The following is a 57,671-nucleotide window of genomic DNA, read 5'->3' as shown; positions in this document are numbered from 1 at the left end:
GTAATTTAATTGAGTTTAGGATAGATGATGAAAATTCTTTTTCAAGTGGTAAGGAAGCGATAGAGGAGAAGAAGGCAAGGGAGATTGCAAATGCGTTCTTGAAAAAATATACAAAAGAAGGATATGAATTCTATACATATGTAACGGTTAAGGACGACAGGCGTGGTTGGAAAGAAGTAAATTATATGCAAGAAGTGAATAGCTATCCATTACCGAATACAGGGTGCGTTGTGCGAGTGAACCCTTCAGGTAATGTTGTGCAATTTCATTACAATGGACAAAAAGCTATAGAGAAAAAACCGTTATGGCCAAGTGAAATTGTTGAGGAGAATATCGTTTTAGAAAATTTGAAAGCTAGACAAGATATGAGACTTGTATTTATAGATTTAACATACTCTTCATGTGAGTATGAAAGCGGGGAAGAAGTAAAAGGGTACCATCTTGTATATGAACCAGAGCCTAGTCATGCGTTTATTGATGCAAGTACAGGTAAAGATTTATATGAGCCAGATCATTATAAATTGCCTTCGGCTGTAGCTGTTGGAAAATCGAGAAAAGGTAACGAACGAGGTGACATATTCGAATTATTTGACTGGAATAAAGAAGGTTTTACAAAAGTAGATGAGACGGAAAATGATGATGAAATAAGGATGAAATTTGTTCCGAAAGAGGAATTACAAAAACAGAAAGAAGAAAAGAATCCATATTTAATGAATGAATTCTTTAAAAAGCATTTACCGATGTTGAAATATAATAATTTAGTTAGCGTTACAATTGATAAATTAACCAATGAATTAACTGGTTTTATAAAACTGACAGATGATAAAGAAGTAAAGCAAATACTGTCTAGAGAGGAATGTTTACAAAAAGCACTTCAATTTTTAGAACGAGTTATTCCAGATATCAAACAATATCTGCGTCTTTGGGAGGAACGTGAAGAAGCAGAAGATGGGATTGAAAGATTTATCTTTTCTGTATATATAAATGATATTCCGGCAGAGTATAACCAATTTATGATCAACATCAATGCAGAAAATGGTGCTGTTATGCACTACTCGGGGGAGTCTAGCAACTTTATAAAAAATTACTTACATATGAAACAACACCAAAATTAATAAAAGAAAAAGCGTTAGAAATATACAGAGCGGCTATCCGAGTTAAATTAGAATGGTTTTTAGATCATGATGCAGAGGAAACGAAATACAAACTGCTGTACAAACAAACGACAGATGAAAAACATAAAGAACCTTTTGATTGTAGTCGGGAAATTCGTTATATTGATGCCCAAGCGGGGAGAAAGATTTGGAGTAAGTAAAATAAAAAGAGTTATTTTTCAAAGAAAATAACTCTTTTTATTTTTATAATTTGCCTGTTCGCTTTTCAAAAGTAAATGTGATAGGAAGATTGGAATGAGAACTATCACTTTTAAATATTACTTTCCATTCTTTAGTATGGGCTTTAATTTCAAAATTAAGAAGATTCATCGCTCTACGTTTATCTATTTCTAAAAACATATTATGAATTTCTGGTTCTTGCTGTAAATTAAGAGCCTTTAGTGTGACTGTAAATGTGAAAAATTCTGCCCTTCATATACTATTTTTGATATTTTTGTTTTTTGTGTATTTAACAGCACATAAAAACGGTCTGATGGAGTTAATTGTACAGAGTCATCAGTAATTTCATTCTCGCTATTATGAAGTTCAACTAAGAAAGATGTACTATGTGAAGAATCTTTTTTGCTTGTAATCTGTAATTCAGTAGGAATCATCGGTATTTCATAAAAGTCATTCCTTATTATATTATTGTAATCCTCTGAAAATTTACGGACTTCTTTTGGAAAAGAGTCTTCTTGTGTACTTAAAAAATTTTTATGTTGCTTTGGAATTTTTTTACTAAAATTTAATGTTTCTTTAAAGTAATAATTGGATCCAGTTAAAAATAAAAAACTACAAATTAATAAAAAAATTCGATACAGATTTTGAAAATGAAAGAACAATAGTATACATGTAATAATTCCAATTACATAGAAAATAAAGATAAGTAGTTCTAGTTTTGAGTGAAACGAGAAACCATAGTTATGAAAAAATTTTATTCCAGTTATAATTTGAGCTCCAAAAAATAAAGAAATTCCAAATTGAAAAAATAATAAATCAGGCCCTCTTTTAATAACAAAAGTAATGAACGAAATGAAAAGTAAAAATACCCCTAAATAAATTGTTACATTTAATAATCGTTCTAATGTAATCATGAATAATGTCCCCTTTAATAGCATATTCATATATAAATAACAATTTTATATAATTATAATATAACAATAAAATATTTTAAATGTTGGAAGTGTTGAGTTTTATAAATAAACTGTACAGACACAAACAACCTCACGCCCACATACACATAATAAAGACCACTATTTTGGCGGAGGTGAAAGGTTTGAGTCTATTCGCCGCAATTGGATATATGGTTCGAGAAGTGTTTGTCTTTGTTTCTTATGTGAAGAATAATGCGTTCCCGCAGCCGTTATCATCAGATGATGAGAGAAAGTACTTAGAGTTAATGGAGCAAGGTGATGCTCAAGCGAGAAATCTTTTAATTGAACATAATTTACGGCTTGTAGCTCATATCGTTAAAAAATTTGAGAACACAGGAGAAGATGCAGAAGATTTAATTTCAATTGGTACGATTGGGCTCATTAAAGCGATCGAGAGCTATTCTGCAGGAAAGGGAACGAAGCTTGCGACGTATGCAGCACGCTGTATTGAAAATGAAATTTTGATGCATTTACGTGTACTAAAGAAAACGAAAAAAGATGTTTCACTTCATGATCCGATCGGGCAAGATAAAGAGGGCAATGAAATATCGCTTATTGATATATTAAAATCAGAGTCTGAAGATGTAATTGATATGATTCAGCTTAGTATGGAGTTAGAAAAAATTAAAGAGTATATCGATATTTTAGACGAAAGAGAAAAAGAAGTGATTGTGAAACGTTTTGGACTTGGGCTAGATAAGGAGAAAACACAGCGGGAAATCGCTAAGGCGCTTGGTATTTCTAGAAGCTACGTATCACGGATTGAAAAGCGTGCTTTAATGAAAATGTTCCACGAGTTTGTCAGGGCAGAGAAAGAGAAAAAAGCGAAAGAGTAAAGTGTATTAGAAGCAGCCATATTTAAAATGGGCTGCTTTTCTTATTGTAAATAAGAAAAGAAAACGCGTTATGCTAAGAAGAAATACATGTTCACTGTTGAAAATGACGGATTCTATCTGTAATATTAGAAGGTGCTAAATAATTTAAGAATAATACCATACTTAGTTTTCTGTATATATAATAAGGCTGCTTTATATGATATGTGGGAATAAGAACCAATTTTACATATGATATAGAAAGAAAAGAAGGGAAAACTAAAGTTATAGACTGATTAGGGGGTTTCGCAATTTGCGACGTACATTATATCGACTTATGATAGAACTTACAAATGGTCGCTTTACTTCTTATATATTACGTAAATTTGCACAATCTCGTTTGAGCTCTATCATTATTCCATCGTATGCGAAAGTTTTTCAAATTAATCAAGATGAGATGGAAAAGGGTTTGAAGGAATATAGAACATTGCATGAATTATTTACGCGTAAGCTAAAAGAAGGAAAGCGTAGTATTGATACAGATGCATCGAGTATCGTTAGTCCTGTTGATGGTGTTTTTGCAGATCATGGTCCTATTGAGGATACAAAAACATTTGATATTAAAGGAAAGCGCTATTCAATTGTGGATATGCTAGGTAATGAAGAACGTGCAACGCGATATGCAGGCGGTACATATATGGTAATTTATTTGAGTCCAAGTCATTATCATCGCATTCATAGTCCGCTTTCTGGTTCTGTGACTGAAAGATTTGTACTCGGTAGAAAATCATATCCGGTAAATGCAGCTGGTATGGAATACGGGAAAGAACCACTGTCAAAAAATTATCGTTCTGTTACAGAAGTAAGCAGTGATGGCGAGCATATGGCTCTTGTAAAAGTAGGGGCCATGTTTGTTAATAGTATTGAGCTTTTGCATGAGAGAGACACTGTTCAAAAAGGTGAAGAAATGGCATACTTTACATTTGGTTCAACAGTTGTGTTATTGTTTGAAAAAGATATGATAGAAGTAGTGCAGGAATTAAAGAGTGGACAAGAGCTTCGTCTTGGTGAAAAAATAGCTACTCGCTTAGCTCATAAATAAAGAAAAGCTTTTATAACCGTAAGTAAGAGTTATGGGCAAAGATACTTAATGATGAAATCCCCTAGATGGGAGTACTTGTTTATTCGAGAGCCATCGTAGGATGGCTCTTTTTACAGGGCATCCAATAAATTATCCTTTAACTGTTTAATTGGTAAGGGCTGATTAAACTTTCACTTTATATGTAATCAAGATGATTTGACAAGCTTGTCCTCTAATGAGCGTCTAATGATTTCTTGTTTTATAAGTAAAATGAAGTCGGGATTTAATTTTAGTTCTTTTGCTTTATAATAAGACTCAGTGAGTAACTCAGTGGATAACTGTTCCATATGTTTTGTTTTCAAGGTGAGTCACCTCCTAATAATATAAGGATTGATTCGTTGATGCATTTAATGTACCAAAAAAATATGACAGTCACAAACGAGTGGTTATCCACATACCTAGGTGGATAAAGTGTGTATAGTTTGTTAGTAAATTCCAAATTAACTGAAAAATTAATGTGGAAAATGTGTACAATTTTATCCACAGGTTATATATCGAAAAATGTTGTCGAAAAATTTTATGAAAAATCCTCAAAGAGGTGAAAGAAATTGAAACTATTTTTACCAAATGAATATGTGAAAAATGTATATCATGTTCAACCAGAAGATTTAAAAAAACGTGGGATTAAAGGTGTTATTACTGACTTAGATAACACTTTAATTGAATGGGATCGTCCCAATGCAACACCGCAACTTGAAAAATGGTTTTTGGAAATGAAAGAGCAAGGCATTCAAGTAACGGTCGTTTCAAATAATAATGAGCAACGTGTAAAAGATTTTGCTGATCCATTAGGTATTCCATTTATTCATAGTGCACGTAAACCATTTGTTCGCGCATTTAAGCGTGCGATACAAGAGATGCGTTTGCAGCCAGATGAAGTTGTAGTAATTGGAGATCAGTTACTGACTGACGTGCTTGGTGGAAACCGAGTAGGCCTTCATACAATTTTAGTTGTACCGGTAGCACAAACGGACGGATTAGTAACGCGCTTTAATCGAAAAATTGAACGAAGAATTATGAAAAATATGAAGAAAAAAGGTTTAATTAACTGGGAGGAATAAAGCTTGACTGAAACAATTAAATGTATTGGTTGCGGTGTAGAAATTCAAACAGAAAATAAAAACGAAGTGGGGTATGCTCCTGCCTCATCTTTAGAGAAAGAACAAGTTATTTGTCAACGTTGTTTTCGCTTGAAGCATTACAATGAAATTCAAGATGTATCGTTAACAGATGATGACTTCCTACGCATTTTAAATGGAATTGGAAAATCAGATGCATTAGTAGTCAAAATTGTAGATATTTTTGATTTTAATGGTAGCTGGTTACCTGGCTTACATCGTTTCGTAGGGAATAATAAAGTATTACTTGTTGGAAATAAAGCTGATTTAATTCCAAAGTCAGTAAAACATGATAAAGTAAAACATTGGATGCGCTATAGTGCAAAGCAGCTAGGATTAAAACCAGAAGATGTCTTTTTAATTAGTGCAGCGAAGGGACAAGGAATCGCTGAATTAGCAGATGCTATTGAGTATTATCGCGGCGGCAAAGATGTTTATGTTGTTGGATGTACGAATGTAGGGAAATCGACATTTATTAATCGTATGATTAAAGAATTTAGTGATGAGACTGAAAATGTAATTACAACATCTCATTTCCCAGGAACAACACTTGATTTAATTGATATTCCATTGGACGAAGAGTCTTCTTTATATGATACGCCAGGTATTATTAACCACCACCAAATGGCTCATTATGTTGGAAAGCAAAGCTTAAAGCTTATTACACCAACAAAAGAAATTAAGCCGATGGTATTCCAATTAAATGAAGAACAAACGTTATTCTTTAGTGGATTGGCACGTTTTGATTATGTAAGTGGTGGTCGTCGTGCATTTACTTGTCACTTCTCGAATCGCTTAACAATCCATCGTACAAAGCTTGAGAAAGCAGATGAATTATATAAAAATCATGCCGGGGATTTACTAAGCCCACCAACGCCAGAAGAATTAGCAAATATGCCTGAGCTAGTGAAATACGAATTTAATATTCGTGAACCTAAAACGGATGTTGTATTCTCTGGATTAGGATGGGTTACTGTGAACGAACCAGGAGCAAAAATTGTTGCACACGTACCAAAAGGAGTAAGTGTTTCACTACGTAAATCTTTAATTTAATATGGAGAGGGATTTATGAAACAATTATATGGTGTAATCGGAAATCCAATTGGACATTCATTATCACCCGTTATGCATAACGATGCATTTGAACACTTGAATATGGATGCCCATTATCATGCGTTCCTTGTTGAAGAGGAATTGCTAGGGGAAGCAGTAAGAGGTTTAAAAGCATTAGGTATTTCAGGATTTAATGTAACAACTCCGCACAAGGTTGCTATTATGGAGTATTTGGATGAGATTGACCCATTGGCAAGGAAAATCGGTGCAGTAAATACAGTGGTTCATAAGGATGGAAGATTAATTGGCTATAATACAGACGGGATTGGTTTTGTTCGAGCGTTGCAGTCAATTAGTAATGAACCACTTCAAGGGAAACGTATTTTGTTACTTGGTTCAGGTGGTGCTAGCCGAGCTATTTATTTTTCTCTTGCTGATGTAGGTGTAAAAGAGATTGATGTAGCCAATCGTACAGTAGATAAGGCAAAGGAACTTATTGCTGCACGTACGGCCGATGTTAATTCTGTTGCTTTGTCGTTAGAAAAAGCGACAGAAGAACAAGGAAATTATGATATTATCATTCAGACGACAACGATAGGTATGCATCCACACGTAGAACATACGCCATTACAAATTTGTTCGTTAAAAAAAGGAACGATTGTATCAGATATAATTTATAATCCATTTGAAACGAAAATTTTATGTGAGGCAAAAGAGCAAGGTGCAATCATTCAAAATGGTATTGATATGTTTGTTTATCAAGGAGCACTTGCATTTGAAATGTGGACAGGACGCACGCCAAATATCGAGAGAATGAAACAATTAGTTATAGAAAAGCTTGGAGGCTAACATATATGTTAACAGGAAAACAAAAAAGATTTTTACGTGCACAAGCACATCATTTAACACCAATTTTTCAAGTAGGAAAAGGCGGAGTAAATGAAAATATGATTAAACAAATCGCAGATACTTTAGAAGCTCGTGAGTTATTTAAAGTAAGTGTATTACAAAACTGTGAATTTGATCGCCGTGAGGTTGCGGAAGAACTTGCAAAAGGTGCACGTGCTGAAATCGTTCAAGTAATTGGAAGCACAATCGTTTTATACAAAGAATCAAGAGAAAATAAACAAATTAAGCTTCCTCGATAAAAAGACTAGCATGCGCTATTTTTATCGTTTATGCGTAATGATGTAGAGAGCGAAACCAATTGAACTTTTATTAATAGCAACTCTCTTCATTCCTAACCGAGGAGAGTTGCTGTATGTAAAAGGAAGGGGCGTTTCTTTTGAGAAAAATTGGCATCATTGGCGGTACATTTGATCCGCCTCACTATGGACATTTGCTAATTGCAAATGAAGTATATCACGCTTTGAACTTGGAAGAAGTATGGTTCTTGCCAAACCAGATTCCGCCACATAAACAAGGGCGGAATATTACAAGTGTAGAAAGTCGTTTACATATGTTAGAGCTCGCGACTGAGGCAGAAGAGCACTTTTCTATTTGTTTAGAAGAGCTAAGTAGGAAGGGCCCATCTTATACGTATGACACTATGTTACAATTGACGAAGAAGTATCCGGATGTGCAGTTTCACTTTATTATTGGTGGGGATATGGTTGAGTATTTACCGAAGTGGTATAACATTGAAGCTTTACTTAATCTTGTAACGTTTGTTGGAGTTGCAAGACCTGGGTATACATTGCATACACCATATAAGATTACTACAGTGGAAATTCCGGAATTTGCAGTTTCTTCATCCTTATTACGTGAGAGATATAAGGAGAAGAAAACGTGTAAATATTTACTTCCCGAAAAAGTACAGGTATATATCGAGAGGAATGGGTTGTATGAATCGTGAGAATGCACTGCATATTGTCAAACAACAAATGCATGAAAAACGTTATATACACACAATTGGTGTAATGGAGACAGCGATTGAGCTTGCTAAGTTATACGGTGTGGACGAAAAAAAAGCAGAGATGGCAGCTATATTCCATGATTATGCGAAATGTAGAGCGATTTCAGAGATGGAAGAGATTATTAAACGTGAAGATTTGCCGAAAGATTTACTTTGCTATAACAAAGAGTTATGGCATGCACCTGTTGGGGCATACTTAGTAGAAAAAGAAGTAGGCATTACGGATTCTGAAATTTTGCAAGCTATTACATATCATACAAGTGGTCATGAGAATATGACGATGTTAGATAAAGTGATTTATGTAGCTGATTACATTGAACCTGGGCGAAAGTTTCCAGGAGTGGAAGAGGCTCGTAAACTCGCATATACGGATATAAATCAAGCTTTATTATTTGCGTTAAAGAGAACAATTCAATTTTTAATGGAAAAAGATCAGACGATTTATCCATTAACATTCCAAACATACAATGCAGTTATCAAGGAGGAAATGAGTAAATGAACGATAAAGATTTATTAGTATTAGCGGCAAAAGCAGCTGATGATAAGAGAGCAGAAGATATGGTTGTCCTAAATATGCAAGGTATTTCACCAATTGCAGATTATTTCATTATTTGTCACGGGAATTCAGACAAACAAGTGCAAGCAATTGCACGTGAAATTAAATCAAAAGCACATGAGTTCCAAATCGACGTACAACGTATGGAAGGGTTTGACGAAGCACGTTGGGTATTAGTTGATCTTGGAGATGTAGTTGCTCATGTATTCCATAAAGATGAGCGTAATCACTATAATTTAGAGCGTCTATGGGGCGATGTGCCACGTGAAGATATTACAGAAGAGTTAGGCCAATGAAATACGAACAATTTGCATTGTTGTACGACGAACTAATGAATGATGTCCCTTATGATAAATGGGTGGAATTTACAGAGGAAAGTTTACAGCAGGCAGATATGAAAGAGGCAAAAATTCTTGATGTAGCATGCGGTACGGGTAATGTAACCCTGCCGCTTGTGCAAAAGGGTTACGATTTAATAGGTGTCGATCTTTCAGAAGAAATGTTAACAGTCGCTCAGCAAAAACTAGGAGGAGAGGGATACTTTATTCCTTTTTATCAACAAGACATGCGAGAGCTTGATGTTCCAGGTGAGTTTGATTGTGTAACCATCTTTTGTGATTCATTAAATTATGTATTGCAAGAAGATGGAGTACAAGAAACATTTAGAAGAGTATTTCACCATTTACGTCAAGATGGTTTGTTTTTATTTGATGTACATTCTTTATATAAAATACATCATGTATTTCAAAATGAAACGTATACAGTGAATGGAGAAGAAATATCTCTTATTTGGAATTGCTTCCCTGGTGAAGAATCAAATAGTGTAGAGCATGATTTAACATTCTTTGTTCAAGATCCGGAAGAAGATGTGTACCATCGGTTTGACGAATGTCACGTGCAACGTGCATATCAAGTGGAAGAGTTAACGAAATGGCTTGAAGAAGCAGGTTTTACAGTGCTTCGTGTAACAGGTGATTTTGAGCGACTTGAAGTTACAGAACAAACAGAGCGTATTTTCTTCATGGCGAAGAAAAACGGATAAAACAAAAGCAACCGAGAAGGTTGCTTTTGTTTTATAAAGAAGATGTATTTTTAGTTCTAGCATAATCTGAAGATCGTATGAGTAAAGTGCGGGAATAGTAGTTGAAGTGAAAATGTATTGTAAAAAAGTAAGTATTTATAAAAAGGATTTGGAATGAAAATGACGTATTTATTATGTGTGTTTATTGAATTGCTGATCAACGCATTCTAAATCTTCATCAAATTTTTCATGTGTTCGCTCGATTAACTTATGGAACATATCTCCAACGTGCTCTTCTAAAACCCGAATGCCTTCCCCAGTAACGCCGCCTTTTACGCAAACCTTTTCTTGTAAGGTAGGTAATGTGAAGATTTCTTTTTCAAGTAATTTCCCCATCCCCACGACCATTTCACTTACTAAAGTAGTAGCCTCTTCGTGTGTAATATTTGTTTTATCTACAGCAGCGTTAATGAAGCATTGTAGTAAATAACTAAAGAAAGCAGGACCGCAACTTGCTATATCAGATGAAACGCGCGTTATATCTTCTTCTATTACAAGAGGTGTAGAAATGTTTTTGAATAGACGAAGTAGTTTTTGTTGCCATTCTTCAGAGCAATTATCTCCAAATGTAAATAGTGAGGCGCCAGAGAGCGCGCGATTTGTGATACTTGGAATGATACGCGCGACGTGGCAAGGTACGAGAGTCTCTAATTGTGATGGAGATATTGGACTTGTAATAGAAACTAAGCACGTTTCATCAGAAAAATGTTCAGCGTATTTTTTTAGGATAGGGTATATATCTATCGGCTTGACACAAATAAAAATAAGTTGTGATTGTTCGATTACTTCCGGGATTGTTTTTGCTATATGAACAGAAGGGTATTTTTCTTTTATATGATATGCTTTTGCAGGCGTCCGATTAATGATTGTAAGGCACGAAGGTTTGGCAGCACGGGTTTCTAAAAATGCATCGATTAGTATATTCCCCATGTTTCCTGTCCCTATAATTCCTATGTTCAAAGTTTCATCCCTCCTTCGTAACAGCTTTCTCCTAAACAATATGAATGATGTTATAAATTTATGATTAGAGGTGTAAAATGATGTGGGATTTTCCGAAAAAGTGGTTAGGTTTAGTAGCTATTATTGGAACTTTACTTTTTCTTGTTTTTTGGAAAACGAATCAGAGTGTAGAACGAACGCCTATTACAATGAATGTACAAGAGAAGGAAATCGAAAAAAAGGGTAAACCAAAAATATCGGATACAAAGGAACAGAAAAGAACAATTATAATTGATGTGAAAGGAGCGGTTAGTAAAGAAGGGGTATATGAAATGAAGGAAGGAGATCGCGTAAAGGATGCGGTTCAAAAGGCTGGTGGTTTTTTATCAGAAGTAGATATGAAAAAAGTGAATTTAGCACAAATTGTACAAGATCAAATGCTCCTTTATATACCGAGTAAAAATGAATCAGAACAAGGGGTGCTTACTTCTTCTAAGGAAGATGGCAAGATTCGAATAAATACAGCGGCGAAAGAACAACTAGAAAAAATTACAGGGATTGGCTCTCGAAAGGCAGAAAGTATTTTGAAATATCGAGAAGAACATGGTCCGTTTCAGAAAATAGAAGATTTATTAGAGATTGATGGGATTGGTGCGAAGTCTCTTGAAAAGATAAAAGATCAAATTATTATTCCGTAAAAGATTGACGAAGTTTTTCTTCTTTCGCTACACTACAAGTAGACAAAAAAGTAGGTGAAAAATATGGAACGAATTTCATGGGATCAATATTTTATGACGCAAAGCCATCTACTATCTTTGCGTAGTACATGTACAAGGCTTGCGGTAGGAGCGACAATCGTTCGCGATAAACGAATTATTGCTGGTGGATATAATGGTTCAATTAAAGGTGGCGTACATTGTATAGATGATGGTTGTTACGTAATCGATAATCATTGTGTTCGGACAATTCATGCTGAAATGAATGCTTTATTACAATGTGCCAAGTTTGGTGCGAAAACAGAGGAGGCAGAAATTTACGTTACGCATTTCCCTTGTTTACAATGTTGTAAGGCAATTATTCAAAGTGGTATTACAGCGGTTTATTATGCGCAGGATTATAAAAATCATCCATACGCCATAGAGTTATTTGAACAAGCGAATGTAACAGTGAAACACGTTCCGCTAGAATATGATATTGCTGCATTAGAGGATCAAAAACGTTATACAGAGTTGAAAGAATTATTTGCGTCTTTAGAAAAAGATAATTTATCAATGGAAGAATTACAGCATGTATTCACGAAAGCAAAAATGATGCTATAAGGAGTGAGTATAAGTTGCAAGAACAATGGGGGTATGTTGCAATCTCGTTTATAATAGGGATTGCAATTGCCTTTTCCTCGTCACTTTTATTGATAGTTTTTTGCCTCTTTTTAAATGTTTTCTTCTGTTTATATCGCACTTCGCGTAAAACCTTCATTTTTTGTATTGTAGCGTGCTTTAGTAGCGTTATAGACACTTCCTATGTTCAAACGTGGAATAAGCCTCTAGGGGAGTCCTATGGAGTTACAAGAGGGGTTATACAAAACACACCACTTGTTAATGGGGATCGCCTATCTTTTCAATTTGAAGATCAGAATAAAAATATAGTGCAGTTAAGTTATAGAATAAAATCAGCTTTGGAAAAGAAAAAAATGCAACAATTATACGCAGGGATATCATGTGTATTCGAGGGTGAGAGGAAAGAACCGGAAACAGCTCGGAATTTTCATGGTTTTAATTACCGTGATTATTTATACAAACAACATATTCATTTCACATTTGAGGCTACATATATTTCTGAATGCTATAAAACATCACTGTCGCTTACGCAATGGATTCTTCTTTTGAGGCAACAAGCAATCTCGAAAGTTACAGAAATGTTTCCAGAGCAATCAGGTGCTTTTATGAATGCATTACTATTTGGTGATAGACAACAAATGACGTTTGAAGTGGAAGAGCAATATCAACAATTTGGTCTTGTACATTTGTTAGCAATTTCAGGTTCGCACATTGTATTGTTAATGGTAATAGTATATTTTATTTTGCTAAGAAGCGGTGTGACAAGGGAGGTAGCAACAATTTGCCTTATCGTTTGTATTCCTTTGTATATGGTTTTAGCAGGGGCGTCACCCTCTGTTATAAGAGCTTCTATAACAGGAGTTTTGATGTTGATTGCTTTTATGTGCTCGATTCGTTTGTCTAGTTTAGATGCTTTAAGTGTAACAGCTATATGCATGCTTATATATGACCCTTATCTTGTTTTTAATATTGGATTTCAGTTTTCTTTTGTAGGTAGCTTCGCTTTACTTTTGTCTGCTCCGTTATTGTTAGGGAGTAGCAACGGAGTAATCCGGAATTCTATTTATATTTCTATCATTTCACAGCTCGTTAGTACTCCGATTTTGTTATATCACTTTGGTTATTTTTCTCCATATAGCATTCTCCTCAATCTCTTATACGTTCCGTTTTTATCTATCATTGTATTACCATGTAGCATTATTATTTTACTGTGTATGCCAATTGTCCCGTTTCTCGCAAAAGGATTTGCTGATGTATTATCAATAGGCTTGAGTATGTCTAATGATTTTCTAAGTTATTGTGAAAGTTTACCATTTACCCAGCTTATCTTCGGGGAAACGCCCCTCAATCTTGTAGCTGTATATTGCGCGAGTATTGTCAGCATATTGATGGTTTGGGAAAGAAGAGCGCCGAAAAAAATAGTTTGTATAGTTGCAAGTGTATTTCTTTTTATTAGCACATGTCATTATATATATCCATATTTTAGAGGAAGCGGAAGTGTAACATTTATTGATGTTGGACAAGGTGATGCAATATTAATTCGCCTTCCGTATGATAAAGGGATTTATCTTATTGATACAGGTGGAACGCTTCGTGTGAATAAGGAAGAATGGCAACAAAAAAAGCATGAATTTTCTGTTGGGAATGATGTTTTAATACCCTTTTTACAAAAAGAAGGTATTAAAACAATTGATAAATTAATCGTAACGCATGGAGATGCAGATCATATAGGTGCTGCACAAGAATTATTATCATATATACCTGTAAAAGAAGTGGTATTTGGCCGAAAGGGAAAAGATGCAGTATTAGAAAAAGTAGTCAAGAAACAGGCATTAGAAAAGGAAATGAAAATAACTGAAGTGGGGGAAGGGGCGAGGTGGAGTGTAAATGAAGCGGAATTTTTCGTTTTAGCTCCAAAAGGAAAAGAAAAAAGCGAAAATAACGCTTCAATTGTAATATGGGCAAAATTTGGAGGGTTGAAGTGGCTATTTACAGGCGATTTGGAAGAAGAAGGGGAAAAGATTTTAGTAGAGGCATATCCAGATTTACAAGTGGATGTTTTAAAAGTTGCTCATCATGGGAGTAATACGTCATCTATAGAGCCTTTTTTGAACGTCATGCAGCCTCGTGTAGCGATTATATCTGTTGGTAAGCAGAATAGGTATGGACACCCACATAAAGAAGTGATAGAGCGTTTTGAGAAGATGGGGAGTGCGATATGGCGCACGGACAAGCAAGGTGCTATTTCCTATGTTTTTAAAGGGGAAAATGGAACCTTTAAAAGTAAAATCACATATGATAAAACACATAATAGATGAAAAAGAGAAGACTGCCATGAAGTGGCAGTCTTTAAGAACCGATAAATTTAATAACAGTTGCAATGATGAAAAGTGTTGCGAAAAAACCAAATGAGACGATAAATCCTACCCCTGAATCAATAGCGTCATTGCGTTTACTTTGAACGTTTTGTTCAAAATCATTCATTTAGAATCCCTCCCCAACATTCCACTTTAGTATAAAATATTGTCAGAAAAAAATCTACAATTTCCATATGAAGAGAAAACGAGCTTTTTTGCTACTTTTAAATCATGAAGTAATGTGAGTTTTTCGTTTCCAAGCATGTTAACAGTTGGCACTTATACTCAAATTTTTATTGCGAATAATAAAGGGAAGGTGATTACCGCACACCAATAAGAAACCCGGGGCTTATTGCGTGGCGTTTAATATAAATAAAGGGACGGGTTATAAAGCCTGTTCCTTTGTACTTGTAAAACAAAAGCTAGGGCATTAGTATAAATATATATTGCCAAGTTAGGGAGTAGGAAAAAGTATGAGTGATATACATAAAAAAATTAAAAAGAAACAGTTTGCTCCGTTATATTTACTATATGGAACGGAAGCTTTTTTTATAAATGAAACGATAAAGCTTATTACGACAGAAGCACTTGAAGAAGAAGATCGAGAGTTTAATGTTGTGACATACGATTTAGAAGAAGCGTATTTAGAAGATGTGGTTGAGGATGCGCGTACGCTTCCTTTCTTCGGAGAACGGAAAGTACTGTTAATAAAATCACCGTTATTTTTGACTTCGCAAAAAGAAAAGTTAGAGCAAAATATAAAAATTTTAGAAGAATACATTGGTGAACCTTCTCCATTTTCTATTCTTGTTTTTGTTGCGCCTTACGAAAAACTTGATGAGCGAAAAAAAATTACAAAACTATTAAAGAAAACAGCAGATGTAGTAGAAGCAAATGCGATGCAAATACAGGATGTTCAGAAATGGATTGTTGCTCGTGCAGATGAAGTGCATGTGCATATTGATAACGCGGCTGTTAGTTTGTTGCTAGAGCTTGTGGGAAGTAATGTAACAATGTTGGCGAAGGAAATGGACAAGTTAACGTTATACGTTGGTATGGGTGGAGAGATTACGACGAAACTTGTTGCAGAGCTTGTGCCAAAATCCGTTGAGCAAAATGTATTCGCTTTGACAGAAAAAGTGGTGAAAAAAGATATTGCAGGTGCAATGCAAATTTTGGATGGATTATTTACGCAGCAGGAAGAGCCGATTAAATTGCTTGCGTTATTAGTGAGTCAATTCCGCTTGTTGTATCAAGTGAAAGAGCTACAGCAACGTGGTTATGGACAAAATCAAATTGCGTCTCATATTGGTGTACATCCGTATCGCGTGAAGTTGGCAATGAATCAAACGAAGTTTTTCTCTTTTGAAGAATTAAAAAAAGTGATTATAGAATTAGCGGAAGCTGATTATAGTATGAAGACGGGAAAGATGGATAAGAAACTTGTGCTCGAGTTTTTCTTAATGCGATTAAATCATATGTGATGACACAAAAAAGTTCATGTACTAAGTACATGAACTTTTTTGTATATAAAAAAACGATCCAAATGGATCGTTTTTTAAACGCCTTACGCGTTTACTTGTTTCGCTAAGCGAGATTTTTGACGAGCTGCAGCGTTTTGGTGGATAAGACCTTTACGAGCTGCTTTGTCAAGTTTTTTAGAAGCAGTTTTGAAAGCTTCTTTAGCATTTTCAAGATCGTTATTAGTAACTAAAGCTTCTACAGTTTTAACAGCAGAACGCATGTCAGACTTGATAGAAGCGTTATGTGCACGACGCTCTTCGCTAAGTTTAGCGCGTTTGATAGCAGATTTGATGTTTGCCATACTTTTCACCTCCCTGGTGCAATCGAATGACTCGATTCTTACATAGAACAAGTGATATTCTATCAAACGGTGAAGAGAATTGCAATAGTATATCCATGAAATTTCACGTAAAGGAAAGAATGACCTTATATAACTTTGGGAAATCTAACGATATTTACTATGAATTACGGAGGAGATACGATGAAAGAACCATTAGATTTAAGTAAATATAGCATTAGAACTGACCTTGCTGTAGAAGTTTATCAAATGTTGCAAGAAAGCCAAGAAGAACAAAAAGGGATACAGGGAGTTATTGTAAAAGAGAGAGAAGAAGAGGGGACTATAATTACAAAAGTAACAATTGATGAAGCTGCCTCTGAAGCGATGGGTAAAAAGCCTGGAAATTATTTAACGCTTGAAGTACAAGGGATACGTCAGCAAGATACAGAACTTCAACAAAAAGTGGAGCGTATTTTTGCAAAAGAATTTTCTTGTTTCTTAGAAGAGGTTGGAGTTACAAAAGAAGCAAGCTGTTTAATTGTAGGTCTTGGGAATTGGAATGTAACACCAGATGCTCTTGGACCGATAGTTGTAGAAAATGTATTAGTAACGAGACATTTGTTTCAATTACAGCCTGAAAGTGTAGAAGAAGGGTTTAGGCCTGTTAGTGCAATTCGGCCGGGGGTAATGGGAATTACAGGGATCGAAACGAGCGATGTTATTTATGGGATTATTGAGAAGACGAACCCGGACTTTGTAATTGCAATTGATGCATTAGCTGCCCGTTCTATTGAACGAGTAAATAGCACGATACAAATTTCTGATACTGGAATCCATCCTGGATCGGGGGTTGGGAATAAACGTAAAGAACTAAGTAAAGACACATTGGGTATCCCTGTTATCGCAATTGGTGTTCCGACTGTGGTCGATGCTGTTTCGATTACAAGTGATACGATTGATTTTATTTTGAAACATTTCGGCCGAGAGATGAAAGAAGGAAATAAACCTTCACGATCTTTGTTACCAGCGGGATTTTCATTTGGAGAAAAGAAAAAATTAACAGAAGAAGATATGCCGGATGAAAAGAGCAGAAATATGTTTTTAGGTGCTGTTGGTACGTTGGAAGAAGAAGAAAAAAGAAGGCTGATTTATGAAGTGCTATCTCCTCTTGGTCATAATTTAATGGTAACCCCAAAAGAAGTAGATACTTTTATTGAGGATATGGCGAATGTAATAGCGAGTGGTTTAAATGCGGCGCTGCATCATCAAATTGATCAAGATAATACGGGAGCATATACACATTGAGGAGAACAGATGATTATCGTTTGAGTCGCTTTACGCTTTTGTGTATATGTAGTGTGGCTTTATGTTTACTTATGATGATAGCAGGAGTGGCACTTGCTAATCATGGTTTGAAAAGTATGAAAGGTTATCAGCAATTGTCATATGAACAAATAGCTCATATGACAGGGACAGAAAGTACAGGTGCTGAATCAGAAATTTTGGGTAGCTCGTTTTCGGCCTCAGAAAAACAACAACAGTTAGAACGTTTAAGAAGTTTTAATGTTGTAGAAGGAATTGGGATGGCAGTAGCAAGTGTAGCTTATGAAATGACGAAGTTCGGAACGGATATCGTTGTTGGGAAAATAAAAGGAATTTTTAGCTAAGAGTAACATGGGAGGCGGTTGTTTTACTGGTTTGTAAGACAGCCGTTTTAAAATTTGAAAAGGGTTTGTCTCTTATGGTTTATTCGCATAAGATATAGATAGAATGATTTGTATCGTAAGCAGCACGAGTTTTCATTGAATCTTTGTTGCTCTATTGATATAATCAGTGCTAGTGTATATTGGCGAGACTATTAGGAGTTGAGAACATAGATGAATAAAGAAGAAAGAGCAAAAAGACAGTCCAAAATCCGTAATTTCTCTATTATTGCTCATATTGACCACGGAAAATCAACGTTAGCAGACCGTATTTTAGAGAAAACAAACGCGTTAACACAACGTGAAATGAAAGCTCAGTTGCTTGACTCTATGGATTTAGAGCGTGAGCGTGGTATTACAATCAAATTAAACGCAGTACAATTAAACTATAAAGCAAAAGATGGTGAAGAGTATATTCTTCATTTAATTGATACACCAGGACACGTCGACTTTACGTACGAAGTATCTCGTAGTTTAGCGGCTTGTGAAGGCGCGATTCTTGTAGTAGATGCAGCGCAAGGTATTGAAGCGCAAACGTTAGCAAACGTATACTTAGCGCTTGATAATAATTTAGAAATTTTACCAGTTATTAATAAAATCGACTTACCGAGTGCGGATCCAGAACGTGTACGTCAAGAGGTAGAAGATGTAATTGGTTTAGATGCATCAGAAGCGGTACTTGCTTCTGCGAAAGCTGGAATTGGTATTGAAGAAATTTTAGAACAAATTGTTGAAAAAGTACCAGCTCCGGCGGGTGATTCAGAAGAGCCGTTACAATGTATGATTTTCGACTCTTTATATGATCCATACCGCGGTGTAATTGCTTATATCCGTGTTGTAAATGGAACAGTAAAAGTTGGCGATAAAGTACGTATGATGGCAACGGGTAAAGAATTTGAAGTAACAGAAGTAGGTGTATTTACACCGAAAACTACGCAACGTGACGAGTTAACGGTAGGTGATGTAGGTTTCTTAGCAGCATCGATTAAAAATGTTGGTGACACACGCGTTGGTGATACGATTACACATGCGAAACGTCCAGCTGCAGAGCCGTTAGCAGGTTACCGTAAGTTAAACCCGATGGTATTCTGTGGTCTGTATCCAATTGACTCTGCTCGTTATAACGATTTACGTGATGCATTAGAAAAATTAGAGTTAAACGATTCTGCCCTTGAGTTTGAACCAGAAACATCTCAAGCGCTAGGATTTGGTTTCCGTTGTGGTTTCTTAGGACTTCTTCACATGGAAATCATTCAAGAACGTATTGAACGTGAATTTAAGATTGACTTAATTACAACAGCGCCAAGCGTTATTTATAAAGTTTATTTAACTAACGGTGAAGATGTTATTGTTGATAACCCATCTAATATGCCAGATCCACAGTCTATCGATCGTGTAGAAGAGCCGTTTGTGAAGGCTTCAATTATGGTTCCGAATGACTATGTTGGAGCTGTAATGGAGATTTGCCAAGGTAAACGTGGAACGTTTATTGATATGCAATATTTAGATGAAACGCGTGTTACATTAACATATGAAATCCCGTTATCAGAAATCGTATATGACTTCTTTGATCAATTGAAATCAAATACGAAAGGGTATGCATCATTTGACTACGAGTTAATTGGCTATAAACCATCTAAACTTGTGAAAATGGATATTCTTTTAAATAATGAACAAGTGGATGCTTTATCATTTATCGTACACCGTGATTCAGCGTATGACCGTGGTAAAGTAATCGTAGAGAAATTAAAAGAATTAATTCCGAGACAACAGTTCGAAGTGCCAATTCAGGCGACTATCGGAAATAAAGTTGTAGCACGTTCTACAATTAAAGCGATGCGTAAAAACGTACTTGCAAAATGTTACGGCGGTGACATTTCTCGTAAGCGTAAACTTCTTGATAAGCAAAAAGAAGGTAAAAAACGTATGAAGTCTGTTGGCTCTGTAGAAGTACCGCAAGAGGCATTCATGGCTGTACTGAAAATGGATGACAACTAATATTTGAAATAAAAAAGAAGTCGTTTGTGCGGCTTCTTTTTTCTGTATAATTACTTTTTAGACATCTGAGCAGCTCTCATTTACAATAATGAGAGAGCTTTTTAGTTCATATAGAGTTAGGAGATTGTTAATGTCCGAAAATATTCGAAAAGATATTCAAGATAAAATACAAAATGGTAATTTTAATTGTGAAAAGGAATTGACGCTTTCTATTATTAGTGGAAAGTGGAAAGTTGTGATACTGTGGCATCTTGGTGTGGAAGGGCCGCATCGTTTCAGTGAATTACAACGGTTATTCCCAAGCATTTCTCATAAAGTTTTGTCGAACCAATTAAAAGAGTTAATGGAAGATGGGATTGTTGATCGGACAGTATATCCCGAAATTCCTCCTCGCGTTGAGTATTATATGACGGAACTAGGCATGTCACTTTTACCGATCGTTGAAATGATGTATGATTGGGGAAAAATGCGAATGGAACAAATTCGTAATACGTTAGAGAAGTAGAGAACCCTCCGGAGTGCGGAGGTTTTCTTTTTAGAAAGGTAGGAGTTATATTTGGTACAAGCTGCATACATTCATATTCCGTTTTGTCAGCACATTTGTCACTATTGTGATTTTAATAAAGTGTTTATTGAACGCCAACCGGTTGATCAATATTTAGATTATTTAGAGAAGGAAATAATAAATACGGTTCAAAAAGTTCCATTTGATAGTATGAAAACGATTTTTGTGGGTGGGGGAACTCCGACAGCGTTAAATATGGAACAGACAAAAAAATTACTCGAGATTATTAATCGTCATTTGCGTCCGTTCGCCCCGAATTGTGAATTAACATTTGAAGCGAATCCAGGAGATCTACCGAAAGAGAAGCTAAATGTACTGCTAGAAGGTGGAGTAAATCGAATTAGTTTTGGTGTGCAAACGTTCCGTGATGAACTTCTTGAGAAGATCGGGCGCAAGCATACGAGGGAAGATGCATTCCTCGCGATTCGAGAGGCACAGGAAGTAGGCTTTAAAAATATTAATGTAGATATTATTTATGCTTTGCCAGGACAGACGATAGAAGATGTAAAAGAAACATTAGATATTGCTTTTACGCTTGGTGTACAACATTTCTCGGCATATTCATTAATTGTGGAGCCAAAAACAGTGTTTTATAACTTAATGAACAAAGGGAAATTACGTCTTCCGGGTGAAGACCATGAAGCGAAAATGTATGAAATAGTAATGGATGAAATGGAGAAACACGGTTATAACCAGTATGAAATTAGTAATTTCTCAAAAGGTGACAATAAAAGTAGACATAATCTCACATACTGGAATAATGAAGAGTATTATGGATTTGGAGCTGGAGCTCATAGTTATGTGAACGGAGAACGTATTCAAAATGTTGGTCCCCTGAAGCAATATTTTAATAAAATTGATGAAACAGGATTTCCGTATTTAGATGTTCACAAAGTGACGGAGAAAGAAAGAATGGAAGAAGAGCTGTTCTTAGGGCTTCGAAAAACAAAAGGTGTTTCTAAAACGGCGTTCCGCAATAAATTTAATGTAGAGATGGATCAAGTTTTCGCGAAGCAGTTACAAAGCAACCAAGAGCAGGGATTGCTTGAAGAGGAAGATGGACATGTGCGTTTAACGCGAAAAGGAAAATTATTAGGGAATGAAGTATTCCAATCATTTTTGATTGACTAATTAAATGTTCTATAGGCGTGAAAAAGTTTCATTATTTCGTGACGTTTCCGTTGACAATTGAATGTCAATTTTGGTAAGTTATTAATAGATTTAGCACTCAAAGACAAAGAGTGCTAACAGAGGTGATGATGAGATGCTTACGGAACGTCAGCTCTTAATTTTACAAACAATTATTGATGACTTTATTGGATCAGCGCAGCCCGTTGGGTCTAGAACGTTGGCTAAAAAAGATGAAATCACATTTAGTTCAGCTACTATTCGAAATGAAATGGCGGACTTAGAAGAATTAGGCTTTATTGAAAAAACGCACAGTTCTTCTGGACGTGTTCCTTCTGAGAAAGGCTACCGATTTTATGTAGACCATCTTTTAGCGCCGCAAAACTTACCGAACGCTGAAATTGTACAAATTAAAGATTTATTTGCTGAAAGAATTTTTGAAGCGGAAAAAATTGCACAGCAATCTGCTCAAATTTTATCAGAACTTACGAATTATACGGCAATTGTTCTTGGACCGAAGTTAAGTACAAATAAACTTAAAAATGTACAAATTGTGCCGCTTGATCGTCAAACTGCAGTCGCTATTATTGTAACCGATACAGGGCATGTACAAAGTAAAACGATTACCGTTCCGGAATCTGTTGATTTATCAGATTTAGAAAAAATGGTTAATATTTTAAATGAAAAGCTATCTGGCGTACCGATGGAAGAACTTCATAATAAAATCTTTAAGGAAATTGTTACAGTTTTACGTGGGTATGTTCATAATTACGATAGTGCAATAAAAATGTTGGATGGTACATTTCAAGTTCCGTTATCGGAAAAGATATACTTTGGAGGAAAAGCAAATATGCTTTCGCAGCCAGAGTTCCATGACATTCAAAAGGTTAGATCTTTACTTACCATGATTGATAATGAAGCCGAATTTTATGACATTTTGCGTCATAAACAAGTCGGGATTCAAGTGAAAATTGGTAGGGAAAACTCTTCGACGGCTATGGAGGATTGTAGTTTAATTTCTGCAACATATTCGATCGGCGAAGAGCAACTTGGAACAATTGCTATTTTAGGTCCTACGAGAATGCAATACTCTCGTGTAATTAGTTTGTTACAGTTATTTACGAGACAATTTACTGATGGGCTTAAAAAGTAAATGAGAGTAATACATTCGCTCAAGTGATGAAATTTTCATTGCTGTGTGTAATATATAATGCTTAGGTAATCATGCTATGCATGATACCTAATACCTTTTAAGGAGGTGAATATTGTGGAAGAGCGTAACGAACAAGTGGTAGAAGAAGTAAAAGAAGCGCAAGTTGAAGAAGCTGTCACGCCAGAAAACAGTGAAGAAACTGTAGAAGAAAAAAGTGAGGCTGCTCTTTTACAAGAAAAAGTAGATGAGTTACAAGCGAAACTAACGGAAACGGAAGGTCGCACATTACGTCTACAAGCTGATTTTGAAAATTATAAGCGCCGTGTCCAAATGGATAAACAGGCTGCTGAAAAATATAGAGCACAAAGTCTAGTTTCAGACATCTTGCCAGCTCTTGATAATTTTGAAAGAGCAATGCAAGTGGAAGCGACTGATGAGCAAACGAAATCCTTGTTACAAGGTATGGAAATGGTGCATCGTCAATTGTTAGAAGCGCTGACTAAAGAAGGTGTGGAAGTGATTGAAGCTGTTGGTAAACAGTTTGATCCTAATGAACACCAAGCTATTATGCAAGTGGAAGATAGTGAATTTGAATCAAACGCGGTTGTGGAAGAATTCCAAAAAGGTTATAAATTAAAAGACCGTGTGATTCGCCCATCAATGGTAAAAGTAAATCAATAATTTACATAAAACTAGGAGGATTCGCCATGAGTAAAATTATCGGTATTGACTTAGGTACAACAAACTCTTGTGTAGCTGTTATGGAAGGTGGAGAACCAAAGGTTATCCCAAATCCAGAAGGGAACCGTACAACACCTTCTGTTGTAGCTTTCAAAAATGAAGAACGTCAAGTTGGGGAAGTTGCAAAGCGCCAAGCAATTACAAACCCAAATACAATCATGTCTGTTAAACGTCATATGGGTACAGACTACAAAGTAGAAGTTGAAGGTAAAGATTATACACCTCAAGAAATTTCTGCCATCATTTTACAAAACTTAAAAGCTTCTGCTGAAGCATACTTAGGTGAAACAGTAACGAAAGCTGTTATTACAGTACCTGCATACTTCAACGATGCAGAGCGTCAAGCAACGAAAGATGCTGGTCGTATCGCTGGTTTAGAAGTTGAGCGTATCATTAACGAGCCAACAGCAGCAGCACTTGCTTACGGTTTAGAAAAACAAGACGAAGAACAAAAAATCTTAGTATATGACTTAGGTGGCGGTACATTTGACGTATCTATCCTTGAGTTAGCAGACGGCACATTCGAAGTTATTTCAACTGCTGGTGACAACCGTCTTGGTGGCGATGACTTTGACCAAGTTATCATCGATCACTTAGTAGCTGAGTTCAAAAAAGAAAATAACATTGATTTAAGCCAAGATAAAATGGCGCTTCAACGCTTGAAAGATGCAGCTGAAAAAGCGAAAAAAGATCTTTCTGGTGTAACACAAACTCAAATTTCATTACCATTCATTAGTGCTGGAGCTGCTGGTCCATTACACTTAGAATTAACGTTAACAAGAGCGAAATTCGAAGAGCTTTCAGCAGGTCTTGTTGAAAGAACATTAGAGCCAACTCGTCGTGCATTAAAAGACGCTGGTTTTGCTCCAAGCGAATTAGATAAAGTTATTCTTGTTGGTGGATCTACTCGTATCCCAGCTGTACAAGAAGCTATTAAACGTGAAACTGGTAAAGAGCCATATAAAGGTGTAAACCCTGATGAAGTTGTAGCATTAGGTGCTGCAGTTCAAGGTGGCGTACTTACTGGAGATGTAGAAGGCGTTCTATTATTAGACGTAACTCCACTTTCTTTAGGTATTGAAACTATGGGTGGCGTGTTCACGAAATTAATTGAGCGTAACACTACAATTCCAACAAGTAAGTCACAAGTATTCTCGACAGCTGCTGATAATCAACCAGCAGTAGACATTCACGTATTACAAGGTGAGCGTCCAATGTCAGCTGACAACAAAACGTTAGGTCGTTTCCAATTAACTGACCTTCCACCAGCACCACGTGGTATTCCACAAATCGAAGTAACATTCGATATTGATGCGAACGGTATCGTTAACGTACGTGCGAAAGACTTAGGAACAAGCAAAGAGCAAGCTATTACAATCCAATCTTCTTCAGGTCTTTCTGATGAAGAAGTAGAACGTATGGTACAAGAAGCGGAAGCAAATGCTGACGCTGACCAAAAACGTAAGGAAGAAGTTGAACTTCGTAACGAAGCTGACCAACTTGTATTCCAAACAGACAAAGTTGTAAAAGATTTAGAAGGTAAAGTAGATGCAGCTGAAGTTGCAAAAGCAACAGAAGCGAAAGAAGCATTACAAGCTGCAATTGAGAAAAACGAGCTTGAAGAAATTCGTGCGAAAAAAGATGCTTTACAAGAAATCGTACAACAATTAACTGTTAAATTATACGAGCAAGCTCAAGCAGCTGCTGGTCAAGCAGAAGGTGCGCAAGGTGCACAAGGTGCACAAGACGCTGGCGCGAAGAAAGACAATGTAGTTGACGCTGAGTTTGAAGAAGTAAAAGAAGACAAGTAATTCAACTGTAAACATAATAAGTAAGATGACAAAAAGTCAAAGTCAAGCGTGCCTTGACTTTGGCTTTTTTCACGAATGAGAAGCGATGTGTGAGGATCTTAAGTTTTTCGCTTTGCATACTGTAAGTGAGGAAACTTTGTTGCAAAGCACTTTCTTTCGGTGTTAAAATTACGTTTATGTGAAAGATTCGGGGGTTGTAAATTTATGAGTAAACGAGACTATTATGAGGTCCTTGGACTTAGCAAGGGCGCTTCAACAGATGAAATAAAAAAAGCGTATCGTCGTTTGGCTAAAAAATACCATCCAGACGTAAGCAAAGAAGAAAATGCAATTGAAAAGTTTAAAGAAGTACAAGAAGCATACGAAGTGTTAAGTGATGATCAAAAGCGTGCGCAGTACGATCAATTTGGTCATGCTGGTGCAAATCAAGGATTCGGTGGATTTGGCGGCGGAGGAGACTTCGGCGGTGGCTTCGGTTTTGAAGATATATTTAGTTCTTTCTTTGGCGGTGGTGGCGGCAGACGTCGTGATCCAAATGCTCCGCGCCAAGGTGCTGACTTACAATATCAAGTCACTTTAGATTTTGAAGAAGCTATTTTTGGTAAGGAATTAAATGTGGAAATTCCAGTAGAAGATCCATGTGATACTTGTAAAGGTAGTGGAGCAAAACCAGGAACTTCAAAAGAAACATGTAAACATTGTTCAGGTTCTGGTCAAGTGAGTGTTGAACAAAACACACCGTTTGGTCGTATCGTAAACCGTCAAGCTTGTGGTCATTGTTCAGGAACTGGACAAATTATTAAAGAAAAATGTACGACATGTCACGGTTCAGGTAAAGTTCGTAAACGTAAAAAAATCAATGTTAAAATTCCAGCGGGTATCGATAATGGTCAACAAATTCGAGTGTCTGGAAAAGGTGAAGCCGGCGTAAATGGCGGACCAGCAGGAGACTTATATGTTGTCGTTCATGTAAGAAATCATGAATTCTTCGAGCGTGAAGGAGATCACATTATTTGCGAAATGCCATTAACATTTGCGCAAATGGCGCTTGGTGATGAAGTGGAAGTTCCTACTGTTCATGGTAAAGTGAAGCTGAAAATTCCAGCAGGAACACAAACTGGAACAGAATTCCGCTTAAAAGGAAAAGGTGCTCCGAATGTACGTGGATACGGCCAAGGAGATCAATATGTAGTCGTTCGTGTTGTTGTACCGACGAAATTGACTTCACAGCAAAAAGATTTATTACGTGAATTTGCAGGACAAGAAGAGCAGGATGATAGTTTATTCGGAAAGCTTAAACGTGCTTTCAAAGGGGAATAATGGAAATAAAAAATGGAGTTGGTAAATTGTGAAATGGTCAGAAATTAGTATTCATACAACAGAAGAAGCAGTAGAAGCTGTCTCTCATATTTTACATGAAGCTGGTGCTAGTGGAGTTGCGATTGAGGATCCAGCGGAGTTAACGAAAGAGCGCGAGCAACAATATGGTGAAATTTATGCATTGAACCCAGATGAATATCCGGCGGAAGGTGTATTAATAAAAGCGTATTTCCCGCAAACGGATTCTTTACATGAAACGATTGCAGGTGTAAAATCATCTATTGATGTGCTTCCATCTTACGACATCGAAATTGGTACTGGAAATATTACCGTTAACGAAGTCAATGAAGAAGATTGGGCTACTGCTTGGAAAAAATATTACCATCCAGTACAAATTTCTGATACATTCACAATCGTACCGACTTGGGAAGAATATACACCATCTTCTCCTGATGAAAAAATCATTGAATTAGACCCGGGTATGGCGTTTGGTACAGGAACTCATCCAACAACAACGATGTGTATCCGTGCTTTAGAAAAAACAGTACAGCCAGGTGACAATATTATTGATGTAGGAACAGGTTCTGGTGTACTTAGTATTGCAGCAGCAAAATTAGGTGCGTCTTCTGTTCAAGCGTATGATTTAGATCCGGTTGCGGTTGAAAGTGCAGAAATGAATGTACGTTTAAATAAAACAGATGATATCGTGTCTGTTGGACAAAATAGTCTTTTAGAAGGTATTGAAGGTCCAGTTGATTTAATCGTAGCTAACTTATTAGCAGAAATTATTCTATTATTCCCTGAAGATGCAGCAAGAGTTGTGAAGTCAGGTGGATTATTTATTACATCGGGCATTATTGCTGCGAAGGAAAAAGTAATTTCTGAGGCGCTAGAAAAAGCTGGATTTACAATTGAAGAAGTGTTACGAATGGAAGATTGGGTAGCAATTATTGCACGAAATGCGTAATATAGATTTTAGTCTATAATGAAAAGGGGAGTCTCTCACTATAAGGTGAGGGACTTGCCGTTTGTTATATGAAAAATGATAACGTTTCGTTCTTTTCGTAAGTGTTGACTTACGAAAGGAACGAAACTCTACTAAGGTGATTATATGCAACGTTATTTTGTAGAAGAGAAATATGTAAATGAGACAAGTATTCGCATTGTAGGTGATGACGTACATCATATCGCAAGAGTGATGCGTATGTCAGCTGGTGATCATATTTATTGCTGTGTAAATGGAAAAACAGCAGTATGTTCAATTGATGAAATTACCAGTGAATTTATTAATACGGCTATTGTAGAATGGGTAGAGGCGTCAAGTGAACTTCCTGTTTTCGTGACGATTGCAAGTGGACTGCCAAAAGGAGACAAGCTAGAGTTAATTTTTCAAAAAGGAACTGAGCTTGGGGCAGCTGCATTCTTACCATTTCAAGCATCTCGCTCTATCGTAAAATGGGATGCGAAAAAAGCTGATAAAAAAGTTGAGCGTTTAAGAAAAATTGTGAAAGAAGCTGCGGAACAATCACATAGAAGTGAAATTCCAGAAGTACATGCTCCGGCATCATTTAAGCAATTGCTTTCAATGAGTGGTGAGTATGATACTTGTCTTGTTGCTTACGAAGAGGAAGCAAAACAAGGCGAGAAATCTAATTTTGCGAAAGCTTTAACGACAATGAAACCAGGTCAAAAGCTATTGATTGTATTTGGCCCAGAAGGCGGTTTAGCTGAGGAAGAGATTACAGCGCTTCGTGAACATAAATTTGTACCATGTAGTTTAGGACCAAGAATTTTAAGAACAGAAACGGCGCCGTTATACGCGTTAAGTGCTGCTTCGTATCATTTTGAATTGATGGGGTGATGATCAATGTCAACTGTTGCGTTCCATACGTTAGGTTGTAAAGTAAACCACTATGAAACAGAAGCCATTTGGCAATTGTTTAAACAAGGTGGTTATGAAAGAACAGAATATGAAAAGAAAGCTGATGTATATGTTATTAACACATGTACAGTAACGAATACTGGGGACAAAAAAAGCCGTCAAGTAATCAGACGTGCTGTGCGTCAAAATCCAGATGCAGTTATTTGCGTAACGGGATGTTATGCACAAACATCTCCAGCTGAAATTATGGCGATTCCAGGTGTAGATATTGTAGTTGGTACACAGGATCGTGAAAAGATGTTAGGTTACATCGAAGAATTCCGTAAAGAGCGTCAACCAATTAATGCTGTCCGCAATATTATGAAAACACGTGTGTACGAAGAACTTGATGTACCTTATTTCACGGATCGTACACGTGCGTCTTTAAAAATACAAGAGGGTTGCAATAACTTCTGTACATTCTGTATCATTCCTTGGGCGCGCGGTTTAATGCGTTCTCGTGATGGAAAAGAAGTTATTAAACAAGCGCAACAATTAGTGGATGCAGGCTATAAAGAAATCGTATTAACGGGTATTCATACAGGTGGATACGGCGAAGACATAAAAGATTATAACTTAGCTGGATTACTTCGTGATATGGAAGCGGAAGTAGGCGGATTAAAACGTCTTCGTATTTCTTCTATTGAAGCGAGTCAAATTTCAGATGAAGTAATTGAAGTGTTAGATAAATCTGAAGTAGTTGTACGTCACTTGCATATTCCGTTGCAATCTGGTTCTAATACTGTATTAAAACGTATGCGTCGTAAATATACGATGGAATTCTTCCAAGAGCGTTTAGATCGTTTGAAAGAAGCGTTACCAGGCCTTGCGATTACATCTGACGTAATCGTTGGTTTCCCAGGTGAAACAGAAGAAGAATTCATGGAAACATACAATTTCATTAAAGAGAACCGCTTCTCTGAGTTACATGTGTTCCCTTACTCAAAACGTACAGGAACACCTGCAGCACGCATGGAAGATCAAGTTCCTGAAGATGTGAAGAATGATCGTGTTCATCGTTTAATTGAGCTATCTAATCAATTAGCGAAAGAATATGCATCAGCGTTTGAAGGTGAAGTGCTTGAAATCATTCCAGAAGAGCAATTTAAAGACGGCGACCGTGAAGGGTTATATGTAGGGTATACAGATAACTACTTGAAAATTGTATTTGAAGGATCAGAAGAATTAATTGGTAAGCTAGTGAAAGTGAAAATTACGAAAGCTGGTTATCCATATAACGAAGCGCAATTTGTTCGTGTTCTTGAAGATGATGTGAAAAAAGAATCAGCAAGCGCATAAAAAAGAGCGTGCAACCGGAAACGGTTTGCATGCTTTCTTTATTTGAAGCGGTTAAGTACTAGAAGGTGGAGAGGCATTTCGTGCATCCCTGTATGAAAAAAGTTGAAATGATAAAAATATAGTTGTCTTCATGAAAGAAGGATACTAGCTATTTGTATAACTTTTGAAAAGGAAATGCTTCTATTCTTCTTTTATTCTGCCAAATAGTTGACCTGAAGTGATAAAATGTATTATAATCGTAAAAGACATGCTGAAGAAGTGTTTCTTTTTGCATGCTGAAGTTAGTATGTAAGTGTGATGTTTCGGAGGGAGGGAAAGAGAATGTCAAAAACAGTCGTTCGTAAAAACGAGTCTTTGGAGGATGCACTTCGCCGTTTTAAAAGATCGGTTTCTAAAACTGGTACACTTGCTGAAGCAAGAAAGCGCGAGTTTTATGAAAAACCAAGTGTAAAACGTAAGAAGAAATCTGAAGCGGCAAGAAAGCGTAAATTCTAAGAGAGGGTGTAAGTTATGAGTCTTCTCGGTCGTTTAAACGATGATATGAAACAAGCGATGAAGAATAAACAAAAAGAAAAATTAACCGTTATTCGTATGGTTAAGGCTGCTTTACAAAATGAAGGTATTAAACTGCAACATACTCTTACTGAAGAAGAGGAAATAACAGTTTTAGCTCGTGAAGTAAAACAGTATAAGGACTCCCTCCTTGAATTTAAAAAAGCTGGTCGTGAAGACCTTGTTAATAAACTGCAAAGTGAAATTCAGATTTTAAGCGCATATTTGCCAGAGCAATTAACTGAAGAAGAACTAGTTGATGTAATCAAGCAAGTTATTTCTGAAGTTGGTGCGACTTCTAAAGCAGATATGGGTAAGGTGATGACTGCTGTTATGCCGAAAGTAAAAGGTAAAACAGACGGATCACTTGTGAATAAGCTGGTTATCCAGCTATTAGCATAAAAAAACGTCTCATTTCGTATGAGACGTTTTTTATTGTTCTTATTAAGGAAAAACGCTATATTGCTTAAAAAGCGTTTCTGTAAGTGATAGAAACGCCTCTGGTATGTAAAAAAAGCTTTTTCGTTTTCTTAATTTCTTCGACTAACTCCTCAATGCTTTCTGTTCCTTGTTCCACTATATCTGGACAAAATTCATACATTTCTTGCGCGAAAGATTGCATTTCTTCGTCTGTAGGTAACGCGCTAAAAATGGCATCAACCCAGTCATGATCTGCACCGATTATGATAAAAGGATAGCGATCATTCCATTTTCTTAGTTTAAAAATAACATCTATATTGCTAACTTCGTAATTAACGCCATTTGTTTGTTGGATTGTAAGGATATCAAATTGGTCATTTCCTTGTGTAATTGCAATTCTACACTCACTCTTACTTCCTTGACTAAAACTTCTTTCGCAAATAAAAGCTAAGTATCCAAGTTTCTGAACCTCAGATTGAAGTTTTATAACTTGCTGTTCAGCAGAATCCTCAAAGGTAACGAAAGAGACTCCGGCTATTTTAGATTTTGAATCAGTTGCATAAAAGGGCTGGATGCTGCTGTTAGTAACTTGTTTTATAACATTCAAAATTTCTTGACTAAATCCAATTTCCTTTCGTATTTCCTCGCTTATTAATTCATTTTTTTGTTTTTTAATGAATCCTAATATTTTTTTGAAATTCATATAACAACCACCTATAAAATATTCTTACTTACACCGCAAAATTCAGAGTGGAGCAATTTCCTTTTTCGGATTTTATCTCATTTGTCTAATGAATGACAACTACTTATTCTATGGTCAGTATGTCACGTCCAGAACGAATTGTAACAGGTTTTTTCAAGTTTCCAACTTCTTGCTAGGCTCAATTTCTTAATGTAACTTGTACTGATATCCTGTAGGGGCGCATATTCTTGTATTAATACTTCTATTATTAAAGGTAACATCCTCTGATCCATCATTGTCCTGACAAATATGATTTCATATAGCGACTGTTTTAATTAACATGATATGAACTCTTGCAGAATATAGTTATGTTAGTGAAGTCGTTATAACACGATAGGCACTTGTGAAGAAATACATATATATGGGATGAGAGGGGGTCTTTCGAGATGAAGAAATTAGAACAAATGAAAAATTGGTTGACAAAACAAGTAGACCTACCAGTGGATGTATTAATGGATCTACCTCGGATTACTCTTGTTGGGCAAATACATATTTATATAGAAAATCATCGGGGGTTATTAGTGTTTTCAGATAAAGAAGTGCGATTGCTTTTAAAACACGGTCAATTATTAATTAAAGGACAATCCTTTGTTATTAAAACGATTCTTCCAGAAGAGCTTTTACTCGAGGGGATAATTGAGCAAGTAACATTTTTAGAAAATGAAAAAAAAGGTGATTGAAGTGAAACTTCCATTTGTGAAGTTTTTCTTCTTTATCCTGTAAAAGTTCCGTTGATAGAGACTGATTACAGTTTTACTCTGTTTTATTTTAGTACGAGCTATTTTAATGCTTCAAATAAAAAGTAGTATATCTACTTTTAGAAAGGTAGTGAAGGTGGTAAATGAAAAATAAATGGTTTATAAAGTGGCTTGGATATGTAAAAGTGCGAATTGAAGGTAGAGGAGCGGAACGGTTTGTTAATGAATGTGTACGGAGGAATTTATTAGTTTGGGATGTTAAAAAGATAGCTGATGAAACGTTAGTTTTTTGTATGTTGTTACGCGATGTGAAAAAAATAAAACCAATTTATAGAAAAAATGAATGTAAATTATATTTTATTGGACGTTATGGTTTTCCTTTTTGGAATAAACGTTTAATTAAAAACAGTGGATTTTTAATTGGTTTTTTAATTTTCTTTTTTGGTGTGATTGCAATGTCAAATATGGTTTGGAAAATTGAAATTACAGGAGCTAAACCTGAAACAGAATATATATTGATGAAAGAATTGGATAAAATGGGTATTAAAAAAGGGAAACTACAATTTCAAATGCCGAATGTAGAAGATGTGCAACGCCATTTGACAGATAATATTAATGCCATTACTTGGGCGGGACTAGAAGTAAGGGGAACGACTTATCATTTTAAAATTGTTGAAAAAAACGAACCGAAGAAAGAAAAGGAACAAAGGCCACAAAATTTAGTAGCAAAAAAAGAAGCGATTATTACAAAAACGTTTGTAGAAGTTGGAAAGCCGGTTGTACTGAAAAATGATCATGTAGAAAAAGGACAGATTCTCGTATCGGGAATATATGGTAATGAGGAAAGTCCGACGATTGTTTCAGCGAAAGGTATTGTATATGGCGAAACGTGGTATACATCTAAGGTGGATGTCCCGTTAAAGACGCAATTCCAAGTGTATACTGGTAATGTATACAATGAACATTTTCTTAAATTCGGGGATACGAAAATAAAAATATGGGGATTTCAGCATGATAAGTATAAACGCTCTCGTACTGAAAGTGTAAAGCATGATGTGAAATTATTTGGTTTTACACTGCCGATTGCATATGAAAAAGATGTTGTGAGAGAAGAAGAAGAAGCGAATCGAGAATATACAGAAAAGCAAGCGCTGAAAGTAGCGAAGGAGATGGCCGAAAAAGAACTAAAGAAAAAATTGGATGAACATGCTATGATTGTAAGTGATAAGATTTTGAGTAAAGAGGTTGAGGCGGATCAACTAAAAGTCACATTGCATTATACTGTGGTTGAAAATATTGCAGAGCCACAACCAATATCCGAATCCGATATTCAAGGAGACTGAGTAATGGCAGAACAATTAGTAGAAATGAACCAACAATTGGAAAATGCTAACGAAGCAATCGCTCTTTTTGGAGTTAATGATGCGCATTTAAAAGTAATTGAACGAGAACTGAATGTATCAATCGTAACTAGAGGAGAAACTGTTCATGTATCTGGGGCAGTTGAAACGGTGGCACTCGTAGAAAAAATCTTACAGCAATTACTTGTTGTAATTCGTAAAAGTATATCAATTTCAGAGAGAGATGTTGCGTATGCGATTCAGCTTGCACAACAAGGGAAAATTGCTCAATTTGAAGAGTTATATGAGGAAGAAATTTTCAAGACTGCAAAAGGTAAATCCATTCGTGTAAAAACAATGGGGCAAAGAAGATATATTCATGCGATGAAGAAGAATGATATTGTCTTTGGGATAGGGCCTGCAGGAACTGGAAAAACATATTTAGCTGTAGTAATGGCTGTGAGGGCTTTAAAACAAGGATATGTAAAGAAAATTATTTTAACAAGACCTGCTGTAGAAGCTGGAGAAAATTTAGGTTTTTTACCAGGGGATTTGAAAGAGAAGGTAGATCCATACTTACGCCCGTTATATGATGCTTTACATGATATTCTTGGACAAGAATATACGCAGCGTATGATGGAGCGAGGAGTAATTGAAATAGCTCCGCTTGCTTATATGAGGGGGCGTACGCTTGATGATTCATTTGTTATTTTAGATGAGGCTCAAAATACAACGGGTGCTCAAATAAAAATGTTTTTAACAAGATTAGGTTTTAGTTCTAAAATGGTTATTACAGGGGACCCTTCACAAGTAGACTTGCCAAAAGGGGTAAAATCAGGGCTATCTATAGCTGCTAATATTTTATCTGGTGTATCAGGTCTGTCATTTATTACATTAGAACAAACGGACGTTGTGAGACATCCATTGGTGCAACGTATTATTGAGGCATATGATAAAATGGAATGATCCTATTTGTCAGGATCATTTCTTTTTGTATGATAAGGTTGGCGAACGTCATATTTTTTACTATCATGAAAGATAAGGAAAATAAACTATTGGTACTAGTGTATAAAATATTGCCTCAAAGTATCGTTTGGTAGAAGAAATGAAAGCTATAAATAGTTTCACTTTATTTCTGGAGAGGAGAAGGTATTGAAATCATGTCAAGATCTCAAGAAATTTCTAAGTGGTTTCGTAATTTACAACATTCGAAAAAACTAAGTTGGATTTCTTACGTTGTGTTAGGAGCAGTGCTGTTTTTTGCGCTTATGAATAATGTAAAACCAGAACAATTAGATGTTAATATGTATTCTATTGCGAAAAAGACAATCCATTCTCCTATAAAAATTGAAGATAAAGTTACAACGGATAAAAAGAAAAAAGAAGCCGCTACAAAAGTTGAAGATCAATATACATATAAAAGTGAGTATAAACAAAACAAAGTTGATATTGTGAATGACGTCTTTGCTAAAGTGGATGAAGTGGTGCAAGAGATTAAAGCTGTTGGACCGGATGATCAAAAAAAGATGACTGATGCTGAGAAAGTGGACAAGTTAAAAAAGAAACTACCCGCTGACTTAACGAAAGAGTTATCTGATTCAAACTTACTGAATTTGATTAATGCAGATCCGAGCCAATTAGTATTAGCGAAAGATGCTGCGGTCACAGCGATTAATAGTATCATGACTGAGCATATTAAAATGGACGAATTGAAAGATGCGAAAGAACGATATGTAAGTGAGATGAATAGTGTTAATGTTGATAATGGTTTAAAAGAATCAATTAAGGCGCTAGGAAGATATGCAATTTCAGCTAACTATTTTTATGACCCAATCTTAACGAAAGAGAAGAGAAAAGCAGAGGAAGATTTAGTTCCACCTGTTTATATTCTTCAAGGACAAGTTCTTGTTAGAGAAGGTGAAACAATTTCAAGTGATGTGTATAATCAGTTGAAATTAGTTGGTTTGTTAGAAAAAGGGAACGGTTTTCAACCTTATGTTGGATTAGCGGTACTCATTGGTGTGTTACTATACTTTATGCATAAACAATTTGAATTATTTTTAAAGAGAAAAAGAGAAGATAGACCGTATGTTTTAGCGTATATTACAATTTTGTCTATCACAATCGTCTTAATGAAAATCATTAGTTTGTTTCAAAAACTTGAATACGCAGGGATTGCATATGTTGTCCCAGTTGCGATGGGAACAATACTTGTAAAACTAATGATTGGTGATCGATTTGTCTTTTTAACGAGTATGATTTTTTCTGTATGCGGAAGTATTATGTTTAATGAAGGAGTAACGAGTACATTAAATTATAGTGTAGGGATTTACGTATTGTTAAGTTCGTTATCGGTTAGTATTTTCTTGCGAGAAAAAAATCGTCGTACAATGATTTTACAAGCTGGTATACTCGTTTCTGTATTAAATGTAGTCGTATTGGCGGCGCTCTTATTATTACGTAATGGGAATTTTTCGCCTCTTGAAATTGGTACGCAATTATTAATGGCTTCACTTTCAGGGATTATATCATCCGTTTTGGCTATGGGGATTTTACCATATTTAGAAAGTGGACTTGGAATCGTATCAAGTATGAAGCTTATGGAATTATCAAGCCCAAATCATCCACTTTTACGCAGGATTTTGTTAGAAGCGCCAGGGACATATCATCATAGTGTAATGGTAGCGAATCTTTCTGAGGCTGCTTGTGAAGCAGTCGGGGCAAATGGTGTATTAGCGCGTGTAGGGGCATATTATCATGATGTAGGAAAAACAGTACAACCGCAATTCTTTATTGAAAACCAAATGGGAATTGAAAACCCGCATGATAAATTAGATCCTGTAACAAGTAAAGATATTATAATTGCTCACGTAACGGATGGAGTAAGAATGCTCGAAGAATATCATATTCCACAAGAAATTATTGATATCGCTGGGCAACATCACGGTACAACGTTACTGAAATATTTTTATTATAAAGCTATTAAAGAAGATAAAGAAAAATATACAGAAGAGATGTTCCGTTATCCAGGTTCAAAAGCAACTTCGAAAGAATCGGCAATTGTTGGTATTGCTGATAGTGTAGAAGCTGCGGTACGTTCTATGAATCACCCAACGCCAGAACAAATTAATAATTTGGTGCAAAGTATTATTAAAGATCGACTGCAAGACGGTCAATTTAGTGAATGTGATTTGACGTTTAAGGAACTACAAATCGTTGGAAAAACGTTGTGTGAAACGTTAAATGGTATTTTCCATTCGCGTATTACATATCCGGAACCTCCGGAAGAAAAGGAGAAAGAATGAGTTTGTTAATTGATTTTATTGATGAAACAGAAGAAGTAAAAGAAGAGTATATGAGTTTAATTCGTGAAGTGTTAGAAAAAGCAGCTCAAATGGAAAATATCGAGGATGGTGCGGAGGTATCGGTGACATTTGTAGATAATGAGCGCATTAGAGAAATTAATCGTGATTACCGAGATAAAGATCAACCTACAGATGTAATATCCTTTGCCATGGAAGAGATGGGAGAAGGAGAAATGGAGATTGTTGGTGCAGAGATGCCGCGCATGTTAGGGGATCTTATTATCTCTATTCCAAGGGCGAAAGAGCAAGCTGAAGAGTACGGACATTCTTTCGATCGTGAACTTGGATTTTTGGCGTTACATGGCTTTTTACATTTACTTGGTTATGATCACATGACAGAAGAAGATGAAAAAGAAATGTTCGGAAGACAAAAAGAAATTTTAGAAGCTTTTGGATTAGGACGATGAAAAAAGGAAAACTTATAGATAGTTTTGGATATGCTATAGCTGGTATATTCTTTTGTTTTCGTCATGAACGAAATATGAAAATCCATTATTTAGCCGCAGTCATTGTTATATGCTGCGGCTTTTATTTCCATATTACGAAAATAGAGTGGATGATATTACTTGTTGTAATAGGGAGTGTAATGAGTTTAGAGATGGTAAATACGGCTGTGGAAAAAACGGTAGATTTAGCGACTGCCGATATTCATCCGTTTGCAAAAATTGCAAAGGATGTTGCGGCAGGAGCGGTTTTATTGTTTGCAATTATAGCTGTTATAATTGGTGCTATTATCTTTTTACCGTATATGGTATAGTTGCATTCCGAAGCTTTTATTAAGCTTTGGAAGTGCTGTAAGGGCCTTTAATGAGAGAGTGTATCTCTTCATAGCTGTGAACAGGAAGGATGCGGGAATATGAATAGTAAACAATTAATTCTAGAAGCAATCGAAGCGCGTAAACAAGCGTACGTACCATATTCTAAATTTCAAGTAGGTGCAGCATTATTAACGCGCGGTGGAAAAGTATATCGTGGATGTAATGTTGAGAATGCATCATATGGCTTATGTAATTGTGCTGAAAGAACAGCTTTATTTAAGGCGGTTTCTGAAGGAGATAAAGAATTTGTAGCCATTGCGGTTGTAGCAGATACAAAGCGCCCAGTACCTCCTTGTGGAGCATGTCGACAAGTTATGGTAGAATTATGTAAACAGGATACGAAAGTATACTTATCAAACTTACATGGTGACGTTCAGGAGACGACAGTCGGAGAATTGTTACCAGGAGCATTTTTAGCGGAGGATTTACATGAATAGAAAAGGTTATAAATCAGGTTTTGTCTCTATTATTGGCAGACCGAATGTTGGAAAATCTACATTTTTAAACCGTATTATTGGCCAGAAAATTGCTATTATGAGTGATAAGCCACAAACGACTCGTAATAAAATTCAAGGTGTATATACAGAAAATGATGCACAAGTTATTTTCATTGATACACCAGGAATACATAAACCTAAACATAAATTAGGCGACTTCATGGTAAAGATGGCTCAAACGACATTAAAAGAAGTTGATATTGTTCTGTTTATGGTTAATGCAGTTGAAGGATTTGGTCGTGGTGAGGAATTCATCATTGAGAAATTAAAAGAAACGAAACAACCAGTATTTTTAGTAATTAATAAAATTGACCAACTTCATCCAGAGCAATTACTAGAGTTAATTGATCAATATCGTAAACTACATGAATTTGCAGAGATTGTACCAATTTCTGCGTTAGACGGTAATAATGTGGACGCTTTAATTGGAACAATTAAAAAGTATTTACCAGAAGGACCACAATACTATCCAGAGAATCAAGTAACGGATCATCCGGAGAGATTTATTATTGCAGAGCTTATTCGTGAGAAAGTACTACATTTAACACGTGAAGAAGTGCCGCATTCTGTGGCTGTTGTTATCGATGCGATTCAAAAGCGTGAGGGCGGGGCAGTTTATATAAATGCAACGATTGTTGTTGAACGTGCATCACAAAAAGGAATCATCATCGGAAAACAAGGGAAAATGTTAAAAGAAGTTGGTAAGCGAGCTCGTTTTGATATTGAAGCGCTACTTGGTTCTAAAGTATTTTTAGAAGTATGGGTAAAAGTGCAAAAAGATTGGCGTAATAAAATGTCTCAGCTTCGTGACCTAGGTTTCCGCGAGGATGAGTACTAAAATAGAGTAAAGTTGTAATCAGTGGATGGTTGGTTCATCCACTGATTATTGGTTTTTATGAACTTTGATAAATTAGGAAAAATTTTTCTCACATGAAAATGGACAAAATGGGTCAATTTAATAACAACAAAGGAAATTGGTTTATAGGCTACGCTTATTGAGAAAGGTGGATTCTTATGCTAGATTTTACCTGGAAGTTTTTCTCCAAAACAGGAAGCATTGAAACGTACTTGCTTTTGAAAGAAATGGAAAAAGACGTAAACGATGAGATGGATCAACATGAAGAGGAGCTAGCGCATCTAGACTCTCCAATTTCTTGACCCGTTTTGTTCAAACCTTGGATGGTGACGAACATGTTTCAAAAAGTTGAGGGCATCGTTATCCGTACGACAGATTACGGAGAAACGAACAAAATTGTTACAATATTCTCAAGAGAACTTGGTAAGGTAAGTGCAATGGCAAGAGGGTCAAAAAAACCGAAAAGCCGATTAGCATCTGTGTCGCAATTAATGACACATGGCCATTTTCTAATTCAAATGGGATCTGGGCTTGGAACATTGCAACAAGGCGAGATTATTTCAACTATGAAAGAAATTCGCGAGGATATATTTTTAACTGCTTATGCATCATTTATTGTTGAGTTAACTGATAAAGCAACAGAAGATAAAAAACATAATCCGTATTTATTTGAAATGTTATATCAAACGTTGCATTATATGTGTGAGGGTGTTGATCCAGAAGTATTATCATTAATTTATCAAACGAAAATGCTTCCGGTATTAGGGATGCGCCCGTACTTTGATACATGTGCGATTTGTCATCAAGAAACAGACTTTGTCGCCTTCTCCGTAAGGGAAGGCGGTTTTCTGTGCTCACGTCATGCAGAGCAAGACCCATATCGTATACCGGTAGGAGAAGCTGTTCATAAATTATTACGCCTTTTCTTCCATTTCGATTTACATAGGCTCGGAAATGTATCGGTAAAGGATAGCACAAAAAAACAAATGCGTTTAGTATTGAATACATATTATGATGAATATTGCGGAATTTATTTGAAATCAAGACGTTTTTTAGAACAACTTGATAAGTTTCAAATATAATTTTGGGCCGTATACGGTCCTTTTTACATACTTTCTTTTTCGAATAGCATATTTAGTATATAATATTTAAGAGATAGTATAACTTTTTTCGTTGTGCATTAAAGGTGGTGATTATCATAGAGCTGAATAAACGGCAAGAACATATCATTCAGATTGTAAAAGATCACGGTCCTATTACAGGGGAATCAATTGCAGCGCAATTGGGTCTAACACGTGCGACGCTAAGACCAGACTTAGCAATTTTAACGATGGCTGGTTATTTAGAAGCACGTCCACGCGTAGGTTATTTTTATACGGGTAAAACTGGGGGGCAGCTATTATCTGAAGCTGTTAAGAAAATTAAAGTACAAGATTATCAATCTAGACCGGTTGTAATTGATAAAAATGTTTCCGTATACGATGCAATTTGTACGATGTTTTTAGAGGACGTTGGTACATTGTTCGTTGTAGATCAGATGACTCTATTAGTTGGTGTTGTGTCTCGTAAAGATTTATTAAGAGCGAGCTTAGGAAAGCAGGATTTAACCTCTCTTCCGGTTAATATTATCATGACAAGGATGCCAAACATTGCGATGTGTCGTAGAGAGGATTCTTTATATGATATTGCGATGGAATTAATAGAAAGACAGATTGATGCAATGCCAGTTGTAAAAGATACGAAACAAGGTTTAGAAGTGATTGGGCGAATTACAAAAACAAATATTACACGTGCGTTTGTAAATTTAGTAAATAACGAATAAGTGTAATTTGTTTAAAGTGAGGTAATGTAATGGATAATAAAATCGTATATGTCGTATCTGACTCTGTAGGAGAAACGGCTGATTTGGTTGTTCGAGCAGCAATGGGGCAATTCCCGTTTGCTCCTGATATTAGACGTGTACCGTATGTAGAAGATACAGGGACATTAAAAGAAGTGATTTCGATTGCTAAGAGTAATCAAGCACTTATATGTTTTACGTTAGTTAAGCCTGATATGCGCCAGTATTTAGTAACAGAGGCTGCAAAAGAAGGGGTAGAGGCATACGATATTATCGGCCCTCTTATTGATCAAATTGAAGAAATTACGGGGCAAGTGCCGAGATATGAGCCAGGTGTTGTCCGTAGGTTAGATGAAGAATACTTTAAAAAGATTGAAGCGATTGAGTTTGCTGTGAAGTATGATGACGGCAGAGATGCACGAGGTATTTTAAAAGCAGATATCGTGTTGATTGGTGTTTCGCGTACATCAAAAACACCACTTTCCCAATATTTAGCTCATAACAAACGCTTGAAAGTTGCGAATGTACCACTCGTGCCAGAAGTTGACCCACCTGAAGAACTATATCAAGTGGCAAAAGAAAAATGTTTCGGTTTGAAAATTACGCCAGATAAGTTAAATCATATTCGAAAAGAACGATTAAAATCACTTGGATTAAGTGATGGAGCAACATATGCAAATATTAATCGTATTCAAGAAGAAATTGATCACTTTGAGGAAGTAATTAGTAAAATAAATTGCCAAGTAATCGATGTATCGAATAAAGCGATTGAAGAAACAGCAAATATTATTGTGAATGCAGTGCAAAACCAAAAAATGTTTTAGCACATTTACCAAAGGTGAATGTGCTTTTTTCGCTCATGTGAAATATGATACCTATGGATTTTGTAATAGATTGTAGTGTAATGGTTATACTTATACTCCTTTGTCTTTTAGTATATTCAAGGTGTGAGTTTGTCATCCTGAAATGTAAGATGAAAAAATAAAGGGATATGTAGCGTAGTTGAAGAAAATATATTATAATAAAAAATTGTGATAAAAACCTATATTTTACGTTTAGACTTTAATTTTTCAGAATAAACTAGGGATAGGATTTACGAAAAAGACATGTAATTACGTTAAATCGACAAAATCTATACAAGAAAACGCACATTATGGAAGGATTCACAGAAGGGATGTAGAATACAGAAATATGCAAAACATCAACAACATATTAGTTGGTGTAGATGTATATCCCGTGAAGGCTGAAATTGTGCAAGTTGGAGCGGAATTTCATGTCGGAATTTTGTTTGTCGCATCATATGCTCATCCTTTAAGGAAATAGCAAGGCAATTGGATCATTGTAGATACTGAACAAAATGGAGTTGATTGTTATATGGATCAACATGAAAAAGTTACAGATCTCAAGATCAAACAGTATATGTGGCTTGCTACTCTTCTTGTAAAAAGGTGTATATGTATTGTTTCTAAGAGATACATTTGTAACAGATGAGCAAATGTATACAATTTTATATAGCAAGTATGTATATGCGATTTATGCAGATAAAGGACCTATAGGAAAGGTTCAAAATCGTTTATACAATGTAATCGGCAACACTTTCTAACAAGTTTAGAAAAATATTGTCGAATTATAAAGGAATTTTTTAATTTATATCGAATACAAAATACGACACGGAGATGGAGTTATGGGGAACAGAATTCCCGAAGAAGTTGTTGAACAGATTCGGACATCATCCGATATTGTAGAAGTCATTGGTGAATACGTTCAACTTAGAAAACAGGGGCGTAACTATTTCGGCCTTTGTCCATTTCATGGTGAGAATTCTCCTTCATTCTCTGTTTCATCTGATAAGCAAATTTTTCATTGCTTCGGATGTGGAGAAGGTGGAAATGTATTTTCCTTTCTAATGAAAATGGAAGGACTGGCGTTTACCGAGGCTGTTCAAAAGCTAGGCGAAAGAAATGGAATTGCGGTTGCAGAGTACACATCAGGACAAGGACAACAAGAAGACATATCTGATGACACTGTCATCATGCAACAAGCTCATGAATTATTGAAAAAGTATTATCATCATTTATTAGTAAATACGGAAGAGGGAAATGAAGCACTTTCATATTTATTAAACCGTGGTATTACGAAAGAGATGATTGAGAAGTTTGAAATTGGTTATGCATCACCTGCTTGGGATGCAGCGACGAAAATTTTACAAAAAAGAGGTTTATCGCTGTCTACTATGGAACAAGCTGGCCTTCTAATAAGAAGTGAGAAGGATGGTAGTCATTATGATCGCTTCCGTGGAAGAGTTATGTTCCCGATCTATACGTTACAAGGTAAGGTGATAGCGTTTAGTGGAAGGGCGTTAGGAGATGACACTCCGAAATATTTAAATAGTCCTGAAACACCGATTTTTCACAAAAGTAAATTGTTGTATAACTTCCACCAAGCAAGACCATTTATTAGAAAGCGTGGGCAAGTGGTTCTTTTCGAAGGATATGCCGATGTACTAGCTGCGGTAAAAAGTGGTGTGGAAGAAGCTGTTGCGACAATGGGAACAGCTTTAACTGAAGAACAAGCAAAACTTCTGCGACGTAACGTTGAAACTGTTGTTCTTTGCTATGATGGTGATAAAGCAGGGCGAGAAGCGACGATGAAAGCAGGGCAATTATTGCTAAAAGTTGGTTGCCAAGTGAAAGTCACATCCTTGCCAGATAAGCTTGATCCTGATGAATATGTGCAACAATATGGGACTACTGCTTTTGAAAATCTTGTGAAATCAAGTGTGAGTTTTGTTGGTTTTAAAATAAATTATTTGCGTTTAGGGAAAAATTTGCAAGATGAGTCTGGCAAAGAAGAATATGTGAAAAGTGTTTTAAAAGAGTTATCGTTGTTACAAGATGCGATGCAGGCAGAGTCATATTTGAAGTCATTATCGCAAGAATTTTCGTATTCAATGGAAACACTTTTGAATCAATTGCACCAATATCGCAAAGAACAAAAGGTACAGCAAAAACAAATAAAGCAGGTTGCTAAACCGTCTCAAGTCGTTCAAACAAAACCGAAGTTAACAGGTTTTGAAAGAGCGGAAAGAGAAATTATTTACCATATGTTGCAAAGTGCAGAAGTAGCTGTTCGTATGGAATCCCATATAGAAGATTTTCATACAGAAGAACATAAAGGGATTTTATATGAACTATACGCATATTATGAAAAGGGAAATGAACCTTCAGTCGGAACATTTTTAAGTTGGCTCTCTGATGAAAAGTTGAAAAATATTATCACTGATATTTCGACGGATGAATTTATTAATCCAGAATACACAGAAGAAGTGTTACAAGGCCATTTGGAGACGCTTAGACGGCATCAGGAAAAACTTGAAAAGATGGAGATCATCTTTAAAGTGAAACAAATGGAAAAAACAGATCCTGTAGAGGCTGCTAAATATTATGTAGCATATTTACAAAATCAAAAAGCGAGAAAATAGCTTTTTTGATAAAGTTTTAGTATAATGAATGTTTGTATCTCGCGTAAGGAGGGGAACAGATGGCTGACAAACCAGCTCGTTCTAAACAAATTGAAACTGAAATGACCCTTGAGCAAGTGAAAGAACAACTCACTGAGCTCGGAAAAAAACGTGGCGTTCTTACATATGAAGAGATTGCAGAACGCATGAATGGATTTGAAATTGAATCCGATCAAATGGATGAATACTATGAATATTTAGGTGAACAAGGCATTGACTTAGTTGGTGATAATGACAACGAAGAAGGCCCTAATAATCGCCAAATTTCAAAAACAGAAGAAGAGTTTGACCTCAATGATTTAAGTGTACCACCAGGGGTTAAAATCAACGATCCTGTTCGTATGTATTTAAAAGAAATTGGTCGTGTAGACTTACTATCTGCAGAAGAAGAAATTCGACTTGCAACGCGTATTGAAGAGGGCGATGAAGAAGCGAAACGTCGTCTTGCAGAAGCAAACTTACGTCTTGTAGTAAGTATTGCAAAGCGCTATGTAGGCCGTGGTATGCTTTTCTTAGACTTAATTCAAGAAGGTAATATGGGTCTAATTAAAGCTGTTGAAAAGTTCGATTATCGTAAAGGTTTCAAATTTAGTACGTATGCAACTTGGTGGATTCGCCAAGCTATTACACGTGCCATTGCAGACCAAGCGCGAACAATTCGTATTCCAGTTCATATGGTTGAAACGATTAACAAGTTAATTCGTGTACAACGCCAATTATTACAAGATTTAGGTCGTGAACCGTCTCCTGAAGAGATTGGTGAAGAAATGGATCTTGCTCCAGAAAAAGTACGTGAAATCTTAAAAATTGCACAGGAGCCAGTTTCTCTTGAAACACCAATTGGTGAAGAAGATGACTCCCATTTAGGTGACTTTATTGAAGACCAAGAAGCAACATCGCCTGCGGACCATGCAGCCTATGAATTGCTAAAAGAACAATTAGAAGATGTGTTAGATACGCTAACAGATCGTGAAGAAAATGTTCTACGTCTTCGTTTCGGTTTAGATGATGGACGAACTCGTACGCTTGAAGAAGTTGGGAAAGTATTCGGCGTAACGAGAGAGCGTATCCGTCAAATTGAAGCAAAAGCACTTCGCAAATTAAGACATCCAAGCCGTAGTAAGCGTCTTAAGGATTTCTTAGAATAGGTTATTTTTTAAGTTTACTTCACCATTGTGAAGTAAACTTTTTTATTTTGTTAATTTTTGTTAAAATTTAGCTATCGGCAACGATTACAATTTCTTGTAATTTATTTTACAGAATTGTCTTTTGATTTGCAAATGCTCATTTTTCGATTTTTCGATTAATTTTGTTTATTCTATACAAAAATATATGTAGAAAAGCGAAAAATATGATGAGAAACGTTAATAATTATCGAAATAATAAGCGATATGACAATAAAAAACAATAAACTGAATTTATGGAATATTTTTAACAAGTGGTAGTTTACTCTTTTCTGATAGAGCGTTTTCAAGTACAATGGAAATGACTGAATCATCTAACTATTTAGGGGTATAGAGGGGGGAGAAGAGATATGAAACGTAATCCGCTGATTCCGTTCGCTCTTATTGCAGCATTGGGTATTATCGTTATGTTTGTATTTTCATTTCAGGGGCTAAATAAATCTAAAGAGTTAGCTGATGCAAAAAATGGCGGGAAGCCAGCACAAACGGCATCAAAACCAGAAGATATTGTGAAGCAAAGCTGTACGAGCTGCCATGGTGATCAGTTACAAGGGGCAGTTGGACCTAACTTACAAAAAATTGGTGGGAAACTTTCAAAGGATGAAATTAAAGAAATTCTTTCGAAAGGAAAAGGCAATATGCCTGCCAATATAGTTCCAGCTGATCAAGCCGCTAAAGTAGCTGATTGGTTATCGAAGAAAAAATAAAGTTCCGTATGACAAGCCTTTTGCTTATGCAAAGGGCTTGTTTTTCTATATTTTCTAAAATACGATGAATGATAGAGCAGTGAATTGTTGTTATGGGCTTGCAACAACTACTATAAATTCATTATCATGGAGACAGACTGACAAGAGAAGGAGTAATGGAAATACATGAATGAAGTAAAGCTTTCAAAACGATTAGAAGAAGTTGTACGTGAAATACCAGTAGGATCTACAGTCGCTGATATTGGATCGGATCATGCGTATTTACCGTGTTATACAATTATAAATAATATTGCTACAAAAGCAGTTGCAGGAGAGGTTGTAGATGGACCATTTCGCTCTGCGCAAGCAACTGTAGCTGAAAGTGGTTTACAAGATAAAGTAGATGTGCGTAAAGGGAATGGATTAGCTGTTATCGCACCAGGAGAAGTAGATGTAATTACGGTTGCCGGAATGGGCGGAGCGTTAATTCGTGACATTTTAGAAAGTGGTAAAGAAAAATTAGAAGGTGTAACACGTTTAATTTTACAGCCTAATATTGCAGCGCATCATATTCGTGAATGGTTTATTGAGAATGGTTGGGAGCTTATCCATGAAAAAATCGTAAAAGAAGATGGGAAAATTTACGAAATTTTAGTAGGGGAGCAAGGAAATGTTGCAGCGCCTTACTCTGAAAATAAACAAGCTGAATTGTTTATGGGACCATTTTTAATAACAGAAAAAAGTGAAGCCTTCGTTGAAAAATGGGAAGGAGAATTAAAAAACTTCCAAAATATTTTAAAACAGTTAGAACGTGCGGCTAATTCTGAAGAAACAAAAGCGAAGCGTGGGGAAGTAGAAGCGAAAATGAAAATGATAGGGGAGGTTTTATCATGAGTAAAATTCCAAATGGCCATGAAATTATTTCTTTATTTGAAAGTATGTATCCGAAGCATTTGGCGATGGAAGGAGATAAAATTGGCCTGCAGATTGGAGCGCTTAATAAACCCGTGCGGCACGTATTAATTGCATTAGATGTAACGGAGGAAGTTGTGGAGGAAGCGATTCAATTAGGAGCAAATGTCATTATTGCTCATCATCCTTTAATTTTTAACCCGTTAAAAGCGATTCATACAGATAAAGCGTACGGAAGAATTATTGAAACGTGTATTAAAAATGATATTGCAATCTATGCAGCGCATACAAATGTGGATGTTGCTAAGGGCGGGGTAAATGATTTACTTGCTGAGGCGTTAGGATTGCAAAATACAGAAGTTTTGGCACCGACATATGCAGAAGAAATGAAAAAAGTTGTTGTGTTTGTGCCAGTCACTCATGCAGAAGAAGTAAGGAAAGCATTAGGAGACGCAGGTGCTGGTCATATCGGCAATTATAGCCACTGTACGTTTAGTAGCGAGGGTACAGGCACATTTGTACCTCAAGAGGGGACAAATCCTTATATCGGGGAAACTGGACAGTTAGAACGTGTAGAAGAAGTGCGAATCGAAACGATTATTCCAGCTTCATTACAGCGGAAAGTGATTAAAGCAATGGTAACGGCGCACCCTTATGAAGAAGTAGCATACGATGTGTATCCGCTTGATAATAAAGGTGAAACGTTAGGCCTAGGAAAAATAGGATACTTACAAGAAGAAATGACGCTTGGTCAATTTGCAGAACATGTGAAACAATCATTAGACGTGAAGGGCGCAAGAGTTGTCGGTAAGTTAGACGATAAAGTGCGTAAAGTAGCTGTACTTGGTGGAGATGGTAATAAATATATAAACCAAGCGAAATTTAAAGGAGCAGATGTATATGTAACTGGTGACATGTACTATCATGTTGCTCATGATGCGATGATGCTCGGTTTAAATATAGTTGACCCAGGACATAATGTTGAAAAAGTAATGAAACAAGGTGTACAAAAGCAATTACAAGAAAAAGTGGATGCAAAGAAACTCAATGTACACATTCATGCTTCGCAGTTACATACAGATCCATTTATATTTGTATAAGAAAAATAAAAACCGTTGCTCATGCAAGCAACGGTTTTTATTATTGTTCTTTTTTCACTTTCACGCGAGGTAATATTTTTTGTAACGGTACTTTTCGAACTCTTTCCCATGTAGCGGGATTCATTGGGTTATATTGCTCTAAGAAAGCGATAACTTCTTTCGTAATTGGCGTTGGAGTAGAAGCACCTGCTGTAACAGCTACGTTTTCTACACCTTGTAGCCACTCTAATTGAATTTCGCTTACATCAGCAACTCGATATGCTTTTGTACCCGCGATTTCTTGTGATACTTGTGCTAAGCGATTTGAATTGTTACTTTTCGGATCACCAACAACAATTGTTAAGTCTGCAACATCAGCTTGTTTAGCGACAGCTTCTTGGCGAACTTGAGTTGCTAAACAAATTTCTTTATGGAATTCTGCTGTTGGGAATTTTTTTTGAATGTCCTCCATTAAATGTTGAACATCCCATTGACTCATCGTTGTTTGATTTGTTACTAAAATTTTATCTGTTGGGATTTCTAATGTTTTTAAATCATCGGCTCTTTCGATAAGGTGAACGATGTCAGGTGCAATACCAACTGCGCCTTCTGGCTCTGGATGATTTTTTTTACCGATATAAATGACATGATACCCTTCCGCTTTCTTAGCTTCGATAAGGTCATGCGTCTTGGTAACATCTGGGCAAGTAGCATCGATTGTTGTTAAACCTTTTTCTTTTGCGCGTTGTTTAACTTCTGGAGAAACACCGTGTGCAGTGAAAATAACAGTACCAGAATCAATTTTATCTAAAATTTCTAAGCGACTTGGACCGTCTAATGTGATGATTCCATCTTCTTCAAAAGCGTCTGTAACATGTTTATTGTGAACAATCATACCTAAAATATAAATGGGTCTCGGCAATGATTTATCTAATGCGGCGTTACGTGCAATTACCATTGCATCGACAACACCGTAGCAATAACCACGGGGGGAAATTTTAACAATTTTCATATGAGTAATCCTCTCCTTCTAAACAAGGGATACTTTTGTGCATAGTCTTTTACATTATAAAGGAGGAGTGGATAGAAAACAAAGGATTGTTACACATATAGTTTTGGTTTTGTTGCTGTTTGTTGAACTGGTTCTTTCGGTAACTCTTTTTCTATTACAGGTTCAATCACTATTTTCTTTCGTTTTCGTTTCTTTTTTTGAGGTGCAGGAGGCGGACTTTCTACCTCAACTGGCTCTGTTACATTTTCCGTTTGATTTTCTTCCGTGCTTTTTCCAGAGGTGAGGATTTTAACAATGCTTGGTAGACTACGCATAATAGGACCATACTGTTCGACGACAGGACCTACAGATTGAACGACTTGGGATACTTTTTCGATGTTATTTATCATATTAGTTGGATTCGAAATTAAGTTCGAAAAAAAACTGCCGATGCCACTGCTTGCTGTTGCCGCAGTTGTAGTTGTAGTTGCGCCGCCGCGCGTTTCATTTGATTCATACATTTGAGGCGGTATCATTTGCTCAGGATGTTGCTGCATGTATGGTTGATATTGTGGATGTTGCTGCGGATATTGTTGCTGGTATTGCTGCGGATATTGCTGATGATATTGCGGCGGTGGTGGTTGCTGATGCATCATTGGTTGCCCTTCCATTTGTCGGTAAGGTGGAACCATTTGCATAAACGGCTCGGTTGGATCGTGTTTTTTAAAAAGCTTAGCAAGAAAACCTTTCTTTTTTTGTGCCATTGGTGGTAGTTGTGGAATTGGATATGGTGTATAAGGTTGCTGCCCTGGATTCGGATACATTTGCCTTGTAGGGGATTTCGGAAACATGTGAGAAATCCTCCTTTCTTCAGTTAGGTATATACACATACAATATGCAATAAAAGGGAAGAAGGTTAGTTTTTGAAGTGAAAACCTAAACTAAAGATGGATTTACTTGTAGATTTCGATATAATGTAGACTTGACTGATTTGTGCGCGCAGTAGAAATTTTAGAAAGAAGGTGTAACTTATGACACAACAAACTTTTACACAGTATGATTTTAAACCATTTTTAATAGATGCAGTTCGTGAACTACGCTTTACAGAGCCGACAGGAATTCAGCAGAAAATTTTCCCAGTCGTGAAAAAAGGTGTAAGTGTAATTGGACAATCCCAAACAGGTTCTGGGAAAACACATGCATACTTACTTCCTACATTAAACAGAATTAATGCAAGTCGTGAAGAAGTACAACTTGTTATTACAGCGCCTACTCGTGAGTTAGCACAACAAATTTACGAAGAAATCGTGAAATTAACAAAGTTTTGTGCGGAAGACCAAATGATTACAGCACGTTGTTTAATTGGTGGAACTGATAAACAACGTTCAATTGAGAAATTGAAAAAACAACCTCATATCGTAGTTGGGACACCAGGACGTATTAAAGACTTAGTTGAAGAACAAGCATTATTTGTTCATAAAGCAAATACGATTATTGTCGATGAAGCAGACTTAATGCTTGATATGGGATTCATTCATGATGTAGACAAAATTGCAGCACGCATGCCTAAAAACTTGCAAATGTTAGTTTTCTCTGCAACAATTCCTCAAAAACTAAAACCGTTTCTGAAGAAATATATGGAGAATCCAGAGCATATTCATATCAATCCAAAACAAGTTGCAGCTGGAAACATTGAACACTATTTAGTGCCTTCTAAACATCGTAATAAAATTGATTTAGTGCATAAAATGCTACTTCAATTTAAACCGTATTTAGCAGTTGTTTTCACGAATACGAAAAAGATGGCAGACCAAGTTGCTGATGGATTAATGGAACGTGGCTTAAAAGTTGGACGAATTCACGGGGATTTATCACCACGTGATCGTAAAAAAATGATGAAACAAATTCGTGACCTTGAATTCCAATATATTGTTGCGACTGATTTAGCAGCACGTGGTATTGATATTGAAGGGATTAGCCATGTTATTAACTATGAGCTACCATCAGATTTAGATTTCTTCGTTCACCGCGTTGGAAGAACAGCACGTGCGGGGCATTCTGGTATTGCAGTGACGATTTATGATCCAGCAAACGAAGAAGCGTTAGATAGCTTAGAAAAACAACGTCATATCGAGTTTAAACATGTAGATTTACGTGGAGATGAGTGGGCAGATTTAGGTGAGCGTCGTCGTCGTAAGAGCCGTAAAAAACCAAATGACGAACTTGATGTTATGGCAACGAAAGTTATTAAAAAACCGAAAAAAGTAAAACCAAACTATAAACGTAAACTTGCAACAGAACGTGACAAAGTGAAGAGAAAATATAGCAATAAAAAAAGATAAGGGGTTTCCCTTATCTTTTTTTAATCCCGCTAATTTAAATGAAGAGTATAGTCTGTCTAAATAGTCATATGAATTTGTGTAGTGCGTCTTTTGTGAACAAACAATTCACTACATATTTCTACAAATTATGCTATCATTATATCTATTGTATATTGAAGAGGTGATTGTATGTTAAAGATTGGATCTCATGTTTCCATGAGTGGTAAGAAAATGTTATTAGCAGCAAGTGAAGAGGCTGTTTCATACGGTGCAACAACGTTTATGATTTATACAGGTGCACCGCAAAATACACGAAGAAAACCAATTGAAGAATTGAACATAGAAGCAGGAAGAAAACATATGGAGCTGAACGGAATTGAGGAAATTATCGTCCATGCGCCGTATATTATTAATGTTGGGAATACGACGAAGCCAGAAACATTCCAATTAGGCGTAGACTTTCTTCGCATGGAAATTGAAAGAACATCGGCATTAGGTGTAGCGAAACAAATTGTTCTTCACCCAGGAGCGCACGTTGGTGCTGGAGCAGATGCTGGTATTCAACAAATTATTAAAGGGCTTAATGAAGTATTAACGCCAGAACAGACGGTTAACATTGCGTTAGAGACGATGGCAGGAAAAGGAACAGAATGCGGTCGTAGCTTTGAAGAAATTGCAAAGATTATTGATGGTGTAAAATATAATGAAAAGCTATCTGTATGCTTTGATACGTGTCATACGCACGATGCAGGATATGATATTGTAAATGACTTTGACGGCGTATTAAACGAATTTGATAAGATCGTTGGTATAGATCGTTTACAAGTACTTCATATTAATGATAGTAAAAATGTACGCGGAGCAGGAAAAGACCGTCATGAAAACATTGGATTTGGTCACATTGGGTATAAAGCATTGCATCACATTGTACATCATCCACAGTTAATGCATGTACCAAAAATTCTTGAAACACCGTATGTAGGGGAAGATAAAAAAGATAAGAAGCCACCATACAAATTGGAAATCGAAATGCTGAAAAACGGCACTTTTGATGAAGGGCTTCTTGAAAAAATTAAAGCGCAATAAGGAGGGGGAAATCCCCTCCTTATTTTAGTAGTTGCTGAAATAATGTATTTACTTGTTGGGCAGTGGCAGGGGAAGTTACTTTTGCGATTTGTTTTAAAAGCTCTAGTCGCTCGTTGTTATCGTAAATATTAATATTTTTACCCTTCATAAGTAAAACGATTTGATCAGCTTGTGCGGCTGTAATGGGAACTTCATATTCTTTGCTATATTTTAATAGCTCTTTTGTAGAAATATGATTTAATTTTTTATTAACAATTTGTTTAATGAGGTTCATCTTATTATCCTCCTTCACGCGTTCTTCTATCGAAATATATGAGCATATAGCTTGTACATATTCGTGTGGAGTTTCTTTTTCATGAGGAAAAGAAGCGTATGTTATAATATAAGGACAAAACTACAGAAAAAGAGTAAAGGGAGGACTTATGGAGCAAAAGCAACATCGAAAAGAAAGTGTTATTCATCTCATTTATCGTTTAGTTATGATTATTTTTGGAGCAGCATGCGCGGCGGTAGCAATTGAACTATTTTTAATGCCAAATAAAATTATTGATGGTGGAATTATTGGTATTTCTCTTATATTAGATTATCTTACTCCTAACATTTGGTGGTTAAGTTTTTCTACTTTAGTCGTTGTTCTCAATATCCCATTTATGTATTCCGGTTATAAGCAAATTGGAAAAACATTTATGTTATCTTCGACATTTGGTATTGTAGCGTTAGCTTTCATTGAGTCAACGTTACATGCGGTACCACCATTTACAACAGAACCTATTTTAGCGACAGTGTTTGGTGGTCTTATTTTAGGTCTTGGTGTAGGACTTGTAATTCGTCATGGTGGATCGCTAGATGGAACTGAAATTATGGGGATTTTATTAACGAAGAAATTACCATTCTCTGTTGGTGAATTCGTAATGTTTGTGAACTTATTTATTTTTGCATGGGCAGCATTTGTGTTTGGTGTGGAACAAGCGATGTATTCTGTTATGACGTACTATATCGCATTTAAAACAATCGATACAGTAATTCAAGGGCTAGATGAAACGAAGGCGGTTTTAATTGTATCTGATCAATATGAGGAAGTATCAAACGCGATTTTGCATCGTCTTGGCCGTGGAACTACAAAGCTTGTAGCGAAAGGTGGTTACACGGATAAAGAAAAAGAAGTTATTTATGCAGTTGTAACGCGTCTAGAAGTGACGAAGTTAAAATCAATTGTGCATGAAATTGATGAAAATGCATTTGTTACGATTATGAGCACGCAAGAGACAAATGGTGGTAAGTTTAAATCGGCTATTCACTAAAAAGTTTATAGGAATATTTTTCGGAAGCAGAGAATTTTTCTCTGCTTTTTGTTATAATAGTAAGGTTTCTTGAAAAAATAGATATATTTTAGGCAGATTGGTTTACAACTATAATAAGCTGTACTATAATTCAAATAGATATAAATCGGAATCATTCTGAATTAAAATAGGTGAGATGCTATGAATAATATATTAGAAATTGAAGGTTTAACATTCCGATATGAAGATCGGAATGTGTTAGAAAATATTAATTTGCAAGTTCCGAAGGGAGCTTTTTTAGGTTTAGTGGGACCGAATGGTTCAGGTAAATCAACTTTACTTAAGTGTTTATTAGGTGTTTTAAAGCCAAAAGAAGGAAGCATTCGCGTGTTTGGCGTTGATAGTAAGAAGTTTAAGGAATGGAACAAAGTTGGTTATGTATCCCAAAAGGCAAATAGTTTCAATTCTGGTTTTCCAGCAACTGTTTCTGAAGTTGTGTCAATGGGACTTGTTTCGAAAAAAGGGCTTTTTCGCTTTTTCACAAAAGAGGATAAGAAAAAGGTAGAAAAAGCAATTGCTGATGTAGGGATGAGTGAGTTTCAAGGTCGTAACATTGGAGAGCTTTCTGGTGGACAGCAACAGCGTGTATTTATTGCTCGTGCGCTCGTTAGTGATCCTGAATTGCTTATTTTGGACGAGCCTACTGTTGGAATCGATGTGAAAAATGTGGAAAGTTTTTACGAAATATTAGAGGATTTAAACAAAAGGCTCGGGATCACATTAATTCTTGTTACTCATGATATGGGAGCTGTTACTGAAAAAGTAACACATGTTGCATGCCTAAACCAACATCTACATTTCCATGGAAATGTAGAGAAGTTCCGAGAGTTAGAAGATGCAGAAATGTCCGTCTTATATGGACATCATGTTCATCGTTTAGAACACGAACATGAGCATCACGGGAGGATATAATGATACAAGATTTTTTACAATATGACTTTTTACGTAATTCTTTATACGCTGGTATTTTAATTGGACTTGTTGCACCGCTAATTGGTGTGTTTGTTGTTATTCGTCGTTTATCTCTTATTGCGGATGCATTAAGTCACGTGACGTTATCGGGTATTGCAGCAAGTTTATTACTTGAAAAAACCATTTTTACAGGTGGATTTTTAAACCCCTTATATATGGGGATGATTTTCTCGATTGGTGGAGCGCTACTAATCGAAAAGTTACGAACTGTATATAAGCACTATCAAGAATTAGCAATTCCAATTATCCTTTCGGCAGGGATGGGGGTTGGAGTTATTTTCATTTCACTTGCAAATGGATTTAACACAGACTTATTTAGTTATTTATTTGGTAGTGTCAGTGCTGTAACAAGTACAGATTTAATTATTATTGGGATTGTAGCAATTGTTGTTGTTGCGACAATTATTTTATTATATAAAGAGCTGTTTCTATTATCATTTGATGAGGAATACGCAGTATCAACTGGTTTAAGAGCGAAATGGATTCACTTTATTTTCATTATATTAGTTGCTCTTGTCATTGCAGTATCAATGCGTGTAGTGGGGGTTCTTCTTGTATCATCATTAATGACGTTACCAGTTGCAGCAAGTATTCGTATTGCTAAAGGATTTAAACAAACAATTTTCTTTTCCATTTTATTTGGTGAAATTGCAGTAATTGGTGGAATGTTTGCTTCGTATCAACTTGATCTAGCGCCAGGTGGTACAATTGTTATGATAGCAGTTCTTATTTTAATCGGTGCGATTTTATGGAAGAAGAAAAAAACTGCATAAAGTAGGGATAGGTATGAATCTAACAGAAGCTTTACGCCTAATGAAAGAAAAAGGATACAAACATACTGGAAAAAGAGAAGAGATGCTCAGATTATTTGCAGCACATAATCGTTATTTAACTGCGAAAGACGTTTTAGAGCATATGAAGGACGATTATCCAGGGCTTAGTTTTGATACGATTTATCGTAACTTAACAGTTTTTGCTGAGATTGGTGTTTTAGAACAAACGGAATTAAATGGTGAAAAACATTTTCGTTTTACTTGTTCTATTATGGAACATCATCATCATTTTATTTGTTTGGATTGTGGGGGAACGAAAGAGATTACTTCCTGCCCAATGGATTTTATGAATAAAGATTTTACTGGTTATGAAGTAACGGGTCATAAGTTTGAAATATATGGTCGTTGTCCAAAATGTGCAAAGTAAAAGCTCGTCGGTTATATAACTGACGAGCTTTTTTACGTAGAAAAGAAGGTTGCTCACAAATATTGTGGCAACCTTCTTTTTATTGTTCTTGTGTCTCTTTTTCTTTTTCTCGTTCAGCAGCCATTTCAGCAGCAATTACGTCAATTTCTTTTTTCAGTTCTTCTACCATTGTTTCTTCTGGCACTTTACGAACGACTTGCCCTTTACGGAATAATAATCCCTCTCCACGTGCACCGGCAATACCGATATCAGCTTCACGAGCTTCACCAGGGCCATTTACAGCGCAACCAAGTACTGCAACTTTAATTGGTACTTGAAGTGTAGAGATGTATTCTTCCACTTCGTTAGCAATGCTAATTAAATCGATTTCAATACGACCACAAGTTGGACAAGAGATAAGTGTTGCTGCATTAGACGCAAGACCGAATGATTTTAATAATTCGCGAGCAACTTTTACCTCTTCAACTGGATCAGCACTTAATGAAATACGTAGTGTATTTCCGATGCCTTTATTTAAGATTGCTCCAAGACCAGCAGCACTTTTTACAGTTCCGGCAAACAATGTTCCAGATTCTGTAATACCTAAATGTAATGGATAATCAAAAGCACGAGCAGCTTTCTCGTATGCTTCGATTGCTAAGTTAACATCAGAGGCTTTCATAGATACGATAATATCGTGGAAATCTAAGTCCTCTAAAATTTTAATATGATGTAGCGCGCTCTCAACCATACCATCTGCAGTTGGGTACCCGTACTTTTCTAAAATGTGTCGCTCTAATGAACCAGCGTTTACACCGATACGGATTGGAATACCGCGCTCTTTTGCTGCATTTACAACAGCTTCTACTTTATGGCGACGACCAATATTACCTGGATTGATACGTACTTTATCGATGCCACCTTCAATTGCTTTTAAAGCAAGGCGATAATCAAAATGAATATCAGCAACAAGTGGAATGTTGATTTGTTTTTTTATATCAGCAATAGCATCTGCTGCGCGTTCATCTGGAACGGCAACGCGGACGACTTGACAGCCGGCTTCTTCTAAACGCTTGATTTCAGCAACTGTTGCTTCAACATCATGTGTTTTTGTTGTTGTCATACTTTGTATAATTAATTCATTATTACCGCCGATTGTTAAATTACCGACTTTAACTGGACGTGTTTTTGTACGATGAGTCATTTCATTCAC

61 protein-coding genes and 2 pseudogenes (1 of these 63 running past the window's edge) are annotated in these 57,671 nt (G+C 36.1%); 53 read left to right on the top strand and 10 right to left on the bottom strand.

From position 1 onward, the window contains the following. A pseudogene (locus NST90_RS20530) lies at positions 1–1,315 on the top strand (YcdB/YcdC domain-containing protein); it begins 181 nt to the left of the window's first position. 43 nt (positions 1,316–1,358) lie between these two features. Here NST90_RS20530 and NST90_RS20525 read toward each other — a convergent pair. Further along, positions 1,359–2,248: pseudogene (locus tag NST90_RS20525) on the bottom strand (hypothetical protein). A 182-nt stretch (positions 2,249–2,430) separates the two neighbouring features. Here NST90_RS20525 and sigK point away from each other — a divergent pair. Continuing rightward, positions 2,431–3,144: an RNA polymerase sporulation sigma factor SigK gene (gene sigK / locus NST90_RS20520; protein WP_000051382.1), complete on the top strand. Its 714-nt coding sequence runs from the start codon at positions 2,431–2,433 to the stop codon at positions 3,142–3,144. Positions 3,145–3,433: 289 nt separating this feature from the next. Continuing rightward, on the top strand, positions 3,434–4,222 hold the full coding sequence (locus NST90_RS20515; protein ID WP_001255000.1) for a phosphatidylserine decarboxylase: 789 nt from the start codon (positions 3,434–3,436) through the stop codon (positions 4,220–4,222). A 185-nt stretch (positions 4,223–4,407) separates the two neighbouring features. Here the strand turns inward: NST90_RS20515 and NST90_RS20510 are convergent, their stop codons facing one another. Beyond that, a complete protein-coding gene (locus NST90_RS20510) occupies positions 4,408–4,563 on the bottom strand; it encodes a sporulation histidine kinase inhibitor Sda (protein WP_000850094.1) in 156 nt (51 codons plus the stop codon). 246 nt (positions 4,564–4,809) lie between these two features. Between NST90_RS20510 and NST90_RS20505 the strand changes: the two genes are divergently transcribed. The 8 genes from NST90_RS20505 (at position 4,810) to NST90_RS20470 (ending at position 9,945) form a co-directional block, all read left to right on the top strand. Continuing rightward, entirely contained in the window at positions 4,810–5,322 is a 513-nt protein-coding gene (locus NST90_RS20505) for a YqeG family HAD IIIA-type phosphatase (protein WP_000765314.1), read from the top strand. 3 nt (positions 5,323–5,325) lie between these two features. After that, on the top strand, positions 5,326–6,432 hold the full coding sequence (yqeH, locus tag NST90_RS20500) for a ribosome biogenesis GTPase YqeH (RefSeq protein ID WP_000140799.1): 1,107 nt from the start codon (positions 5,326–5,328) through the stop codon (positions 6,430–6,432). Positions 6,433–6,447: 15 nt separating this feature from the next. Further along, a complete protein-coding gene (gene aroE, locus NST90_RS20495) occupies positions 6,448–7,281 on the top strand; it encodes a shikimate dehydrogenase (protein ID WP_000812076.1) in 834 nt (277 codons plus the stop codon). A 5-nt stretch (positions 7,282–7,286) separates the two neighbouring features. Continuing rightward, complete coding sequence (gene yhbY, locus NST90_RS20490) at positions 7,287–7,580, top strand: ribosome assembly RNA-binding protein YhbY (protein ID WP_000955224.1); 294 nt, start codon at positions 7,287–7,289, stop codon at positions 7,578–7,580. A gap of 137 nt (positions 7,581–7,717) precedes the next feature. Next, positions 7,718–8,287, top strand: a complete 570-nt coding sequence (gene nadD / locus NST90_RS20485) for a nicotinate-nucleotide adenylyltransferase (protein ID WP_001226048.1) — start codon at positions 7,718–7,720, stop codon at positions 8,285–8,287. Continuing rightward, entirely contained in the window at positions 8,277–8,846 is a 570-nt protein-coding gene (gene yqeK / locus NST90_RS20480) for a bis(5'-nucleosyl)-tetraphosphatase (symmetrical) YqeK (RefSeq protein ID WP_001078477.1), read from the top strand. The genes nadD and yqeK overlap by 11 nt, the downstream gene beginning before the upstream one ends. Continuing rightward, positions 8,843–9,199: a ribosome silencing factor gene (rsfS, locus tag NST90_RS20475; protein WP_000998173.1), complete on the top strand. Its 357-nt coding sequence runs from the start codon at positions 8,843–8,845 to the stop codon at positions 9,197–9,199. Before yqeK ends, rsfS begins: the two co-directional genes overlap by 4 nt. Further along, positions 9,196–9,945, top strand: a complete 750-nt coding sequence (locus NST90_RS20470; protein ID WP_000873069.1) for a class I SAM-dependent methyltransferase — start codon at positions 9,196–9,198, stop codon at positions 9,943–9,945. Before rsfS ends, NST90_RS20470 begins: the two co-directional genes overlap by 4 nt. Positions 9,946–10,116: 171 nt before the next feature. Here the strand turns inward: NST90_RS20470 and comER are convergent, their stop codons facing one another. After that, positions 10,117–10,944, bottom strand: a complete 828-nt coding sequence (comER, locus tag NST90_RS20465; protein ID WP_074618778.1) for a late competence protein ComER — start codon at positions 10,942–10,944, stop codon at positions 10,117–10,119. A 77-nt stretch (positions 10,945–11,021) separates the two neighbouring features. On the opposite strand from comER, the gene NST90_RS20460 reads away from it, so the two are divergent. The 3 genes from NST90_RS20460 (at position 11,022) to NST90_RS20450 (ending at position 14,578) form a co-directional block, all read left to right on the top strand. Further along, positions 11,022–11,621: a helix-hairpin-helix domain-containing protein gene (locus NST90_RS20460; protein WP_000989937.1), complete on the top strand. Its 600-nt coding sequence runs from the start codon at positions 11,022–11,024 to the stop codon at positions 11,619–11,621. 63 nt (positions 11,622–11,684) lie between these two features. Further along, positions 11,685–12,242, top strand: a complete 558-nt coding sequence (locus NST90_RS20455) for a ComE operon protein 2 (RefSeq protein WP_000439769.1) — start codon at positions 11,685–11,687, stop codon at positions 12,240–12,242. 14 nt (positions 12,243–12,256) lie between these two features. Next, positions 12,257–14,578 (top strand): DNA internalization-related competence protein ComEC/Rec2, encoded by a 2,322-nt coding sequence (locus NST90_RS20450; protein ID WP_074618777.1) that lies wholly within the window; start codon positions 12,257–12,259, stop codon positions 14,576–14,578. 31 nt (positions 14,579–14,609) lie between these two features. Here the strand turns inward: NST90_RS20450 and NST90_RS20445 are convergent, their stop codons facing one another. Continuing rightward, positions 14,610–14,744, bottom strand: coding sequence for a YqzM family protein (locus tag NST90_RS20445; protein ID WP_000997609.1), 135 nt, complete (start codon positions 14,742–14,744; stop codon positions 14,610–14,612). A 346-nt stretch (positions 14,745–15,090) separates the two neighbouring features. On the opposite strand from NST90_RS20445, the gene holA reads away from it, so the two are divergent. Then, on the top strand, positions 15,091–16,101 hold the full coding sequence (gene holA, locus NST90_RS20440) for a DNA polymerase III subunit delta (protein WP_001279916.1): 1,011 nt from the start codon (positions 15,091–15,093) through the stop codon (positions 16,099–16,101). Positions 16,102–16,184: 83 nt separating this feature from the next. Here the strand turns inward: holA and rpsT are convergent, their stop codons facing one another. Next, complete coding sequence (gene rpsT / locus NST90_RS20435) at positions 16,185–16,442, bottom strand: 30S ribosomal protein S20 (protein ID WP_001274011.1); 258 nt, start codon at positions 16,440–16,442, stop codon at positions 16,185–16,187. Between the two features lie 180 nt (positions 16,443–16,622). On the opposite strand from rpsT, the gene gpr reads away from it, so the two are divergent. From gpr to NST90_RS20365, 14 genes are all read left to right on the top strand, one after another. Continuing rightward, entirely contained in the window at positions 16,623–17,726 is a 1,104-nt protein-coding gene (gene gpr / locus NST90_RS20430) for a GPR endopeptidase (RefSeq protein ID WP_074618776.1), read from the top strand. Then, entirely contained in the window at positions 17,723–18,088 is a 366-nt protein-coding gene (locus tag NST90_RS20425) for a YqxA family protein (RefSeq protein ID WP_074618775.1), read from the top strand. The genes gpr and NST90_RS20425 overlap by 4 nt, the downstream gene beginning before the upstream one ends. Positions 18,089–18,298: 210 nt before the next feature. Continuing rightward, positions 18,299–20,122 carry an elongation factor 4 gene (gene lepA / locus NST90_RS20420; RefSeq protein WP_001030949.1) on the top strand — a complete coding sequence of 608 codons (1,824 nt, stop codon included), beginning with the start codon at positions 18,299–18,301 and terminating at the stop codon, positions 20,120–20,122. Between the two features lie 130 nt (positions 20,123–20,252). After that, entirely contained in the window at positions 20,253–20,627 is a 375-nt protein-coding gene (locus NST90_RS20415) for a helix-turn-helix domain-containing protein (RefSeq protein WP_001293539.1), read from the top strand. Positions 20,628–20,678: 51 nt separating this feature from the next. Next, the gene (gene hemW, locus NST90_RS20410; RefSeq protein ID WP_000249433.1) at positions 20,679–21,818 is read left to right on the top strand and encodes a radical SAM family heme chaperone HemW; all 1,140 of its coding nucleotides are present in this window, start codon (positions 20,679–20,681) and stop codon (positions 21,816–21,818) included. Between the two features lie 133 nt (positions 21,819–21,951). Further along, on the top strand, positions 21,952–22,968 hold the full coding sequence (gene hrcA, locus NST90_RS20405) for a heat-inducible transcriptional repressor HrcA (RefSeq protein ID WP_000954941.1): 1,017 nt from the start codon (positions 21,952–21,954) through the stop codon (positions 22,966–22,968). Positions 22,969–23,082: 114 nt separating this feature from the next. Continuing rightward, positions 23,083–23,649 (top strand): nucleotide exchange factor GrpE, encoded by a 567-nt coding sequence (grpE, locus tag NST90_RS20400; protein ID WP_000392711.1) that lies wholly within the window; start codon positions 23,083–23,085, stop codon positions 23,647–23,649. 26 nt (positions 23,650–23,675) lie between these two features. Then, positions 23,676–25,520 carry a chaperone protein DnaK gene (gene dnaK / locus NST90_RS20395; protein ID WP_048536269.1) on the top strand — a complete coding sequence of 615 codons (1,845 nt, stop codon included), beginning with the start codon at positions 23,676–23,678 and terminating at the stop codon, positions 25,518–25,520. A gap of 204 nt (positions 25,521–25,724) precedes the next feature. Further along, entirely contained in the window at positions 25,725–26,840 is a 1,116-nt protein-coding gene (gene dnaJ, locus NST90_RS20390) for a chaperone protein DnaJ (RefSeq protein ID WP_000043947.1), read from the top strand. Positions 26,841–26,868: 28 nt separating this feature from the next. Then, positions 26,869–27,807 carry a 50S ribosomal protein L11 methyltransferase gene (gene prmA, locus NST90_RS20385; protein WP_000872101.1) on the top strand — a complete coding sequence of 313 codons (939 nt, stop codon included), beginning with the start codon at positions 26,869–26,871 and terminating at the stop codon, positions 27,805–27,807. 144 nt (positions 27,808–27,951) lie between these two features. Continuing rightward, positions 27,952–28,701, top strand: a complete 750-nt coding sequence (locus NST90_RS20380) for a 16S rRNA (uracil(1498)-N(3))-methyltransferase (protein ID WP_001190156.1) — start codon at positions 27,952–27,954, stop codon at positions 28,699–28,701. A 6-nt stretch (positions 28,702–28,707) separates the two neighbouring features. Then, on the top strand, positions 28,708–30,060 hold the full coding sequence (gene mtaB, locus NST90_RS20375) for a tRNA (N(6)-L-threonylcarbamoyladenosine(37)-C(2))-methylthiotransferase MtaB (RefSeq protein WP_000108679.1): 1,353 nt from the start codon (positions 28,708–28,710) through the stop codon (positions 30,058–30,060). Between the two features lie 321 nt (positions 30,061–30,381). Beyond that, complete coding sequence (gene rpsU, locus NST90_RS20370; RefSeq protein ID WP_000048061.1) at positions 30,382–30,555, top strand: 30S ribosomal protein S21; 174 nt, start codon at positions 30,382–30,384, stop codon at positions 30,553–30,555. 15 nt (positions 30,556–30,570) lie between these two features. Next, entirely contained in the window at positions 30,571–31,014 is a 444-nt protein-coding gene (locus tag NST90_RS20365; RefSeq protein ID WP_000054562.1) for a GatB/YqeY domain-containing protein, read from the top strand. A 64-nt stretch (positions 31,015–31,078) separates the two neighbouring features. Here NST90_RS20365 and NST90_RS20360 read toward each other — a convergent pair whose 3' ends face one another. Next, a complete protein-coding gene (locus NST90_RS20360; RefSeq protein ID WP_046392995.1) occupies positions 31,079–31,735 on the bottom strand; it encodes a DUF4253 domain-containing protein in 657 nt (218 codons plus the stop codon). Between the two features lie 425 nt (positions 31,736–32,160). Here NST90_RS20360 and yqfC point away from each other — a divergent pair, with 425 nt between their 5' ends. The 18 genes from yqfC (at position 32,161) to NST90_RS20270 (ending at position 48,590) form a co-directional block, all read left to right on the top strand. Continuing rightward, positions 32,161–32,454 (top strand): sporulation protein YqfC, encoded by a 294-nt coding sequence (gene yqfC / locus NST90_RS20355; RefSeq protein ID WP_000732269.1) that lies wholly within the window; start codon positions 32,161–32,163, stop codon positions 32,452–32,454. 161 nt (positions 32,455–32,615) lie between these two features. Next, complete coding sequence (gene yqfD / locus NST90_RS20350) at positions 32,616–33,815, top strand: sporulation protein YqfD (protein ID WP_000792498.1); 1,200 nt, start codon at positions 32,616–32,618, stop codon at positions 33,813–33,815. 3 nt (positions 33,816–33,818) lie between these two features. Beyond that, on the top strand, positions 33,819–34,778 hold the full coding sequence (locus NST90_RS20345; RefSeq protein ID WP_000840501.1) for a PhoH family protein: 960 nt from the start codon (positions 33,819–33,821) through the stop codon (positions 34,776–34,778). A 194-nt stretch (positions 34,779–34,972) separates the two neighbouring features. Next, positions 34,973–37,117 (top strand): HD family phosphohydrolase, encoded by a 2,145-nt coding sequence (locus NST90_RS20340; RefSeq protein WP_000091509.1) that lies wholly within the window; start codon positions 34,973–34,975, stop codon positions 37,115–37,117. After that, entirely contained in the window at positions 37,114–37,584 is a 471-nt protein-coding gene (ybeY, locus tag NST90_RS20335; RefSeq protein WP_000054684.1) for an rRNA maturation RNase YbeY, read from the top strand. The genes NST90_RS20340 and ybeY overlap by 4 nt, the downstream gene beginning before the upstream one ends. Continuing rightward, a complete protein-coding gene (locus NST90_RS20330) occupies positions 37,581–37,934 on the top strand; it encodes a diacylglycerol kinase family protein (protein WP_000715466.1) in 354 nt (117 codons plus the stop codon). The genes ybeY and NST90_RS20330 overlap by 4 nt, the downstream gene beginning before the upstream one ends. A gap of 99 nt (positions 37,935–38,033) precedes the next feature. Then, positions 38,034–38,432 carry a cytidine deaminase gene (locus tag NST90_RS20325; RefSeq protein WP_001086285.1) on the top strand — a complete coding sequence of 133 codons (399 nt, stop codon included), beginning with the start codon at positions 38,034–38,036 and terminating at the stop codon, positions 38,430–38,432. Beyond that, on the top strand, positions 38,425–39,330 hold the full coding sequence (gene era, locus NST90_RS20320; RefSeq protein ID WP_001080230.1) for a GTPase Era: 906 nt from the start codon (positions 38,425–38,427) through the stop codon (positions 39,328–39,330). The genes NST90_RS20325 and era overlap by 8 nt, the downstream gene beginning before the upstream one ends. Positions 39,331–39,506: 176 nt before the next feature. Beyond that, a complete protein-coding gene (locus NST90_RS20315; RefSeq protein ID WP_000883924.1) occupies positions 39,507–39,650 on the top strand; it encodes a YqzL family protein in 144 nt (47 codons plus the stop codon). Positions 39,651–39,683: 33 nt separating this feature from the next. Then, on the top strand, positions 39,684–40,430 hold the full coding sequence (recO, locus tag NST90_RS20310; RefSeq protein WP_000487015.1) for a DNA repair protein RecO: 747 nt from the start codon (positions 39,684–39,686) through the stop codon (positions 40,428–40,430). A 107-nt stretch (positions 40,431–40,537) separates the two neighbouring features. Next, entirely contained in the window at positions 40,538–41,170 is a 633-nt protein-coding gene (locus NST90_RS20305) for a helix-turn-helix transcriptional regulator (protein WP_000583756.1), read from the top strand. 29 nt (positions 41,171–41,199) lie between these two features. Beyond that, positions 41,200–42,012, top strand: a complete 813-nt coding sequence (locus tag NST90_RS20300; protein ID WP_000368944.1) for a pyruvate, water dikinase regulatory protein — start codon at positions 41,200–41,202, stop codon at positions 42,010–42,012. A 635-nt stretch (positions 42,013–42,647) separates the two neighbouring features. Next, complete coding sequence (locus NST90_RS20295; protein WP_000479733.1) at positions 42,648–42,791, top strand: hypothetical protein; 144 nt, start codon at positions 42,648–42,650, stop codon at positions 42,789–42,791. A gap of 81 nt (positions 42,792–42,872) precedes the next feature. Continuing rightward, positions 42,873–44,669 (top strand): DNA primase, encoded by a 1,797-nt coding sequence (gene dnaG / locus NST90_RS20290; protein ID WP_000528223.1) that lies wholly within the window; start codon positions 42,873–42,875, stop codon positions 44,667–44,669. A gap of 59 nt (positions 44,670–44,728) precedes the next feature. Continuing rightward, positions 44,729–45,856 (top strand): RNA polymerase sigma factor RpoD, encoded by a 1,128-nt coding sequence (rpoD, locus tag NST90_RS20285; protein WP_000764065.1) that lies wholly within the window; start codon positions 44,729–44,731, stop codon positions 45,854–45,856. A gap of 386 nt (positions 45,857–46,242) precedes the next feature. Beyond that, positions 46,243–46,599 carry a cytochrome c550 gene (cccA, locus tag NST90_RS20280; protein WP_000828141.1) on the top strand — a complete coding sequence of 119 codons (357 nt, stop codon included), beginning with the start codon at positions 46,243–46,245 and terminating at the stop codon, positions 46,597–46,599. Between the two features lie 165 nt (positions 46,600–46,764). Then, on the top strand, positions 46,765–47,472 hold the full coding sequence (locus tag NST90_RS20275; RefSeq protein WP_001006538.1) for a tRNA (adenine(22)-N(1))-methyltransferase TrmK: 708 nt from the start codon (positions 46,765–46,767) through the stop codon (positions 47,470–47,472). Then, positions 47,469–48,590 carry a Nif3-like dinuclear metal center hexameric protein gene (locus NST90_RS20270; protein ID WP_000036246.1) on the top strand — a complete coding sequence of 374 codons (1,122 nt, stop codon included), beginning with the start codon at positions 47,469–47,471 and terminating at the stop codon, positions 48,588–48,590. Before NST90_RS20275 ends, NST90_RS20270 begins: the two co-directional genes overlap by 4 nt. A 40-nt stretch (positions 48,591–48,630) precedes the next feature. On the opposite strand, the gene NST90_RS20265 is transcribed toward NST90_RS20270, so the two are convergent. Together NST90_RS20265 and NST90_RS20260 are read right to left on the bottom strand one after the other, a co-directional pair. Continuing rightward, on the bottom strand, positions 48,631–49,581 hold the full coding sequence (locus NST90_RS20265) for a 4-hydroxy-3-methylbut-2-enyl diphosphate reductase (RefSeq protein ID WP_000706662.1): 951 nt from the start codon (positions 49,579–49,581) through the stop codon (positions 48,631–48,633). A gap of 89 nt (positions 49,582–49,670) precedes the next feature. Further along, positions 49,671–50,411 (bottom strand): YqfQ family protein, encoded by a 741-nt coding sequence (locus tag NST90_RS20260; protein ID WP_000484164.1) that lies wholly within the window; start codon positions 50,409–50,411, stop codon positions 49,671–49,673. Between the two features lie 180 nt (positions 50,412–50,591). On the opposite strand from NST90_RS20260, the gene NST90_RS20255 reads away from it, so the two are divergent. Both NST90_RS20255 and NST90_RS20250 read left to right on the top strand, forming a co-directional pair. Further along, on the top strand, positions 50,592–51,902 hold the full coding sequence (locus tag NST90_RS20255; RefSeq protein WP_000194017.1) for a DEAD/DEAH box helicase: 1,311 nt from the start codon (positions 50,592–50,594) through the stop codon (positions 51,900–51,902). Positions 51,903–52,070: 168 nt separating this feature from the next. Then, positions 52,071–52,967, top strand: coding sequence for a deoxyribonuclease IV (locus NST90_RS20250; protein ID WP_000912460.1), 897 nt, complete (start codon positions 52,071–52,073; stop codon positions 52,965–52,967). 19 nt (positions 52,968–52,986) lie between these two features. On the opposite strand, the gene NST90_RS20245 is transcribed toward NST90_RS20250, so the two are convergent. Beyond that, on the bottom strand, positions 52,987–53,241 hold the full coding sequence (locus NST90_RS20245) for a DUF2624 domain-containing protein (RefSeq protein WP_001048954.1): 255 nt from the start codon (positions 53,239–53,241) through the stop codon (positions 52,987–52,989). A gap of 148 nt (positions 53,242–53,389) precedes the next feature. On the opposite strand from NST90_RS20245, the gene NST90_RS20240 reads away from it, so the two are divergent. The 4 genes from NST90_RS20240 to NST90_RS20225 all read left to right on the top strand — a co-directional run bounded on the left by NST90_RS20240 (position 53,390) and on the right by NST90_RS20225 (position 56,479). After that, a complete protein-coding gene (locus NST90_RS20240) occupies positions 53,390–54,268 on the top strand; it encodes a YitT family protein (protein WP_000435963.1) in 879 nt (292 codons plus the stop codon). 180 nt (positions 54,269–54,448) lie between these two features. Further along, positions 54,449–55,219 carry a metal ABC transporter ATP-binding protein gene (locus tag NST90_RS20235; protein ID WP_001059662.1) on the top strand — a complete coding sequence of 257 codons (771 nt, stop codon included), beginning with the start codon at positions 54,449–54,451 and terminating at the stop codon, positions 55,217–55,219. Continuing rightward, positions 55,219–56,052: a metal ABC transporter permease gene (locus NST90_RS20230; RefSeq protein WP_000613815.1), complete on the top strand. Its 834-nt coding sequence runs from the start codon at positions 55,219–55,221 to the stop codon at positions 56,050–56,052. Before NST90_RS20235 ends, NST90_RS20230 begins: the two co-directional genes overlap by 1 nt. A 13-nt stretch (positions 56,053–56,065) precedes the next feature. Next, complete coding sequence (locus tag NST90_RS20225) at positions 56,066–56,479, top strand: Fur family transcriptional regulator (RefSeq protein ID WP_001054516.1); 414 nt, start codon at positions 56,066–56,068, stop codon at positions 56,477–56,479. A gap of 79 nt (positions 56,480–56,558) precedes the next feature. Here NST90_RS20225 and ispG read toward each other — a convergent pair whose 3' ends face one another. Further along, positions 56,559–57,662 (bottom strand): flavodoxin-dependent (E)-4-hydroxy-3-methylbut-2-enyl-diphosphate synthase, encoded by a 1,104-nt coding sequence (ispG, locus tag NST90_RS20220; protein WP_153577907.1) that lies wholly within the window; start codon positions 57,660–57,662, stop codon positions 56,559–56,561. Positions 57,663–57,671 lie beyond the last annotated feature (9 nt).

The sequence above is a fragment of the Bacillus sp. FSL E2-8900 genome (assembly GCF_037966225.1).
Taxonomy (GTDB): domain Bacteria; phylum Bacillota; class Bacilli; order Bacillales; family Bacillaceae_G; genus Bacillus_A; species Bacillus_A cereus.
The sequence above is the reverse complement of the archived record's forward strand: the minus strand, read 5'-3'. Positions and strand labels throughout refer to the sequence as shown.

Excerpts from the sequence above, each read along its gene's own strand:
- aroE (WP_000812076.1), top strand. The coding sequence starts at position 6,448 with ATGAAACAATTATATGGTGTAATCGGAAATCCAATTGGACATTCATTA.
- yhbY (WP_000955224.1), top strand. The coding sequence starts at position 7,287 with ATGTTAACAGGAAAACAAAAAAGATTTTTACGTGCACAAGCACATCAT.
- yqeK (WP_001078477.1), top strand. The coding sequence starts at position 8,277 with ATGAATCGTGAGAATGCACTGCATATTGTCAAACAACAAATGCATGAA.
- rsfS (WP_000998173.1), top strand. The coding sequence starts at position 8,843 with ATGAACGATAAAGATTTATTAGTATTAGCGGCAAAAGCAGCTGATGAT.
- NST90_RS20470 (WP_000873069.1), top strand. The coding sequence starts at position 9,196 with ATGAAATACGAACAATTTGCATTGTTGTACGACGAACTAATGAATGAT.
- NST90_RS20460 (WP_000989937.1), top strand. The coding sequence starts at position 11,022 with ATGATGTGGGATTTTCCGAAAAAGTGGTTAGGTTTAGTAGCTATTATT.
- NST90_RS20455 (WP_000439769.1), top strand. The coding sequence starts at position 11,685 with ATGGAACGAATTTCATGGGATCAATATTTTATGACGCAAAGCCATCTA.
- NST90_RS20445 (WP_000997609.1), bottom strand. The coding sequence starts at position 14,744 with ATGAATGATTTTGAACAAAACGTTCAAAGTAAACGCAATGACGCTATT.
- holA (WP_001279916.1), top strand. The coding sequence starts at position 15,091 with ATGAGTGATATACATAAAAAAATTAAAAAGAAACAGTTTGCTCCGTTA.
- rpsT (WP_001274011.1), bottom strand. The coding sequence starts at position 16,442 with ATGGCAAACATCAAATCTGCTATCAAACGCGCTAAACTTAGCGAAGAG.
- gpr (WP_074618776.1), top strand. The coding sequence starts at position 16,623 with ATGAAAGAACCATTAGATTTAAGTAAATATAGCATTAGAACTGACCTT.
- lepA (WP_001030949.1), top strand. The coding sequence starts at position 18,299 with ATGAATAAAGAAGAAAGAGCAAAAAGACAGTCCAAAATCCGTAATTTC.
- NST90_RS20415 (WP_001293539.1), top strand. The coding sequence starts at position 20,253 with ATGTCCGAAAATATTCGAAAAGATATTCAAGATAAAATACAAAATGGT.
- hrcA (WP_000954941.1), top strand. The coding sequence starts at position 21,952 with ATGCTTACGGAACGTCAGCTCTTAATTTTACAAACAATTATTGATGAC.
- dnaK (WP_048536269.1), top strand. The coding sequence starts at position 23,676 with ATGAGTAAAATTATCGGTATTGACTTAGGTACAACAAACTCTTGTGTA.
- dnaJ (WP_000043947.1), top strand. The coding sequence starts at position 25,725 with ATGAGTAAACGAGACTATTATGAGGTCCTTGGACTTAGCAAGGGCGCT.
- NST90_RS20380 (WP_001190156.1), top strand. The coding sequence starts at position 27,952 with ATGCAACGTTATTTTGTAGAAGAGAAATATGTAAATGAGACAAGTATT.
- mtaB (WP_000108679.1), top strand. The coding sequence starts at position 28,708 with ATGTCAACTGTTGCGTTCCATACGTTAGGTTGTAAAGTAAACCACTAT.
- rpsU (WP_000048061.1), top strand. The coding sequence starts at position 30,382 with ATGTCAAAAACAGTCGTTCGTAAAAACGAGTCTTTGGAGGATGCACTT.
- NST90_RS20365 (WP_000054562.1), top strand. The coding sequence starts at position 30,571 with ATGAGTCTTCTCGGTCGTTTAAACGATGATATGAAACAAGCGATGAAG.
- NST90_RS20360 (WP_046392995.1), bottom strand. The coding sequence starts at position 31,735 with ATGAATTTCAAAAAAATATTAGGATTCATTAAAAAACAAAAAAATGAA.
- yqfC (WP_000732269.1), top strand. The coding sequence starts at position 32,161 with ATGAAGAAATTAGAACAAATGAAAAATTGGTTGACAAAACAAGTAGAC.
- yqfD (WP_000792498.1), top strand. The coding sequence starts at position 32,616 with ATGAAAAATAAATGGTTTATAAAGTGGCTTGGATATGTAAAAGTGCGA.
- NST90_RS20345 (WP_000840501.1), top strand. The coding sequence starts at position 33,819 with ATGGCAGAACAATTAGTAGAAATGAACCAACAATTGGAAAATGCTAAC.
- NST90_RS20340 (WP_000091509.1), top strand. The coding sequence starts at position 34,973 with ATGTCAAGATCTCAAGAAATTTCTAAGTGGTTTCGTAATTTACAACAT.
- ybeY (WP_000054684.1), top strand. The coding sequence starts at position 37,114 with ATGAGTTTGTTAATTGATTTTATTGATGAAACAGAAGAAGTAAAAGAA.
- NST90_RS20330 (WP_000715466.1), top strand. The coding sequence starts at position 37,581 with ATGAAAAAAGGAAAACTTATAGATAGTTTTGGATATGCTATAGCTGGT.
- NST90_RS20325 (WP_001086285.1), top strand. The coding sequence starts at position 38,034 with ATGAATAGTAAACAATTAATTCTAGAAGCAATCGAAGCGCGTAAACAA.
- era (WP_001080230.1), top strand. The coding sequence starts at position 38,425 with ATGAATAGAAAAGGTTATAAATCAGGTTTTGTCTCTATTATTGGCAGA.
- NST90_RS20315 (WP_000883924.1), top strand. The coding sequence starts at position 39,507 with ATGCTAGATTTTACCTGGAAGTTTTTCTCCAAAACAGGAAGCATTGAA.
- recO (WP_000487015.1), top strand. The coding sequence starts at position 39,684 with ATGTTTCAAAAAGTTGAGGGCATCGTTATCCGTACGACAGATTACGGA.
- NST90_RS20300 (WP_000368944.1), top strand. The coding sequence starts at position 41,200 with ATGGATAATAAAATCGTATATGTCGTATCTGACTCTGTAGGAGAAACG.
- dnaG (WP_000528223.1), top strand. The coding sequence starts at position 42,873 with ATGGGGAACAGAATTCCCGAAGAAGTTGTTGAACAGATTCGGACATCA.
- rpoD (WP_000764065.1), top strand. The coding sequence starts at position 44,729 with ATGGCTGACAAACCAGCTCGTTCTAAACAAATTGAAACTGAAATGACC.
- cccA (WP_000828141.1), top strand. The coding sequence starts at position 46,243 with ATGAAACGTAATCCGCTGATTCCGTTCGCTCTTATTGCAGCATTGGGT.
- NST90_RS20275 (WP_001006538.1), top strand. The coding sequence starts at position 46,765 with ATGAATGAAGTAAAGCTTTCAAAACGATTAGAAGAAGTTGTACGTGAA.
- NST90_RS20270 (WP_000036246.1), top strand. The coding sequence starts at position 47,469 with ATGAGTAAAATTCCAAATGGCCATGAAATTATTTCTTTATTTGAAAGT.
- NST90_RS20265 (WP_000706662.1), bottom strand. The coding sequence starts at position 49,581 with ATGAAAATTGTTAAAATTTCCCCCCGTGGTTATTGCTACGGTGTTGTC.
- NST90_RS20260 (WP_000484164.1), bottom strand. The coding sequence starts at position 50,411 with ATGTTTCCGAAATCCCCTACAAGGCAAATGTATCCGAATCCAGGGCAG.
- NST90_RS20255 (WP_000194017.1), top strand. The coding sequence starts at position 50,592 with ATGACACAACAAACTTTTACACAGTATGATTTTAAACCATTTTTAATA.
- NST90_RS20250 (WP_000912460.1), top strand. The coding sequence starts at position 52,071 with ATGTTAAAGATTGGATCTCATGTTTCCATGAGTGGTAAGAAAATGTTA.
- NST90_RS20245 (WP_001048954.1), bottom strand. The coding sequence starts at position 53,241 with ATGAACCTCATTAAACAAATTGTTAATAAAAAATTAAATCATATTTCT.
- NST90_RS20240 (WP_000435963.1), top strand. The coding sequence starts at position 53,390 with ATGGAGCAAAAGCAACATCGAAAAGAAAGTGTTATTCATCTCATTTAT.
- NST90_RS20235 (WP_001059662.1), top strand. The coding sequence starts at position 54,449 with ATGAATAATATATTAGAAATTGAAGGTTTAACATTCCGATATGAAGAT.
- NST90_RS20230 (WP_000613815.1), top strand. The coding sequence starts at position 55,219 with ATGATACAAGATTTTTTACAATATGACTTTTTACGTAATTCTTTATAC.
- NST90_RS20225 (WP_001054516.1), top strand. The coding sequence starts at position 56,066 with ATGAATCTAACAGAAGCTTTACGCCTAATGAAAGAAAAAGGATACAAA.
- ispG (WP_153577907.1), bottom strand. The coding sequence starts at position 57,662 with ATGACTCATCGTACAAAAACACGTCCAGTTAAAGTCGGTAATTTAACA.